The organism is Vreelandella rituensis (genome assembly GCF_003336665.1).
GTDB classification, from domain to species: domain Bacteria; phylum Pseudomonadota; class Gammaproteobacteria; order Pseudomonadales; family Halomonadaceae; genus Vreelandella; species Vreelandella rituensis.
In genome coordinates this window covers 1-57,671 of the sequence record NZ_QPIJ01000007.1, presented here as the reverse complement: position 1 = coordinate 57,671, position 57,671 = coordinate 1, and the positions used below count along the sequence as shown (strand labels likewise).

Sequence of the window (57,671 nt, the reverse complement as noted above, 5' to 3'; positions counted from 1 at the left end):
TATTGAGGCGCGGCGGCTGGAAGGTGTTGCTCGACACCCACTGGGGCGAAAGTTTCGAAGGACTGCCCGGCAATCTGCTCGACTACGCCAATCGTGACCGGCGTTGGTTACAAGGCAACCTGCAACATTTGCGCCTGCTGGGTGGTTCAGGCCTGCACCCATTGAACCGTCTGCATTTTCTGCTGGGGGCTTTCAGTTATATGGCCTCCCTCCTGTGGCTGCTGATCGTGGCGTTCTATCAAGTGGATATCATCTTTGCCACGCCCGGCTCTGCGACCGTTCGAGATGTTCCGCCTCACGCCTGGACTCTGCTGGGCATCACGCTGAGTTTATTATTGATGCCCAAACTGCTCGGTGTGTCGTTGGCATTGATACAACGTCCGCAGGCCTTTGGCGGCCGTGTGCGCCTGGCAGTGAATGCCCTTCTGGAAAGTGCTTTCGCTGTATTGATCGCTCCGCTCATGATGGTGCTACATAGTTTTTTCCTGCTGGCGATGCTGAGTGGCCGAAGCATCACCTGGCTTCCTCAGCAACGTACCGATCGCACCGTCACTTGGAGAGAAGCTTGGCGCCATACTCGCTGGATCAGCCTGGCAGGTATGCTATGGGCAGTGGCGCTTTATCTGTTGACACTCAATACGGCAGTCTGGCTGCTACCCGTCTGGCTGGGGTTGAGTCTGGCCACGCTGGTCGTGCAACTGTCCAGCCGGTCGCTCTCCTGGCCCTTGCTCGGGGTGCCTGTCGAATACGCCGAAGCCAATGTCCTGGGGCATTTTTCCGCCTGCCTGGATCGCGGCATGCCGGTAGCCGAGCGGCTTCTAGAACCGCCGCCACACCAGGCAAAAGAGATGCCGGTTCAATCGTTTCGCCGCTTTTCGAGCCGGGACAATCTGCCACTCAGGGCCACGCCAAGGAATTCGCTGGATGACTGAAAGGGTCGAGATGTCGCTTACCCAGCGGCTAAAAGGTGCCGTCGGGCTGGGACGGTCATTATTCATCTACTGGCGACCCGGTCGTCAGACAAGCTTGCAGCGGTTGTATCGACCGTTCATTGTACCGGGCGATATCGCCTTCGACGTGGGCGCCCACCTGGGTGATCGCAGCGCCGCTTTTCGCAGCCTGGGCGCCCAAGTGGTCGCCCTGGAACCACAGCCGGAACTGGCTCGCTGGCTTGCCCGCTTGCTGGGAAGCCGGTCGATCACCTTGCTGGAGATGGCGGCCGGTGCTGAGGCAGGTCATGCCGACATTGCCCTCAGTGCCACCCACCCGACTCTGGCGACACTGGCAAGCGAATGGCGTGAGCAGATCGGCCAACGCAACCCCGATTTTCGTCAGGTTCGTTGGGAGCAGCGACTCAGGGTGCCGGTGACCACCCTGGATGCGCTGATTGGTGAGCACGGCCAACCGGCCTTCATCAAGATCGACGTCGAAGGCTTTGAAGCCGAGGTGCTGAAAGGGCTCAGCCATGCCGTACCGGCGCTGTCGTTTGAAGTCGTGGCGGGTGCCCTGAGTGTGGGCAATGCCTGTATTTCGCGCCTGGAGCAGTTGGGCGATTATCGCTATAACGCCGTGAGTGGCGAGCAGCGCCGCTTTCTCTGGCCACACTGGCAACCGGCCCACAGGATGCAGCAATGGCTGGAAAGCGGCGCAGACGCCCTGGCCTCGGGTGATATCTACGCCTGTCGTTCGGATCATTCCTTGTTCAACTAGCCAGACCACAGTGCTCTCATGCTTCTATCAAACGGCCACTGGACCGCCGTCTTTTTTCTGAATGACCACGGTGGCCGCACGTGGGCGGACACTGCCCGATGCTTCATGGGTGGCATCTTGTGCCAACGAAGCGTCGTCCGCGGGCCAATTGCCCGGATGCTGAATGTTGATGAACAGCGCCGTCTTGTCAGGCGTGGTGAAGATACCGGTGACCTCGCACCCGTTCGGGCCGACGGCAAACCGCTTGATATGGTGCTGATTGTTCTGCTTCACCACAGGGTCGCCGCTACCGTTACCCGCCTTCAGCGCGCTGGGCACCACAGCAAGAAGCTGATCGTTGGTGTATTGGGTAACGCTTTCATAGCCGTTGTCGGTCTGAATCCAGAGAATCCCTTCACCGCCTTCACGCTCGTCGAACCACAAGCCATCGGGGCTGGCGAACTGGTTCTGCTCCGTCAGACCAGACAGGTTATCTGCGTCGTTGACACCTGCGCCGAAAACAAACACTTCCCAGCCGAAGGCATTGCTGTGTTTATCATCACGCCAGCGGATGATGTGCCCCGCACTATTGTCGGGGCGCGGGTTGGCCGCGTTGGTCGGCGCTGTCTTGAAGCCGATACCCGGCTGGGCAATGTCTTCACCGTCGTTGGTATAGGTGGGAGAGCTGGCTTTTTCGGTGCGCTGGCTGTTGTTGGTCAGCGTCAGGTAAACCTCACCGGAAGCCGGATCAACGGTGGCCCACTCAGGGCGATCCATCGGCGTGGCCCCCATCAGGTCAGCCGCATCGCAGGTATGCACGATAACACCCGCCAGATCATCCTCGGCCAGACCGAGAGCAGCGGCCAGTTGACGTCCGTCGCGGCTGGTGGCGGTGGGCGTCAGAGGCAACCATTCGCCACTGCCGTCGGCGTTGAAGCGCGCGGTGTAGAGGGTGCCCTTGTCCATATATTTGGCACCAATGGCCAGGCGGTCATACTGCTCGCCGGGGCGGTTGGCATCCGCCGGATCCCAGCCTGCGTCAGAGACGAATTTGTAGACATACTCGTTGCGCGCATCGTGGCCGGAATAGAAAACGACCGGTTCACCCGCTTCCAGCTTGCCCATCCAGCACCCTTCGTGGCGGAAGCGGCCAAGCGCCGTACGCTTGACCGCGCGCTGGTTCGTGTAAGGGTCGACTTCGACCTGATAGCCAAAGGTACGCGCTTCGTTGCGGTAGTCATCGGTGGCACCTTCACCGCGCGGAGTGATATCGAAACGCGCGAATTCGTCATCGTCTTCACTGACATCACCAGCGGAGGTTTCCCAACCGTAGCGGCTGCGCTCGGTCGGTATGCCGATACGTGCATCGTCGATAAAACGTTCGCCAGTGTTGACGAAAATATTCGGCCAGTTCTCTTCACAGGCAATGTAGGTGCCCCAGGGAGTGACACCGTTACCGCAATTGTTATTGGTGCCGCGTGTCTGGGCACCGTTCGGCGAGAAGCGGGTCTTGACGTAGTCGCTGCCCGCTACGGGGCCACCCAGATCCATCACCGTGGCACTGGTAAGGCGGCGGTTGTAGCTCGAGCCTGGCACATGCGTCCAGCGGCCTTCGCCATCCTTCTGAACTTCCACTAGCGTCACCCCGTGAGCATTGATTTCAGTGCGTGACTCCTCGGCCGGGCGTTTGCCTTCTTCGGCATTGGTCGGGCCACCCTGGGTTGACCAAAGAGCGTCTTGATCGATGTACTCATTATTCAACGCCAGCACAAAGCGATGCGACGCACTCTGGCTGTCGAGTGCAAAGCCGGCCATGCCGTCATGGTGCATGCCGACACTGGCGGCCTGTTGCTCGGCGGTCATCGCCTGGGCAGGATGCCACTGGCCGCCGGACTTCAGCGGGGTGCCCCAGGGCACGAGAACCTGAGCGGTGTAACCTTCCGGCACGACCACGGCGTCCTTGTGCGCGCCGCTAATCGCTTCGAAGGCGAGCGCCAGCGGCTTCCTGTCGGATACTGAGGCCAAGGCTTTAGAGGTCACCCCCATGCCCAGCATGGAGGCGGCGGCTAACCCCAGCCCTCCGCGCATCACATCGCGGCGTGATACATGCTTGGCAAGCACCTCGGTAAAGGGCTGGTTGCCGCTATGGTTAAATAGGCGATGATCTTCGATCTGCTTACTCATGGTGGCCTCGCTTGTGAACTTGTTGTGAACGCCAATTGCTGTGAACGCAAAAGCTAGTCACCGGGAACGGTAAGTTCTACAAATGACAGTTGAATGAGCCGTTGATGTTAGTTTTATGAAGGAACAGGGTATTGAATGGTTAAAAGTGAACTGCCGATGCGGTGATGGCGGCGTTTCCGAGTCGATAGATACGTACTCGAAAAATCCAGGAAAAAGGAGAAGGCATGCAAGCTCACTGGCATGATTTAAGCGGGCCGGGGCTGGCCACCTGCGCCGAACGCGACCCGGTGGCGGTGCTGGTACTCGGTGCTATCGAACAACATGGTGCTCATCTACCGCTTTCCACGGATCTGGATATCGGTCTGGGCTTGCAGGAAGCCATGCTGCAAGCCCTTGCGTCTCGCCACGCCACCACAGACGTTCTGTGTTTGCCCGCCTTGGCGGTAGGGGCCAGTGACGAACATATCAGTTTCAGTGGCACTCTGAGCCTACCCGCGCCTCTAGTCATTGCCACTCTGGAAGCCTATGGCGACAGCCTGGCGCGCGCCGGTATCAAACGACTGATGCTGCTTAATAGCCATGGCGGCAACAAGGCAGTGATGGACATCGCCGCCCTCACCTTGCGACGGCGTCATGCCATGTGGGTAGCCAAGACCACTTACACACGCCTGTCGCCACCGGTGGACCTGCTACCCACCAACGAATGGCGCCACGGCCTGCATGGCGGGGCCGTGGAAACCGCCATGATGCTGCATCTGGCGCCCGAAAAAGTCGCCATGCAGCATGCGGGAAACTTCGCTTTTAGCGGTGAGCGTGGCACATCCCAGGGCGGTCGCTTGGGCTTGGAAGGTCAGGCATCGCTTGCCTGGCTGGCGGAAGACTTGACACCGGAAGGCTTGGCCGGCAACGCCACTCTGGCCAGTGCCGAGCTTGGACGCCGCCTGGTCGCACACTACGCCGCAGCGCTTGCCGATGTGGTGGTGGAGCTTGCTTCCATTCGACTGCCGGCACGCTGATCACACCGGCAGTCGGTATCGAAGCAGTCAGCATCAAGAACAAGGGACTCAACGCGGCGACTCGCCCAGAATGGCATCCAGCAAATGCCCGGCACGTTCAGCCTTGGCGCTCAGATAACGGTGGTTATGGTCGGTCAGGCTACCGTACAGCGCCTGACGCGACACCACCTCTATGCCGCCTTGCGTCAGCGCCGAGATTTTCGTGGGATTGTTGGTCAAAAGTTGTACTCGGGAAATATCCAGGGCATTGAGCATATCCACCGCCACGCTGTACTGGCGCTCATCCTCGCCGAACCCCAGCACCTGGTCGGCATCCAGGGTATCCAGCCCGCTGTCTTGAAGCGTGTAGGCACGCAGCTTGTTGGCCAGCCCGATCCCGCGGCCTTCCTGGGCGAGATACAGCAGCACGCCGCCGCCCATGGCATCAATGTCCGCCACGGCTTTGCGTAACTGCTCGCCGCAGTCGCAGCGCAAACTGCCGAACAGATCGCCGGTCAGGCACGCCGAATGCAGCCGTAGCGGAACGGCACGTTCAATATCGAGTTCACCGATGATCACCGCCACATGCTCGCGCATGCCGTCGGGCTCGCGAAACAGCACGAAACGCGCCTCGGCGGCCTCGGCAAGTGGGATACGCGCTTCACTGACACGTTTGAGCATCCCCGGCGCTCCATGCAAGCACGCCTGAGCGGCTTCCAGCGACACCCTGAGCAAGCTGCCTTGGTGTATTTGTTCGACGATAGCGTCGTGCTGCTGGCGGTCAATTCTTGCGCACAAGGCCGCCGGTACCAGCAAGGCGCGGCGCATCAAGGTCAACGCCGCCTGTTCTGCTGCGTTCGCGGCCTCTAGGCCGTTCAGGCATGGCTTGGCGGGCGAGTGTTCAGCGAGAGGCGCCACCGACAACATCGAGAGTTCCGCTTCGCTCAGTTCATCGTGCAGCGGCAAGCGGCCCGCCTCAGCGTCTAGCGTTACTCCCAAGGCGGCCAGGCGATGGCGAGTCATCACCAGCGCCGGAGAGGCTTTTGCCAGGGCGCTCAATGTACGTACCGAATGATTGCCTTCCAGCGCCTGGACCAGCAGCAGTTCATCGCCGGACTGCAACACCACCGGTAAACCTCGACGAATATCGAAAATGGCACGTTCAACCTGGTGCATAAACACCTCCCAAGCGGTGATGATGGCGTCGATGGACGGGGCTTGTGCTCCTTGCCACTGCCCCGCATGATGCGGCCAATGGTTCTTCACCAAGACACGCCACCCACTGAAGATACACTATTTACTATGGATGAAATTTCACCGACCCAAGCCTGGAACTGGCTGCTCGCGCGGCATCGTCGCCAGCCACCGCCGTTTGCATTGACCCGCACCGTATCGGGCGAGTGGCATGGACCCGCTCCCCTTTCCCAGGAAGCGATTTCTCTGCTTGAATGCCTGGCGCCGCTGGTCGAAACCACAAAGCGGCTGGTACTCGCGCAGCTGGGGCAAAGTCTGGATGGGCGCATCGCCACGCAAAGCGGCCATTCGCACTACATCAACGGCCCACAAAGCCTGGTCCACCTGCACCGCTTGCGGGCACTGGTGGATGCCGTGGTCATCGGCGTGGGTACCGCCAGTGCCGACAATCCTCAACTCAGCGTGCGTCATGTTGAGGGCGAAAGTCCCGTTCGCGTCATTCTCGACCCCCGTGGCCGCGCTCCGCAGCAACTCGGAATATTGCAAAACGGCCCCACGGCTACGCTGCACCTGATCGGTGACAACGTCAGCCTGGACACCCACGCCGCCGGGCACGTCACCCGACAGCGTCTGGCGCTGGATTCCCAGGGCCACTTCCAGCCGCAGGCCGTGCTCGATGCCTTGGCCGCACACGGGCTGAAACGCGTCTTGATCGAAGGTGGCGGCGTTACCGTTTCGCGCTTCATCCAGGCCGGCGTGATTCACCACCTGCATTTGCTGGTCGCACCGCTGCTGATCGGCTCGGGGCGCCCGGGGCTTACCCTGCCGCCCATCGAGACGCTGCACACCGCCCTGCGCCCCCCGGTGCGTTGTTTCGCCTGCGGTGACGACACCTTGTTCGATGTGACGCTTCTGGCCTCCGGGTGAGCCCACCGGGCGGTGTGGGTGCCTGAGCATAAAACACACACCCGGCAAGCTGGCCAGCAATACCAGCACGCCATAGGCCAGCGAGATCGCCACCCCCTGGGCCGGGGGCAGCCCCACCAACGCCCAGACAGCGGCGGCGGCACCTTCCCGCAGCCCCCAGCCGGCAATCGAAAAGGGAATCAACATCGCCAGCAACAGCGGTGGCGTCAACGCCAGCAGGGTGGTGCTGGAAATGTCCGCGCCGATCGCCCGGGCGGCACACAGCATCACCAAGCCATAACTGAAGACCACCAGCAACGAAGCCCCCAGCTGTTGTGGCCATATACCCGGACGTAACAGTCCATTCTGTATATCTTGACGCAATGCTTGCCACCAGCGCGGCCCGCCATGCTGCGAGAGCCGGCTTTTACGTAACCCCCAGCGTAGCGCCACTATCAGCAAAGCACTCAGGGCGAGCAAGACCACAAGCCCCACCGACCCCAGCACCGCATGCCATACCGGAGACGCTAGCAAGGCCGCCAAGGTCAAGATAACCACCGCCATCTGCCCCGAGGTGCGCTCGATGATCACCGCTCGCCAGGCGCTGCCGCGCGCCCGGCTGTGTTGCGCATGGCGCCAGGCACGGCCGGCATCGCCCACCACACCGCCGGGTAACAATTGATTGACCAACAGGCCAAGGTAATACTCTTTTAGCGCATGGGCATAACCCAGCGGCACCTTCAGACAGCGGGCGGTCAGCCACCAGCGCCAGGCACTGAGCGCCACTTGCCCACCACTGAGCACTAACGCCAGGATTACCCAGGCCGGCGCCAGCCCGCGTATTTCCTGAAATACCTGCTGGGGAGATACCCACAGAAAAAGCCCTGCAAGCACGATCAAGCTCGCAACGGGCCGCCAGAATAATCCTGACATGCTCAATGCTCACCCTCGGGGCTGGCGAATATATCCACATGACCCACGTAGATGCCCACCTCGCCGTTGCCGAGTGCCGCCAGTCGCTGGTCACGCCAAGCCTTCAACATGTCTTTTCGATGGGGCGCCTGAGCCAGGGCGGCCTCATGCCAGCCATCCACCAAGGCCCGCGCCAACGGCAGAAAGCACCGGTCTCCGGCGGCCAGGCACCAGGGTGACGATGCCTGTTCCACGCGGTAACCGGCCTGTTGCAGGCATTCAACCAGAAGCTTGGGCGCGCGTCCTCCCAAGGCGGCTCCCAACCCCTTGTCCCGAGATTGATGCGCCTTGAACAACGCCAGTACCGCTGCGTCTCGGGTGTCGGAAATTGCGTCTCCATCAGGGGTCATAAAGTGCCAGTCGCCGTTGACACTCAAGGTAAGCAACAGGGCCTGTTGGCGCTGACGACATGCCTCTACCAAAGATTTCGCCCAATCTGCTGAAACCAGATCGCACAATGCCGAGGCAGTGACCAGATCCACGCCATCCATCAAGTCGGCATCCACCGGAGCCAAGTGGCGACGCTGGGGCATCAGCATGACGGGCCAGGAAGCGGCATCCCGAATCGATGCTTGCGGGGTGCTTGCTTGCTGCAGCAACCCAGGGTCGTGGTCCACCAGGCGCCAATGCTGGGGGCCGGGCAAGCGCGGGGCGAGAAAACGTGGATTACTCCCCGTGCCGCTACCCAAGTCCAGAATTCGCTTGGTGCCCGGGCGGCGGTCAAGCCAGTCATGCGCCAAGCCGGTGAGCCGATGGCTGCGTGATCTGCCGTCCAGCGCTTCGCGCAGGCTCAGCCAGTCGGCCTCGAAGCGACCACCCTTGGGCAGGGAATCCGTCAACGCCTGAGCGAATCCTCGCCCCGCCGCCTGCCAATCACTTAATGTTTCCCGCGCCTGAACCGCACCATAACGCAGTGTCCGACGCAGCTCAGGCGACTCGCACCAGCGGCGCAGCGCTTGGCTGAAGGCCTCTATATCGCCGGGCGGCAGACACCACCCCGCGCCCTGCGGCAGGGTATCTGCCAGGGCGCCACCCTGGGTGGTCACCACGGCGATGCCCCGGGACAGCGCCTCGGTGACCACCATGCCGTAACCTTCATACCAGGAAGGCAGCACAAACAGATCGCTGGCGGCGTAGGCGGCATTCAGCTCATCGGCGTTGCACTCACCGCGCAGACGCACCCGGTCTTGCAGGCCGTTCTGCTGGATCAGTTGCTGTACCCGCGCCACCTGAACCGGGTCGCGGTCCAGGCTACCGATACAGTCACATCGCCAATCGAGATCGCCTAACGAGGCCAGCGCAGCCATCAGGATGTCATGGCCCTTGCGTTCGGTCAGCGTGGCCACGCATAGCAACCTCGGAGTGGGGTTTTGTGGATCAAAAGCGTTTAGCGGCGCTGCCTCCACCCCCGGTTCCACCACATGCCGCGGCGCCAATTCGATGGCCGGCAGCGTTGCAGCGAGTTGTTCCAGGCGTCTGGCGGTAAAGGCACTGGTCACGATGATGCGCTTCACCCGTGAAAGCCCCTTGAGCTCCAGCGCCTTCAAGCGTTGTTGCTGCGCCTCGTCCAGGCCGCTTTCATCGCAGAGCGGGTGATGCACCAGCGCGGTGATATCCAGGCGGTGGGCATGACGCGCCACCACCTCGGGCAAGGCGCCCATGGCCAGGCCGTCAAGCACTACCTGCGCCTGGTCGGGCAAGCTGCCCAGCGCCTGGTCGAGTTCATGCTCGGCGATGACATCGGCATCGGGGAAACGGCCTTCAAGCCCCTGCACGCTTACCTGCCAGCCTTGGACACGCAGCTCCTCCACCATTCGGGCGTCATAGAGGTAGCCGCCGGTACGTTGCCCGGGGCCACCTGCCACGACTAGCGTCAGGCGCTGCACAGCTCACCCTCATAGCTCGCCCAAGCGATGTGCGATTCATGCAAGGTCACCTCGATACGCTGGATACCTCGCGCCGCCTCCCCCAGTTCACCTTGCTCGATGGCGCCCGCCAAAGCATCGAAAATCACCTTTGCCATGAATTCGGTGGTGGTGTTATGGCCCTTGAGCGACTCCATCTCATCTAGGTTGCAGTAATTGTAGGGCGCCAGCAGCTGTTTGAGCCGCTCGCTTGCCAGCCCGATATCCACCACCAAGCCATCCGTATCCAGCTCGGCACGCTGAAAGCACACGTCCACCACATAGGTGGCGCCATGCAAGCGCTGGGCGGGGCCGAAGGCTTCGCCGGTAAAGCTGTGGGCGATCATGAGGTGATCGCGAACGCAAAGACGATACATAGAGGACGGACTCCTTAGGGTTAAAGGTAGCGCACACGATGGCAAAGCTCGGTACTGCCTGGCGCCAGAATTGTCGCCATGCGACGGGGTAATTCGGAAAAATCGCTTTCGCCGCTGATCAGAGCGTCCAGACAGGGGGCCTGCAACAGGCGCAAGGCGAGTTCAAGACGGCGCCGATACCCCCAGCGGGGCTGCCGCTGGGTGGGTAGGCTTCCCACTTGGCTGGAACGCAAGGTCAATCGCCGTGAATGAAAGGCCTCTCCCAGCGAAAGCGTGACCTCACGTTCGCCGTACCAACTCATTTCGATGACGTTCGCCTCGGGCCCGGCAAGTGTCAGGGCCTGGCGCAGCCCCTCGGGGTTGCCGCTGGCATGAATTACGCAATCGCATTCGCTGGGGGCCTGTTCCGGCATGGAGAAGGCAACGCCCAGCTCACGGGCCAAGGTTTCGCGTTGAGGGTTGATATCGATCAAGCTGACCTGGGTGCCGGGAATCGCCTGGCATAGCCAGGCCACCAAGCTGCCGACCACGCCTGCGCCGACCACGGCGATGCGATCGCCGACACCGGGAGCGGCATCCCAGACGCCGTTGATCGCGGTTTCCATATTGGCGGCCAGCACCGCACGCTCTGGGGGAAGCATCGCTGGGAGCGGCACCAAGGCATCCACAGGCACCACGTAACGGTCCTGATGGGGAAACAAACAGAAAACCGCCTGACCGAGAAGCTCTTCGGGCCCTTCCTCCACTTGGCCGACGCTGGCATAGCCATACTTCACTGGCGCCGGAAATTCACCCTGCTGAAAGGGCGCACGCATTCGCTGGTATTCCGAAGGGGGTACCCGACCGTGCCATACCAAGGACTCGGTACCTCGGCTAATGCCGCTGTAAAGCGCCTTGACCAGTGCCATGGGTGGCTGCGAGGCGTGAGGCGGCCACTCCAGGCGTGATTCACGTAGCTCGCCGTTCTTCTTGGCACTTACCCAGAAGGCCTTGGCCTTAATTAGGGAATCTTCAGCAGCCACCGCGGCCATAATGCAATCCTTAACCCAAAGAGAAAAACGCGTTTTATAAAACTCGTTTCATGAAACATGCTTTAAAAGATAGTTAACAAAACACGCCTTGATTCACAATGGTTGGCCCACTCGCATTGTTTTAACCAAGTGTTCGGTCGACGTTAACACTTCTACAAGGATGGTACATAAAAATATTTATGCATCAATTTATTTGCGCTATGTTGAACGTAATCTTCCCCAGCGGGTAATGCCATGGCCTTTTTTTCCTCCGATGCAGACCCATTAGGTCCATTTTCAGGCCGCCGTATCGAGCGCACGTTGGGCGAGCTAGCCTTGGGAATAGCTGCCCTCTGGTTGCTGGCTGCATTGCCTTATCCACTTTCCCTGACACTGGCGCAAACACTCGGGGCTACGCTGCTGTACGCCATACTCGCAGGCTGGTTATTGCACTACTGGCGACAGGGGGCGCTTGGCTGGGCTAATCGAGTCACATTGTTGCGTGGCATCCTGATTTTGTTACTCACAGCCGCCCTGTTCTCGCCCGACTCCTTCGAAGCTCGACGCCTCACCTGGTTGGGCATGGCAACCCTGGCGCTGTTGCTGGATGGGCTGGACGGCTGGGTGGCACGGCGCCAGGGTTGCCAAAGCGAGCTGGGCGCACGTTTCGACATGGAACTGGATGCCTTCTTCATCTTGGTGCTCTGCCTGGGGCTGGTAATTGCCGATATCACCGGTGTCTGGGTGATGTTGATCGGCCTCATGCGTTACGCTTTTGTACTCAGCGGGCATGCCTGGCCATGGCTGAAGGCTTCGCTACCCGAAAGTTTTCGACGCAAGGCCGTCTGTGTATGGCAAATAATGACGTTATTGGTGGCCCTGCTTCCCTTCATGCCCTCCGATATTGCCCTGCTCCTGGTGAGCTCGGCATTGGCGGCTCTAATGGTCTCGTTTGCGCTCGATATACGCTGGCTATACCGGCATGCGTCTTCCAATGCTCCAAGAGCTTGGCCATGACATCGCTCAATGACGCATCCAGTGAAAAACGCCCCGCCGAAGTTCAAGGCGGAGCGCGATATGCCCAGGAAAGAGCTAGACGCCTCGATTAAAAACGCAAGCGCAGCCCCACGCTGGCGGCGTCGAAAGTGTAGTCAGAGTTATCCAGGTAACGCATGTAATCCGCCCCCAGCGAGAGGTTCGGCGTCATGTCGAATTCGCCGCCCAAGCCGTAGGAAAAGTCACTTTCACTCTCGACGTCGAAATCCACCTCGGTGACGCCTACCAGGCCGTAGACACGCAGTTCCGGAGCAATCGGCACGATCCCCTTGGCATAGGCGCCGACTAGGTAATCCAGGTCAACGCCTCTATCGGAGCCACCGGTACCCAGGTGCCCTTCCACAGCGAAAAGTTCATTGAATTGCGCACCACCGCGTAGGCGCAAGCCGATATCATCCGCAGAGGGAGCACCACCATCAGGGTCAAGCTCCCACCACATGGCATCGCCGCCCAGATAACTTTCAGGGTATGACGACCACTGGGCCTGAGCCGATGCAGCGAAAGCCCCCACGCTCAGCAAGACGGCAGAGAGAATTAGCGGTTTCATAGCTATGTACCTCCGTTAAAGAACGGTGTTTTTTACCTCTGTTTCAATGTGGTTCATCCCATGGATTCACGCAACCCGATTTTGCCTTTTGGCTTGCGGGGGAATGTTTATGCCACTCGCATTTGTCGCAGCGCAACATACTGGACTAAAGTAGGGACTTTCAGTCTAGTCACTGCGGTTAGATCCGCATGTGCCGACGCCTTTCACCCCTGTCTGGAGATGCCATAATGCCTACCCAATCCGAGCAGCCACAGTGCATTTTGCTGGTACCCACTAGCGTCGGGGCCGGTTTGACGTCGGCTTGCCTGGGGCTGATCCAGGCGCTGGATACCATCGGTCTGAAAGCCGGCTTTCTCAAGCCGTTCATGCAAGATGAACTCAACGGCTCGGGCCAGGATCGCTCCACTGCCCTGGTGGCTCGCACCTTGAACCAATCGCCTCCCCCGCCGATTTCCCAAGCTCGCCTGGAGCAGCTGCTGCGCGACGACCATCTCGACGAGTTGATGGAAAACGTGATCGAGCTTTACGATCAGGTCACACATCAGGCCTATTGCGATGGCAGTGCACTGGACCTGGTGGTGGTGGAAGGCGTCGTTCCCACCCAACACACCACTTACGCCACCCAGACCAATGCCCAACTGGCGCACGCACTGAATGCGCGGATCATTCTGGTGGGCACCGGCGACCTGAATGAACCCCAGGCACTGGCCGAACAACTCGACATGCACGCCAGAAGCTTTGGCGGCGTCAGTTCCAGCCGAACCTTGGGCTGCATTCTGATGCGAATGAAGAACCTGCCTTACGACGAAGATAGTCTGACTCCCGCCCCCGGCACGGCCAATGCCCGGCTGGAGAAGCCGGTGCTGGATGAACTGCAACGCTACTCGCCGGCCTTGGCCACCGAGCGTTTTCATTTGATTGGTGTGGTGCCTTATAGCAAGGCATTGAGCGCTCCACGCACGCTGGATGTGGCCCAGGCGCTGGAAGCACGCCTGCTTAATGAAGGCGAGGCGAACAGTCGCCGCGTACTTTCCACTAGCCTGTGCGCCCGTAGCGCCGCCAACGCCTTGCATATCTTCAAGCCCGGAAGCTTAGTGGTGACCTCCGGCGACCGTGATGACGTGATACTCGCCACGGCACTTGCCACCATGAACGGCACACAACTTGCCGGGATATTGCTGACCAACGGCTACATGCCTAACGACAACATGATCGAAATGTGCCGTCCGGCACTCAATACCGGCCTACCGGTGCTTACCGTGGATACCGACAGCCTGACCACGGCGACCAATCTCAGCCGCATGAACAACGAAATCCCCACGGATGACCTGGAACGCGCCGAGAAGATTGCCCATTTCGTCGCCGCGCATATCGACCTTGAATGGCTAAAGGAAAATTTGAGCCGAGGCTATACCCGCCGCCTCTCGCCCTCGGCCTTTCGCTACCAGCTGGTCAAGCTGGCGCAGGAAAACAAGAAACGCGTGGTGCTGCCCGAAGGTAACGAACCGCGCACCGTGGAAGCCGCGATTCTCTGTCAGCGTCGCGGCATCGCCAACTGCATTTTGCTGGGCGACCGCGAGGAGATCGAAAATGTGGCGCATAATCGTGGCCTGACGCTTCCCGACGACCTGGAAATCATCGACCCCGAAAGCACTCGGGCTCGTTATATCGAGCCCATGGTCAAGCTGCGACATGGCAAGCTCAATGAGATTACCGCAGAAGCTCAGCTTCACGACAATGTGGTGCTCGGTACCATGATGCTGCAACTCGACGAAGTCGACGGTCTGGTCTCCGGTGCGGTGCATACCACCGCCAATACCGTGCGCCCGGCATTTCAGCTGATCAAGACCGCCCCTGAATACCGCAATGTGTCATCGGTGTTTTTCATGCTGCTACCGGAACAGGTAGTGGTCTATGGCGACTGCGCGGTGATTCCAGACCCGGATGCCGACACCTTGGCGGAAATCGCCCTGCAAAGCGCGCGCTCCGCCCAGGCTTTCGGCATCGAGCCGAGAGTGGCTATGATCAGTTATTCCACCGGCTCATCGGGCAGTGGTGTGGATGTCGATAAGGTCCGCGAGGCCACCCGACTGGCCCGAGCGCGCGCCCCGGACCTGTTGATTGACGGCCCGCTGCAGTACGATGCCGCCGCCATCGAAAGCGTCGGCCGCCAGAAAGCGCCGGATTCGCCGGTGGCCGGACGTGCCACGGTCTTCATCTTTCCCGATCTCAATACCGGCAATACCACTTACAAGGCTGTGCAGCGTAGTGCCCAGGTGGTGAGTGTCGGCCCCATGCTGCAAGGCTTGAACAAGCCGGTGAACGATCTGTCACGCGGGGCTCTGGTGGACGATATCGTGTATACCATCGCCCTGACCGTCATTCAGGCTACTCAAAATAGCGAAGCGGCATGCCACAAGGAGATAGCCGCTACTGGCTGAGCTTGCCCGACAAGGGCTGGTTTGGCGGAGCAAACCCACTTATGCTCTGAGCTGTCGTTACTCGTATTCACCATACCCTCGCTCTGAATGGCGCGGGTTGTCGCACAGGAGAATTGCATGGCTGGCCTGCTACCCGATGTCGACCCGAATGGGTTGCTGGAATATTCCGTGGTTTACACCGACCGCTCCTTGAACCATATGTCTCAGCGGTTTCAAGGGGTGATGCGGGATATATCCGCCACCTTGAAAGAGGTCTACCACGCCCATGCAGCCGTCATCGTGCCCGGCAGTGGCACCTTCGGCATGGAAGCGGTGGCCCGCCAGTTCGCTACCGACCAGAAGACCCTGGTGATTCGCAACGGCTGGTTCAGCTATCGCTGGACGCAAATCCTCGACATGGGACGCATCACCCACCAGCAGGCAGTTCTCAAGGCTCGGCGCCTGGACGCTGACGACCCGCACTCTCCCTTTGCGCCGGTACCGATCGAAGAGGCCGTGGAGCAGATTCGTGCCGAAAAGCCTGCGGTGGTTTTCGCCCCCCAGGTAGAGACCTCGGCCGGTCTGCTGTTGGCGGACGATTACATTCAGCAGCTCACTCAGGCGACGCATGAGGTTGGAGGCTTGTTCGTGCTGGATGCCATCGCCGCCGGTACGCTTTGGGTCGACATGCAGGCATTGGGTATCGATGTGGTGGTCAGCGCACCGCAGAAGGGCTGGAGCGGCCCACCCTGTTGCGCCATGGTCATGCTTTCCGAGCGCGCCACGGCTCGGCTGGCTGAAACCACCAGCACCAGTTTCGCCTGCGATCTAGGCAAGTGGCACAGCATCATGCGGGCCTATGAGAGCGGTGGTCATGCTTACCACGCCACCATGCCCACCGACAGCCTGAGCCGCCTCCGCGACATCATGTTCGAAACCCGCGACTACGGTTTCGACAAGGTCAAGCTCGAACAACAGCGTTTGGGCCGCGACACCCGCGCCATGCTGGAACGTCGCGGCTTCAAGAGCGTCGCCGCGCCCGGCTTCGAAGCGCCTGGGGTGGTGGTCTGTTATAGCGAAGATTCGACCATGGTGGCCAAGCTGGCTCAGGCAGGGGTACAGGTGGCCGGCGGCGTTCCGCTGATGTGCGATGAAGGCGAGGGGTTTCAGACCTTTCGTATCGGCTTGTTCGGCCTGGAAAAGCTGCACCATACCCAACGCAGCGTGGAAACTCTGGAAACCGCCATCGTTAAAGCCACCACGGTCTGATTCCGCAAACGGCCTGCAAGACAAGAATCGTTGGGATATACCGCTGGGCATTCGCCCAGCGGCCTTGGGTGGCTTAAAAACAGTGGTTCAATAACCGCCGACCCCTCTAGGGGCCAAGCCTAGGTTATTTTCCACTTTGTTCACTCCATCGGTGTTTTCGGCGGCTACCTGTGCCGCAGTACGCTGCTCCGGGGCATCAACCAATCCCCAGAGCTCAACGTTGCCGTTTTCCACCAGAACATTGATGCCACCGATGCGCACCCCTGCATTGTCTTCTATCTCCTTCATGATGGCGTCACGGATGGCGCGATCGTCCGCCGGCGCCTGGGAAGGCTGGGTGCTGGTCAACGCCAGGCCCTGCAATAGATTGGCACGACTCACGATTCCCACCAGCTTGTCGTTACGTACCACCGGTACACGCTTGATGTGATGTTTTTCGAGCAACCGGGCCACATCTTCCAGCGGCATGCTTTCCTCGATGGTCCATGGTTTCGGGGTCATGATCTCACTCGCCTTGCGCCCATGAGACTTGACGTAGGAACCGGCGTCGTTGGCCCCGGTAAAAATTGACTTCAGCCACCAGGATTTGCGTTGATCGGTGCCGTTTTCCACCCGACGCATCAAGTCCCCTTCACTGACGATGCCCAGCACCTTGCCTCCGGCATCGACCACCGGCACTGCACTGATTCGGTTTTCCATCAACAGCCGGGCGATTTCGCGTACTTGGGTATCCGGTTCTACCGTGATCACATTCTGGGTCATGACATCGTTTGCTTGCATGGTATTACCTCGTTCCTGGCTTGCATTGGCTTTCGGTAGTATGAAGGGGTCCCTTGGCGTGTCGAGAACACTCACTTGTAATTCTAGTTTGGAATGCGACATGCCGCGATCTTCCACTCTAGCGCCTTGGGACAATGACTTACTTGATACAGCTCAGTAAGCATCACCGCCTTCTTCATGGACCTTCTCCACCACCACAATACCCGAACGGCTTACCACCACCTTCCAACGCGCCAACAACGGTGACGAACCGTTGCCGCTTTCCTTCACCACCAGATTGAACAGATGGCGACGTTCGACGCTTTCGCGTACTGCCTGTCCATCCTTGAGCCGATAGATGTAATGCTTTTCCTTGCCCATCAGGCGTGTCAGCATGCCGATATCCAGCGACAAGGTTTCACGGGTATGCTGATAACCGCTGAGAAAGCGGGTCGGCGACATCCGTGAGCTGGAGCGGTAGTGAACGATGACCTCTTCTCGTTGTGCCACCTTGCGCTTGCGCACGCGTTGAATATCCTCGTCGAGCGAGGCAAAGCGCGTGTAATCGAACCATTCCAACTGGCGCCCGACCAATACATTGTGGGTGGCATCGAAATAGTGGCGCCGCCACTTGGGACGCCCCTTGCGCAGCATGCGCCACAAGGTATTGCGTAAATCATCCTTAAAGACTTCCCGCACGGCATACAGCAACGCAATGGCCAGCACCAGCAAAGCTGTCACGTCGCCCATGTAGTTGCGCAGGTATAAAAGCCCCAGCGAGACAAAAACCATCACCACCGCCGTGGCCAAGCCCTTGACCGCTCTTTGCTCTCCCCCTCCGAGCTCCTGGGTACGCTGTTTCAGGGTGATCGGATATTCAATCAGGCGGCGCAACAGACGCATCTTGTTGGACATGCGCGTCGGATCCCGGTTGACGCGTTCGGCGTTGTAGTGATGCTGCTGGCGGTAGTCACTTTCATATCGGCACAGCTCAACGAAATGCCGACGAACCTCGGAAAATTCACCTCCTCTCGGTAAATGCGCCACCAGTGCCAGCAGTTGTTGTTCGGTAAACCAGGACAGATAGTTGTCGATATTGGCAAAGTACTTGTGCAGCGCGGCATCCTTGGGCCGGTTACGCCTCAGGCGCTTGAGAATGCCTTCACTCAGTTCGCTGACCTCGGTCAATTGATCTTCCAGTTCCGAGCCAAGTCGCTGCTGTGTCGGGTCGCTCTTTTCCAGCTCTTCATCGCGCCACGCCTTGCGCAGAATCCGCACGTTTTCCAGCATCGCCTGGGTGCTGCGCTCCATGGCCACGACGTATTGATAGGCATACAGGCTCAAGTTAAGCCGGTAATGTTCCGTACCCAGACGATTGCGGCTGGACAGCCGGCTATATACCAACGGCAGGTGATGTTCATCGCTGTAATATGTGCGCGTGACATGCACACCACTGTGGTAGAGCACGTCTTCGGAGATGACTTGCGTACTCAGTCCCAGTTCGCTGGGAACGAACAGATACACATCCAGATGGTGAGAAGTTTCCTCCTGAAGCGTACGAGACAGGCGCAACTGAAAGCCGTTCTTGCGTTCTACGCTGATCACCCGAGTAAACTCCTGCTTCACTGAATGTCTTGATGATATACCATATGAACAGGTATCGAGTTTGTCGTGCCGGTTCGGGGCGTTCATTGCCCACTAAGTTCATTTACGCCCGCTGGAGCCTGGGAATGTCCATTGCCCGCTTTTCATCTTTCGAGCTCGTCCTGTTGAAAAGCCGCAATCAGGTGGATACCGCAGTGCTGTTGCTACTCGCCTGGGTTCTGGTCAAGCGTGAGCATGTTTCCGAAGGGCAACGCCGCCGCCGTCTGGCACAGGTGTCCGCTCAATTTCGTCATGGGCATGAACTGGGGCCGGTGATGGGAATTGCCCACGCCCAGGATCTCCAGGCCATTCAACTGGCTGCGGAAATCATGCGCAAGGATTGCAGTAGCGAACGCAGCCTGAGCGTGATGCACCAGGCAATTACCCTGGCAACGGACGACGGCGAGGTATCGCAGCACAACCACTATATCCTGCGTTTTCTGGCCGACCTTCTCACCATTACTCCGGCCACCTTGCACAGCTTGTTTCATGAACTGACCGGCAAACCGCTCGCCGCTCCCCAAGACCTCAGTAGCGATGCCTATTGGCAGGTGCATGATCCTTATTACCATCAGCGCCAGGAACAAGCTGCCCAGCGAGAAAACGCTCAGGCACAGGAAGCCGAGCAGAAGCGCCAACAGCAGGAGCAAAGCCGTGAAGAGCGCGCCAGGCGCAAGCGCGACGACGCACAACATAAGCGTGACAGCCAGCAACAAAAACATGACGAGAAGCAGCGTCGCCAGCAAGAGCGCGAACAGGAACGAGAGCGACATCGCCAGTCAGAGCAACAGCGTCGTCAACAGCAGCAACGCCAAAAACAACAGCAACACCACAAACAAGAGCAGCGCCGTGAATCCGCCTATCAGCCGCCCCAAGACCGAACGTCACGCGCCTTGGAAATTCTAGGTTTGCCTCCTGGCGCTAGCCGCCATGAAGTTCGGCGAGCTTATCGGCGCATGGCGCAGCTTCATCACCCAGACCGTTTCTTTTCCGAAAGCGAACAACTAGCCGCCCAGGCCTCCGTCCGTTTTCAACGCATCAAAAAGGCCTATGATTATCTGATGCAGACCTATTGACCGAGACATTGCTTGCCATGCGCGATTTATACCAACGGCTCTCCCTGACTCCCGGCGCTGACGACAACGCCATTGGCACTGCCTTGACCCAATGTCAGAACAGCGCGCTGAGACAGGACGCCCAGACGGTACTCACGGTACCCGACCGGCGGGAAAAATATGACGACCTGCACGCAACATTAAGCGACATCGGACGCCTGCGGGCACGCCTGGGGCTGACTCATGGCGCTCACTGGCAGGGCGACGTGGCCAATGATTTCTCATTGCCGCCGGACCACGCCATATCCCGCCACGACGAGCTGGTTGACCGCGTTAGCCACGCGATATTGCTGTACAACCGCTGGCGCCGCTTTCGTGGTCCCTGGTTATTGGTCGCCCTGCTCGCCACCGCTGGAAGCATAGGCCTGGCTGCCGGGTTCGCCCTGTGCATGAGCCTGGGAACGCCGTAACGCCGCTTGCTTGTATTTCTCGCCTTTGGCGTATTCTTCCTCCGTCGGGCGAGGTGCCTCCTGGGGCGCAGCGGGGTGAGCCCGCCGAGAATCATGCTCGGTTTCGGGCTCCAATGAGTTACCGGTCTTGTCTTCCAACTCACCGGTCTTGCCTTCCATGCTGATGCTCATGCGCGGCATCGCCATATCCAGTCCCTGCTCTTCCATACGCTGCTTGAGCAACAGGTTGAAGGCGCGTGCCACGTCCCATTGCATTTCCGGCGCGGTACGAAAGCGCATCCGCAAGATAGCCCCACCTTCATCAAAACGATCGATCCCCTGGGGTTCCAGCGGTGACCAGATATGGTGGCGCATCATGGGGTCCTTGCGCAGTTCCATCGCTGTTTCCTGCATCAGATGCATGGCATCGTCGATCCGCATGGCGTGCGGCACACGAATCCGCATCAAGGCGATGCCGAACTGACGCGACATATTGTGGATCGATTCGATCCGACTGAAGGTAATGATATGCACCACCCCGTCCAGGTCGCGAAGCCGCACGGTACGCAGCGTCAGGCCTTCCACCGTTCCCATGTGGCCGTTGATCTGCACGAAATCATCCACCGCCAGCGAGTCTTCGATCAGAATGAAGATACCGGTGATCAAATCCTGCACCAGGGTCTGGGCACCAAAACCCAGCGCCAGACCGATGACACCGGCACCGGCCAACAGCGGCGTCACATTCACCCCCAGGTTCGCCAGCACCACAATGGACGTAATGATCAAAATGGTGACAAAGATCACATTGCGAATCATCGGCGTGATCGTTTGGGCTCGTGCCTGGTTGACACGCCGCCCCCGCGAGCGCGCCGATGAGGTCAAGGCCCGCTGAATCGCGGTATCGGCAAAAATCCAGATCAACCAGGCCAGCAGTAGCGTAAGCCCCAGGCTGGCGAGCGCCTGGCCGATACGCGCACTGGCCATGCCTTGCTGCCCCCAGCCCCACAAGGACCCCCCCCATACCTGGACGGAAAGTTCGGCAAAGATACCCCAGGCGCAGATATGCGCCAGCACATAACCGAAGCGCTCCAGTCGTTTACGATACTGGCTACGCCGATGATGATGGCGTCGTTTGCCCATACGCTCGGCATGGCGGCGTAGAAGCCCTGTGACCACCAGCGTCAGCACCAGCAAACCAGCCGATATGATCGAGCGTGCCAGCGCCGTACCTACCCCTCCCACGGTAATGAAAATTGCCAGCAATGAACCGCCGACCACCAGCAATGCCGGCACATGCCAGAGCGCACCCAGCACCCGTACCAATTCAACCGCAGTGCTCGCATCACGCCGCTGAGGGTAAGAACGGTTACAGATCAAATGGCGAATCGGGCGTTTGAACTTGAGGATAAAGCGCGCACTGATCAGTGCCGCCAGCATGTTCGCCAAGACCGATACCAGGCTTGAAAGCTCTTCTCCCAGCATGTCGACAAGGCGACTGGAATTGACCGCATCGCCCAGCGCAATCAAGGCACCGATGACGAATAACCAACGCAACGCACGTCGCTGTAGAAGCTGCACGGCGGTAAACCGGTGCCCACGACTGAACACCGCAATGACGGTTTCAAACACCACCGACAACACCCGCCCGAACAGGCACACATAAGCCAATACCAGCACCAGCACACGCCCTGCGCTATAAGCCAACAACTGGGATACGCCCAGCACCAAAACGAAGGCTAGCGCCCACGGCAGCATGCGCCGCAGAAAATGCACCGCCAGCAGCCAGGCCGGCGGGTCACGCGGCAGGTCCAGCGGCCAATGCCGACGCTTGGCCACCAAGCGCCCAAGAGCAATCAGTACCACTAGCGAGCCAACCCAGACCAGCCCCAGAATCGCCCCGTTGACGCCGACACGAATGGCTTCGCTGACATCGGCGCTTTCCATTAGGTTACGCAGGTCGTCCGCCCCTTGGGAGAGCTGGCGCGACCATTCGTTAAGAGGTGAAGTGCCAGCCTCTGCTTGTTCACCCAGGTCAGTCAAGGTGTCCGCCAGCGCCCCCAGAAGCCCTTGGCGCGCGCCGGTTTCCTCGCCGGCTTCATGTGCCACCTGCAAGTCACGCAATGACTCAAGCAGCTCATTGCGACGCTCACTATCTTCCAATGTGGTGATGATGTTATCCAGCGAGCGTTGAAATGATTCGCTATCCGCTTGCGGGCTTTCCTCGCTTCCACTCATCCCCGGCAGGCTCAATGTCTGCGCCTGCACCGGCGCCATCATCAGTGCCGTAACGGCGATAAACAGCCCTAGCATTATCTTGGCTACTGCTGCCTTCAGCCCCGTCTTGATTAACCCCGTGCTCAATACCATCATCTTGAATAACATCGTCTTTCTTGGCTGCTGCATTACCTTGTGCTGTCGCACCTGCTTCTCCTGGCTGGCAAAGGTGGCGGCCTGTGGCTAAGACCAACCGGGGGTATGATAGGCTTAAGGCAATATTCGTTCACCTCACAGGATGAAGAGATGACGTTGCAAGCACCACCCGAACGGGACAATTTTGAAGGCCAGCCACGACATATCGGGGTGGAAATTGAATTTGCCGGTTTGCCGCCCCGGGACACCGCATTAATTATACGTGACCTGTTTGGTGGCGAGCTCAACGTCATCAGCCCTCACCGCCTTAACGTGGAAGGTACGCGCTGGGGCAAGTTCGGTATCGAACTCGACACCCAGTACGCGCACCCGGACGCGGCGGTGCTTGAAGAAAGCCCCCATCAGGATAGCGAGTGGGAACGTCAGCGTCACCAGATGCGAATCGAGTTTCACCAAAAGACCCGCGAGCTGATCGGCGACATGGTCTCGGGTCTGGTGCCCACGGAAATCGTCTGCCCACCGGTTCCCTGGAACGAACTGGAGGAGCTCGACAGCTTATTCGACGCCTTGCGTGAACACGGCGCCAAGGGCACGGATGCCAGCCTACTCTATGGATTCGGCCTGCATTTGAACCCGGAGGTGGCCAGCCTGGAGGTGGAGGATATCCTGGCCCAGCTACGCGCCTATTTACTGATGGCGGTCTGGTTACGTGAAGAAATCAAAGTCGATATCACCCGAGAAGTGCTCCCTCACGCCAACCCCTTTCCCAAGGAATACGCGCTGAAAGTATTGAATAGCAATTATGCACCGGATCTCGACACCCTGATCGAGGATTACATCGCCTATAATCCCACCCGCAATCGCGAACTGGACATGTTCCCCTTGTTTGCCTATCTACGCCCGGAGCACCCTCACGAATTGATGCATAATAAATTGGTTAAACCGCGCCCCACCTTTCATTACCGCCTGCCCAATGCCCAGCTTTCGCAACCCGGCTGGGGTGCGGTCGTGGAATGGAATCGCTGGGTCGAAGTCGAGAAACTTGCTGCACAGCGCGACGTGCTCATGGCGCGTTGCCATGAATACGTGGCCGATCATGCCCGCTCACCGGTGATACGCTGGCTGGAAAAAGTCCGTCACTGGCTTAAAGAGGGGTAATACGCCTATGTCACGCCCCTTGATCGGCATCACCACCTCGGATGCCAAGAGTCGCCTTGCCTGGTGGTTTGACTGGTTCGCCGTCTGGCGTCATGGCGGTCGCCCACTGCGCTTATCACCTTCACGTGCCCGGCCGGATACTCTGGATGGGCTGATCATCGGGGGTGGCGACGATATCGAGGCACACCTCTACGGCGGCGAAGTGCAATTGGACGTGCGGGTCGATCCCCAGCGCGACAAGCTCGAGCTGCAACTGCTCGAAACCTTCATTCCCAAGGGCACACCGGTGCTCGGAATCTGCCGCGGTGCCCAGCTGATAAACGTCCACCTGGGCGGCACCCTGGACCCGGATATCTACACCACCCATGAAGGACTCAAGCAACGGCGTACCGTGCTGCCGCGCAAGACGGTGGACATCGTCGGCGACAGTCAGCTTTATCGCATTCTGCGAGTCAGCTGGTGCCGCATCAACAGCCTTCATCATCAGGCGGTGCAGAAGACTGGTCCCGGCATCAGGATCGTCGCCCGAGACCGCAACGGCCTGGTCCAGGGAATAGAGTCAACCAAGCATGACTTTCTGATCGGCGTGCAGTGGCACCCCGAATGGCTGATTTTCAACCGCCCCCAGCAACGCCTGATTCGCGCCCTGGTCAAGGCCGCCCAGCAGGTGCAGCACGACTAGCACGTCACTAGCTGTGATGTGAAGCGATGCGCCGCGATGCCAGACGATCGGCAAGCCGCGTAGGCTCGGGCAGCTTGGTGCGCCCCAGGCACTGGACTACCCAGTCAAGCGCAGTGGGAAGGCTGATGCGATGGCCCGGCGAGACAAAGATCGGTTTAACGCCCCGGCGCGAGCGCAGTACCACGCCGATGGTTTCCTGCCGCTCTCCCCGGCCGTCGAGAAGCGGCACCCAATCGCCGCGCTCGGGCCCCGGCTCGCCGTGGTGACCGCAAAGCCGCGACTTGGCTACACCGATGCTGGGCAGGTCGAGCCACAGGCCCAGATGGCTGGCCACACCCAGACGCCGCGGATGGGCGATGCCCTGGCCATCGACCATGACAAGCTCCGGCCGGATACTGAGTTTTCCGAAGGCGGCAAGGGCCGCGGGCAGCTCGCGAAAGGAAAGCAGCCCCGGAATGTAGGGCATGCGGGTCGGCTCGCGGTGCACCACCTCTTCCACCACACCAAGAAATGGCCACTCGAGCACCACCACGGCTGCCCGGGTGACCTCGCCACCTGCCTCGAAGCCGATATCCACTCCGGCAAGATGGCGCACCGGCTCCAGGCGATCTTCCAGCTCCAGGTACGAGGCCAGGCGCCGCTGCAGAGCGATAGCCGCCTTCGGGTCCAGGTTCCAGTCATGCAACGGTTGCGAAATCATCGCAGTTCTCCTTGGTAGTCTCCTCTCAGGCTAGACCAGGAGCCTTTAACGTGACCAGGAAACCAGGCCGAACAACTGCCCTTGAGCAGAAAAAAAGCTGGTTTCACTATAAAGACAGGCTCATCTGGTATACTTATTGCTTGAATAGATCATGAAGGCCTACCCGGCCCGAGTGATATTGGCGTTCTATCCGGGCGCCGCGCACAAGGAGATACAGGATGTCTACCGATCCCGTCACCCTGATGGTGGCGCGCCGCGTGGCCCGCGGGCGCTATCGCGACTTCATCGAATGGCTCGAAGAAGGCCGGGCGCTTGCCGCCGACTTTCCCGGTTACCTGGGTTCCGGGGTGCTGGCGCCGCCGCCCGGCGACGACGAATACCAGATCATCTTCCGCTTTCGTGACGCCGAGATGCTTGCCGCCTGGGAGCACTCCGCCTCTCGCCGTGCCTGGCTTTCCAGAGGACAGGGTCTGTTCGATACACCCCAGGAACACCGCGCCACCGGCCTCGAACACTGGTTCCAAGATGCCGGCACCGGCAGCACACCGCCTCGCTGGAAGCAGGCTATCGCCATCTGGCTGGCCTTCTTCCCCGTCTCGCTGGCCTTTCAGTTCCTGTTCGGTAATGCGCTGACCGGCCTGCCGCTGGTCGCACGGGTGCTGGTCGGCACCCTCTGCTTGACGCCGGTGATGGTGTTTTTGTTCATTCCGCTTTCGACCCGCCTGCTCGGACCCTGGCTGCACGGCGAGCTTTCTCCATTTGCACTTCTGACCCGCTGCCTGCACCAGAAACGCGCATGAAGGCCCAGAGTCCGCAGAAAGCTAGTTTGCCCGCGTGATCTCCTGCATGATGACACTCTTGGTTGCTCTGCTATTCAGGGCATTCTCATGGCAGGCTATTTTTCCGTTTCACGAATAGTCAGTCGACATCCTTCCTGCCCGCTGGAGTCGCTTACATGGCACACCTTTTGATCGTCAAGGCCGGCGATGCCTTTCCCGAAGTCATCGATGCTCACGGCGACTTCGAGGCATTATTCCAATGTCAACTGGAAACCGCCCTGCCACCCGGCTTGACCCTTCAGGTGTTCGATGCCCCCCGCGAAAGCACGCTTCCCGAGCTTTCTTCGCTCGCCGGGCTCGTGATTACCGGCTCGCATAGTATGGTCAGTGCGGAAGAGCCTTGGAGCGAAGCGCTGAAGCCTTGGCTTGTCGAGGCACTTGAACGCGACATCCCCATGCTCGGGGTATGTTACGGCCATCAACTGATGGCATCGGCATTCGGCGGGATCAGCGACTATCATCCGGCCGGACGCGAATCAGGCACTCGTCAGGTGATGCTCAGTGAAGAGGCACAAGACGACGCCCTGCTAGGTGAATTACCCCAGCTGTTTTACGCACACCTGACCCACGCTCAATCCGTGTTGACGCCGCCTAAAAATGCTCGAATACTCGCTGGAAACAAGCATGACCCCCACCAAGCGCTGCGTTACGGCCCGCACCAGTGGAGCGTACAGTTTCACCCTGAGTTCACCGTATCGGTGATGCATGCTTACCTGGAACGCCAACGTAGCGCCTTGCGTGACCAAGGGGAAGATCCGCAAGTGCTGATGGATGCGGTAAGAGCCACGCCGGAAGCCACCGCCTTACTTGCTCGGTTCGTTGCGCTGTTGAGAGTAACGCCCGTTTCCTGAGCATGGGCGCCGACACCCATTCATGCCAAGAACTCCCCTAACGCAAAAGCCCCCGCAACCGAAATTTTCGGTGCGGGGGCTTTTTAATTGCCGGGCTTACGCCCGGCATGGATCAGGCGCGTTCGCGGCGACGAATCGGCGCATCACCTTCTTGGCGACGACGCGGTGCACGCTCGGGAGCACCGTTATCTTCGCTGATTTCCAGCTGACGACCGGCCACACGGGCACGTGCCATCTTGACCAGAATGCTGGGTGGCAAGCCATTGGGCAGTTCGACCACGGAGAAGGCATTACGAATATCGATACGACCGATACGCGCACCTTCAATACCGCCTTCGTTGGCCAACGCACCTACCAACTGGCCGGGTTTCACGCCGTCCTGATGGCCGACGGACACGCGATAGCGGGTCATGCCTTCGCTAGGCCCGGCATTGCGGTCACGACGCGGCTTGGCATCACGCGTGGCGCCACGCTCCTTCTCTTTCTCTTTGCGTGGTGCCTGCAGACGACCGATCGGTGCTTCGTCCGCACGCGCCATGGCCGAGAAAGAGCAAGCCAGCTCGGTCGGGTCATGACCTTCTTCCACCAGACGTTCGATCAACGCACGCTGCTCATCGGCACCTTTAGTCAAGGAGGCGATAACCCGCTGATGGAAAATCTCGTCACGGTGAGCGCGGATAGCCGCTTCATCCGGGACAGCCATTTCGCTCAGTTTCTGGCCGGTGGCTTGTTCGATCCAGCCCACTTTGCGGCCTTCGCGGAAACCGACGAAAGTAATCGCCACCCCGGTGCGACCGGCGCGGCCGGTACGGCCGATACGGTGCGTATAGGCTTCGCTATCCTGGGGCAGGTCATAGTTGATGATGTGGGTAAGACGCGATACATCCAGACCACGCGCAGCCACGTCGGTGGCGATCAGAATATCGACCTTGCCACGCTTCAGGCGAGTAATGGTACGCTCACGCAGGCTTTGATCCAGGTCACCCGAAAGACTGGCCACGCTCAGACCGCGAGCGGACAGCTGCTCCATCAGGGTGGTACAGGCAGCACGGGTCCGCACGAAGACGATGGCACCGTCGACGGGCTCGACTTCGAGGATACGGGCCAACGCTTCTAGCTTGGCGCCGCCATCGACGCGCACCAGACGCTGTTCGATACTTGCGGCGGTACCCACGGCGGAGGCAATCGATACCTTGACCGGGTCGACCAGATAACGGTTGACGATGCGCTCGATTTCAGCCGGCAGAGTCGCCGAGAAGAACACCCGCTGGGCATCCTTGGGGGTATCGGCAACCACACGTTTGACGTCGTCGATAAAGCCCATGCGCAGCATTTCGTCGGCTTCATCCAGCACCAGAGCGGAGAGACCGTCGAGCTTGAGGCTACCGCGATCCAGGTGATCGATCACTCGACCCGGCGTGCCGACCACGACTTGTGCGCCACGCTTGAGCGCACCCAGCTGTTCGCGATATTCCTGGCCGCCACATAGTGTCGCCACTTCCAGGCCTTTCATGTTCTGGCCGTACTTGCTGAACGACACGGCAACTTGCTGGGCCAGCTCGCGAGTAGGTGCCAGTACGAGCACCTGGGGCTGACGACGTTGAATGTCGAGACGCGACAACAACGGCAATGCAAAAGCAGCGGTTTTGCCGGTACCGGTCTGGGCCTGGCCCAGCATATCGCGGCCTTCAAGCAGCGCAGGGATGGTTTGCGCCTGAATCGGCGACGGAGTTTCATAGCCCTGTGCTTCAACAGCGGACAGGACGGCAGGCAACAAGGACAGTTCGCCGAAAGTTGGCGAGGTAACGGAAGTCGTGGTCATTAATTAATCACACCTTGGTAGACCGGTTTTTTTTACCGGCAAAGAACATCTAAAGCGTCCCTGACTCTGTCAACGATTGGATTCCAATCGGCATAATACGAATGCCCTCTTGAGGGCGGCATCAAATTGAGTCGGGGACACCGGTCGCGCCTAGCATTTGTTCTGGGTAGCCAACCGGCTATTTCACCAGAGCACTGTGGCGACCTTACTGCGCCGATTTCACCCGGGTGGTGAAATGCTGGAGGCGCGCCATCTTCACAGCAATGAACATCAGCAAACGGCTTGATGTTCGCGCAAGCTTGCCATGCAGGCAAAGGCTTGTATCGTCGTGATGGAGGGGTCAACACATGCGAGGAATGCGCATCCTACCATTATCATTGGCGACTGGCCAATTTTTTCCTTGTTTCTCCTGAAGAAGAATGAAAATTATCACGCTTGCGTCTGTTGAAAATTCAACTAGCCTGAAAAAGTCTATCGAAAACAGTAAAAACAGTCGCAAGACGTTTAATTCGTAAGACGTCTCATCAGCCCAAGGAGGCATGCAATGAACTGGGATCAAGTAGAAGGAAAATGGACGGAACTCAAAGGTAAGGCCCGTTCCAGTTGGGGTGAGTTGACGGATGATGACCTGGACCAGATCAATGGCAAACGTGAACAGCTGGTAGGCAAGCTTCAACAGAAATACGGCTTGGCACGTGAGGAAGCCGACAAGCAGGCCGACAAATGGGCGCAAGACCTTGACAAGGAAAGATGAAATGCGCAAGACAACACTCACTTTGGCAGTTGCGGCAATTGCCAGCGGTTATGCATTGGGAACGCACGCATCCGATGACGACCAACCACAAGGCTCTCAGAACCCCCAAGGCTTGTATTCGGCGGAAGACATTCTGGATGCGGATGTCTTTTTTGCTAATAACATGGATGAAGAAATCGGTGAAGTAGACGACATTCTGTTCGATGACGACATGAGCATCAGTGCATTAGTGGTGGAAAGCGACGCCATTCTCGGGCTCGGTGGGCGTGAAATCGTCATCGAGCCGGAGTATTTCAAACTGGAAACGAGTACCGAGGGAGATGGCGATACCGAGCACCGGATACTTATCGATGCGACTCCCGAAGAAATGGAGAGCTTCCCGACCTATGATCGCGACTGGTGGGAACAGGCCAAACAGAACACCAGAGAGGCCTGGCAGTCAACTCGCCAGGATGTGGAAAGTGCCTGGCAGCGCACTCGCGACGCCATAGGAAGCAACTGAACAAGCCAACCCATGGCGGCGAACCAAGGTTCGCTGCTTTATTTATTTCATCTGCCTTATTCCATCTATTTTTTTCAGACCACCTTTTCAATCGACCTTCTTCTTGCGCACGCCTCGCCCGACTAATCGTTCGCGGTCATGGGGTCGTTCCAGAGCCAGTATCGGACCGGCCGGTACGATCCGGGTGGGATTGATAGTGTCATGGCTGTAATAATAATGGCGCTTGATGTGATCCATATCCACGGTTTCCGCCACACCCGGCCACTGGTATAGCTCGCGAAGGTAATTCGACAGGTTCGGAAAATCTTCGATACGTTTCAGATTACATTTGAAATGGCCGTGATATACCGCATCGAAACGGACGAGCGTGGTGAAGAGCCGAATGTCCGCTTCGGTAAACCACTCTCCGGCCAGGTAACGCTGTCGGCTCAGACGGGCTTCCATTCTCTCCAGCGCTTCAAACAACGCCTTGACATGCTTTTCGTAAACTTCTTGCTCGGTGGCAAAGCCGGATTTATAGACCCCATTGTTGATATGGTCGTAGACATCGGCATTCACTTCGTCGATCGTCTCACGCAGATCGGGCGGGTAAAAATCCAGGTTATTGCCAGTGAGATCGTCGAAGGCCTCATTGAAGATACGCAGCAGGTCGGCGGATTCATTATTGACGATGGCATTGCGCTTTTCGTCCCATAATACCGGCACGGTCACTCGGCCGGTATAATGAGGGTCTGCCATGGTATACAGCTGGTGATGATATTCCACGTGATTGATGGGATCACCGCTAGCCCCCTCCCGGGTGTTGTAAGTCCAGCCATGTTCCAACATCAGAGGACTGACATGGGACGTGCCTATCAGCGGCTCGAGCCCCTTGAGGCGGCGCATGATCAAGGTGCGATGCGCCCAGGGACAGGCCAATGAAACATAGAGGTGATAGCGGCCCGCCTCGGCCGGGAGCACCTCGCGCTCGCCTTCTCCCTTTTCTTCACTACGCGCTTCGGCGCTGACCCAATCTCGCAGTTGCGCCGATTCGCGCACGAACTCGCCACCGTGCTTTTTGGTGTCGTACCACTGATCGTGCCACACCCCATTAACCAAGCGTCCCATTGTGCTTCTCCTGAAAAGGGTTTGTTTGCGTCTCTTTTCAGCATACGCTCAAGGGTGCCCGGCTCAAGTGGAGGTTTTGCGCCCATTCATTCGATCACGTCGAATCATGCTGGCACTCGCTCACCGCCCGCCTCAGTGCTTCGGCCATGGCATGTGCCGCCGGACCCGCTCTGTCGCGATCGCGAAAGATCAACTGCATAGGCACTTCCCGTATCCCGCCGGCGGCCAGGGGCAGGGGTTTTAACAGGCCGGAAGCCAAGGCCTCTCCAATACGTGTTTCCGGCATCCAGGCAAATCCCAGGCCACGCTTGAGCATGTCCATGGAGGTATCCAGGTGGCTCACCGTCCAGCGCTGTTCGGCTTTCAGCCAACCGGCACTGGCGGACTCGCGCAACGCGGAATCACGCACCACCAGCTGGCGATGCTGAGTCAAGTCACGTAGGTCCAGCGCTCGACCCAAGCGGTGCAGGGGATGGTCTGGATGAGCCACGGCCACAAAACGAACCGCGACCATGGGTATACCGAGAAATCCCTGCGCCTCGATGCCCGTCACCACTAGATCGGCCCGGCCGTCATAGAGCATTTCAATGCCGCCATTAAGCACGCTTTCATGCAACTGGACGCGAACCTGCGGATAAGTCGCTGAAAAGCTCTCCAACGCCTTGGCTTGCGCGGCGGCGGGAAATATCTGATCAATGGCCACGACCACTTCCGCTTCGAGCCCCGCCGCCAACCGCGTTGCCACATCTTCGAGCGAGGCGGCACTTTCGATCAATTGGCGTGCGCGGCGCAAAAGCAACTCACCGGCTTCCGTCAAGCGCACCTGGCGGCCGATGGGCTCCAGTACCTGCACACCCAACTGCTCTTCAAGCTTATGAACCGCATGGTTCAACGTGGAGGGACTTTTATGCACGGCTTCGGCGGCACGTGCAAAGCCTCCATAGTCAACCACCGCAGCCAACATCTGCCACTGTGCAAGTGTTACCCGGGACATTTCGATTTCCTCGATGCAAAACAGCGAAAGAATCCGCTTAATATTCGAAAAAATCTCACTAGAATGCCATTAAATCACAGCTGAACGCCGTAACCGACCGCGAATTGTTTCAGCGACACTTATCGGAGACCTAGATGGCATCGTCCACCCTGCGCGTTATAGATCATCTTGTTCAGGCACGCCCCAGCCAGGATGGTGACGGCGTCAAGATCAAGCGCATTTCCGCCTTCGGCGGTGCGCTCGACCCTTTTCTAATGCTCGATGAATTAGGCTCGGACGAACTCAACGACTATATCGGTGGCTTTCCCGCCCATCCTCACCGGGGTATTCAGACGCTCACCTATGTGATTCATGGTGGTCTGACTCACGAGGATCATCTAGGCCACACCAGTACCATCCTTGCCGGAGATGCTCAATGGATGCATACCGGCCGGGGCATGATCCATTCGGAAATGCCCTTGACCGACCATCAAGGGCTCAGAGCTTTTCAGCTTTGGCTCAATCTTCCTGCCAAGGACAAGTTGAGTCCTGCCACTTATCGTGATGTGCGCAGTGAGGAAATGCCGCGCCTGGCGGTAGACAACGGCACCTTGATCGCACTTGGCGGAACATGGCAAACCACTCAAGGCGCATTGATCCAGGGCCCTCTGGATGCGCTGGCCGGGAATGGGAGTATCGCTCATCTTGCATTGTCACCTCAGGGCAATGTGACGCTCGCCACGCCCACCGCCACCCTGCTGGTTTATGTGTTCGAAGGAAAACTTGAATGTGGCGACAAGCGTGTACGAGCCGGAGAGCTGGCAAGGTTTGCGCCTGGCAATGAGCTATTCCTGACGACTTCCGGGGGTGCTCAAGCATTACTGCTGAGCGGCGAACCACATCATGAACCTATCGCTCACTACGGTCCTTTTGTAATGAACGAACAACATGAACTCAAGCAGGCATTGCAGGATTACCGTAATGGTTCCTTCGGGGCTTCTTTATAGAGGCATTTTTCTTCCCTGTAACTTCAAGCACTACAAATTAAACTAATTACCACAAAAATTAACAATAAATAGCAAACACTGTTCTAGGTAGGAAGGGTGCTATTATTGCTTCCTTTATTACCTGAAAGAGCAGGCTTTTGTATGGGCATACAGTCTATGCACTCCTGCTTGCATGGGGTAAGGTCTATCAGCTTTTTTATAGTTTGGTTACCTCTTTCACTGATTCGGCGGTCTTATTACCCATGTTGCGAATCCTTCATTCGCTGCCCCGCACGCATAAACTGTTACTTTTACCTGTGGCGACCATGGTCACAGTGCTGGGCGCACAAAAGTTATTGACGACATTTAACGATTTCTCCACTCCCACAACCTCTCTGGAAAGTGTGCTGGTACCGCTTCCCGCCGGTTCCCGCCCGGGCGTGCCTTCTCTTCGCCACGCACAGACACCGGTAGCCGATGTCATTGGGCGCGCCTCACGCGCACTGGATGCCACACGAGAACATATTCCCTTGAATGATCTCACCGCCACCGAGATCGTTGACCTTGACGTCATTGTTGCCGCAGAAGCGAGTATTGCCGCTCAGCCTACCGAAGACACCTTCGTCCCACTTGACGATGGCGCGCTGCACATGGCGATGGTGGTAGGCACCCTGGCCAGCAACACGTTCGACAGCCCACCGACTCAATCCACGCTTGCCGACACTTCCGTAGCGAGCGACTCGGAAATAGGCGATGCCACTTCCTACGATGACTACGCCATCGAACTCGGCACTTTCGATGACATTTCCTTTCTCAACTTGGAGCTTGCCGCGGAAGAAACCTTCGTACCGGAATGGGCCACTCATATCGTGGCTTCTGGAGAAACCTTCGCCATTCTGGCGCAAAATCAGCTAGGGCTGGGATATAGCCAGGTCCTTGAATTATTGGCCAATCTTCCCGACCAGCGGCTGTTGACTCATTGGCAAGCCGGGCAGAGTTTCGACTACAAGCTCAATGCACAAGGCGAGCTGCTCTCACTGCGTATGATGAAGAATACCCGTGAAGGGGTGCTAGTCGAACGAGAGGGAAGCCAGTTTGCCGTCACCGGCATACAGCGTCATGGTGAACCGGTTCAGCGCCTATACGCCGGCAGCGTCAGCGGTAGTTTTGCCCGCTCGGCCCAAGCCACCGGCCTGAATAGCGGCGCCGTCACCGAGTTGACCCGCTTGCTCGAACAAAAACTTGATTTTCGCCGCGACAGCCGTCGCGGCGATCGCTTTCAGGTATTGCTCGAGTCCGACATGATCGAAGGTGAAACCCTCGATTCTCGTGTCCTGGCGGTTCAATATGAAGGCGCACGCATGGATTTAACCTTGGTGCGTAACCTGACGGACAACAACTTCTATACTCCTGACGGCAGTAGCCTCGATCCTGCTTTTTCTCGCTATCCCTTTGAAGGCAGTTATCGCCTGAGCTCGAATTTCAACCCACGGCGCAAGCATCCAGTGACAGGACGCATCAGTCCTCATAACGGCACCGACTTTGCCATGCCGATCGGTACCGCCGTCACCTCACCAGCGACCGGTCGCGTAGAGCGCGTCGGCAACCACCATGCAGCCGGGCGTTATATCGTCATTCGTCATGACAATGGTTACCGTACCCGCTACCTACATCTGTCGCGACCCCTGGTCGGCCGTGGCGACCGAGTCGAGATGGGAGAGCGTATCGCCCTGTCAGGCAATACCGGACGCAGCACCGGCCCTCATTTGCATTATGAAGTCATCGTCAACAACTCGCCGGTCAACGCCATGAACGTCGAGTTACCGGAAAACCGTAGCCTGAATGGCGAGAGCCTGGAAGCCTTCAAGCGCCAGACCCAGCCGATCATGGTCGCGTTGCAAAGCGGTGAAACGGGCACCATCAGCGTGGCACAGGCGGGTAACGACGAGGAAGACGAAGGCTAACCTTCACTTCTCGGTGAAAGTAAAACACCGATGACATTGAAAAAGCGCCGCTACCTGCCGGATGAACAAGGTAGCCGCGCTTTTTCATGGCTTGAAATTGATCGGTCGATTCTCTCGACCCGTTATTCTCTTGACTAGTTGTTTTCTCGGCTACTAGAGAGAACGCTGCAACTCGGCAAGCACTTTTTGATCACGCTGATAGATATCCGGGCGAAATTCCACATTTCCCTGTGCATCCGGCCAGGCAGTCAAATAATCCAGCGCGACAGGGATATGTTGCGGCAATCGCACCGTACGGTCGCTGCCACTGCCGTTCAGCAAGCGGCTCAACCGTTGCTTGCTTCCACTGTCTTCCAGTAGCAGCTGGGCAAATTCCTCAGCATTTTCAACACGTATGCAACCGGAACTCAGGGCACGCTGTTCACGCCTGAATAGACCTTGCGCCGGCGTATCGTGCAGGTAAATCATATGGTCGTTGGGAAAGCGGATCACCACGTCACCCAAGGGATTTCCCGGCCCGGCTACCTGGCGCAGCATTATATTGCCCGGTGCCGACCAATCAATCGAGTCGGATGAAAGAGGTTCACCGTTCGCATTCAGCACCCGAATATTCTTCCGGGCAAGATACTCCTGATCACGCCGCACTTCGGGCAGGACGTCTTCACGTAAAATCGTCGGCGGCAGCGTCCAGGACGGATTGAGGGTCAGATGAGTAATCGCCGAGTGGATGATTGGTGTATCCCGCCCAGCCCTGCCCACCACCACCTTTGACGTCCACAGCCCGCCATCCGGGCGGAAATAATGCAACCGGTAACCGGCGACATCCACCCAGACCCTGGGTGTGTCCCGGGGAATCGACGTCAACCAGCGTGCGCGCTCCAGATTGACTCGCAACTGGTCGATACGCGAAGAGAGGGAGGTGTTGAGCGCCGCCAGGGTTTGACGGCCGATGACCCCATCCGCCTCAAGCAAGTGGCGTCGCTGAAAGCGTTTGACCGCAGCCTCGAGCGTCTCGTCAAAATAAAGCGGCTGAGGTGACCTCACGGCAATTTCCGGGTAAGCGTTGCTATCCGCGCGCATCACCTCAGGCTCACCCACCTGTACCAGACGCCTGCGCAGCAGAGCCACATCCTCATGGGTCATGCCAGGGCGCAGGGCTTCATCACGGCTCGGCAGATAGCCCAAGGAGGCCTGTTCAGGCTGGTTGGCCAATCCCCGGTAATAGCGAAGCGCATCACGTAAAGATCGATATTCACTAGTGGCGGGGCGCGCCAGGGCAAACACAGCGTCAAGGTTCCGGGCATCGACACCCTGCACCACCTTGGCCAGGTTGTAGCGCCTTGAGCCCAGCTCGGCTTCCCAGTTTTCCACTGTTTCGCGTGGATCAATCTTGCCTCGCTCCAGATGATTCAGGGCAAGCAGCAACTGTCGTGTGGCCCGAAGCTCGAATGCCGCTTGTGTATTGGCATCCGCTTGTTGAGCCTGCCGGTAAGCTGCCAATAACTGTGACGCCTGATAATTTTCGGGCTCAAGACCATCTTCTTCGAGATGCTGCAATGCCTTGACCAAGGCCTCGACCGCCGCCTCTTCCTGCCAGACCGGCTGATTTTCATGCAACCGATAAAACGCATCAATCGGTAGATTACTTTCCGGTAATCCAGCCAGATGCTGCACCAACACCCGTGGTATTGGTTGAGGCTCCGCAACATCATCCTGAGTCGCTGCAAGCAGGCTATGCGACAGGACCAGACATAAAGCTAGCCCCCCTACCCATCGCCTCTTCGACTTGATACCTTTCATCGTCCACTCCTTGCGTTACGACTGCTACAATTCTATCAGCCTTGTTTACCATTCTTGCGGAATCTTTCAGTATGGCGGCACATTCAAACGCTACAGCATTGTTGTTTACATTACCGTTTTCTCTATTACCCCTTACCACCCATGCCGATACATTCATGTCCCGGATGAACGGTAGCTCACCGCCGATTTCAGGACCGCTCGAGCATCGTCTGGCTCAACTCGCTCCCCATGCCAATCCGCATGTATTACAACTTGCCGCCAAGGCCTTGTCCTGTGCGGCCCCCGGTGCCCAGCGCCTGGCAGTGATCGACTTCTCGTTACCCTCAACCGAAGAGCGCCTTTGGGTTTTCGACCTGCAACAGCAGACCCTGCTGTTCGAAGAACTGGTATCGCATGGCAGCGGCTCGGGAGACGCCAATGCCGAAATCTTTTCCAACACCCCGGAAAGCTACCAGTCGAGCATCGGTTTGTTTCGCACTATGAACAGCTACTACGGACGTAACGGTTATTCTTTACGCCTGGAAGGACTGGAACCCAATATCAATGACCTCGCTTACGAGCGCGCCATCGTGATCCATGGCGCCGACTACGTCAGTGATGATTTTATCCAGCAAACCGGCAGACTGGGACGCAGTCAGGGTTGCCCCGCCGTGCGTGAAGAAATCACTTACCCCTTGATCGACAGTCTCAAGGACGAGCAATACGTCTTTGCCTATTACCCTGATCAGGAGTGGCTGGAAACCTCAGCGTTTCTCGCCTGCTCCTCCCCTGCCGGTCACCTAGCCCAACGCTGATACTGCCGATTCGACTTTCGCATATCTCAACGCAATCGCCCGGCTTGAAAGCCGGGCGATTGCGTAACAACAAGGAATAAAACGCTCGTCTAAAACTCTTCCCACTCTTCCTGGGCGGGCTCATGACGTGGCTTACGTGGCGCAGGCGCTGGCGAAGACTGAACCGAAGAGGCCAATGACGGACGCGATGAGGCGCCACTACCTGCCTGTGGCAGCGCTGCCGGCTGCTGTCCTATATTCCCCAACACGAAGGCATCCAGAAGATGAGCCAGGTGCTCAGCGCCCATACGCAGCTTCTGGGCCGCAGCGGAACTCTGCTGGACCATGGAGGAGTTTTGCTGGGTCATCGAGTCCATCTCGGCGACGGCGGTATTGATCTCACTAATGCCGGCACCTTGTTCGCGTGCCCCGGCACTGATCTCGGCGATCACATCGGTCACACGTGTCACGCTTTCAACTATTTCCTGCATGGTGGCACCCGCATCGCGGACCAGCTCGGTACCGGAATGAGTATGCTTGGTAGAGCCATCAATCAAGACACGAATTTCCTTGGCGGCACCGCTTGAGCGACTGGCCAGATTGCGCACCTCTTCAGCCACCACCGCAAAACCACGGCCATGCTCACCCGCCCGGGCGGCTTCCACCGACGCATTCAAGGCCAGAATATTGGTCTGAAAGGCAATCGAGTCGATCATGGTGATGATTTCACCGATCTTCTTGGCGGAATCATTGATTTCGCCCATGGTGCTTTCGACACGCTGCATGGCATCGCTGCCCTTGCGCGCAACATCTACGGCCCCATTGGACAACTGATTGGCCTGCTCGGCGGACTGCGTGGTGTGATGCACCGTCGAGGTGATCTCTTCCATCGAAGAGGACGTCTGCTGCAAGTTGGCAGCCGATTCTTCTGTCCGCGTGGCCAGTTCATTGGTGCCTTCATCGATATCGTGGGAAGCTCGCAACACCGTTTGCGTGGTGCGGTGCACATCCTGCAAGGTAAGCTGCATACGTTCGATGAACGCATTGAACTGACGCGCCAGGTTACCCACTTCATCGTTGGTTTCCACCGCCAGGCGCTGAGTCAAATCGGCCTCGCCGGTCGCCACATCGTGCATGGCCGTAGCGGCACGACGCACCGGGCGCAGCGCACGACGCACCAGGAAGGTGGCGATCACTCCGACGCCCACCAATAGCAGCAAGGTGACACCAAGCTTGGCAATCAGGTCGTTACGAAAATCATTCCAGGCCTGGGCTTCTATCGTTGCCAAGCCTGCATCGATATCATTCATGTAGATACCGGTGCCCAGCATCCAGTCCCATTCCGGAATCGCGATCGCCTGGGAGTGTTTGGCCTCGATTTCGCCGTTAGCGGGATTGATCCACTGGTATTCATAAAAACTTTCGTCGCCGGTGCGCGCTCGTTCGATCAGATCATCCACAAACGCATTACCTTCACTATCGGTAACGCCGGACATGCTGGTGCCGACCCGGTCAGGTGCCGCGGCCAATGCCCGAGCGGTACCGTCGAACTCGAAGGCGAATACGTAGTTCTGGTTACCGAAACGAAAGTTCTGCAGTATTTCTTGAGCCCTTACCTGGGCTTCCCGGCGGCTCAATTCCGGATGGTCTATCAGGTGAGATACCGCATTGCGCGCTGACTCCACCAGATAGCGCACGCTATTTTCCCGCTCGTCGATCAACACTTGGCGCTGTTCATCCAGGGTGTCATCAATCCGTGACATTGAGGCCTGCACTTCCAGCAAGGACAGAACGATGGCCAGAACCACCATCGGTACCAATACCAGGAAGACGATTTTGGCCTGAAGGCTCAGACTAAAACGGGACGAGGGAGTATCTGTCATATGTTCCATCCACTATTCAAGTATTTACGCAGATGACCAGGAAAATGGCGTGCTTAAGCAACTCTGCGCTTGTATTTTTATGAGGCGACACTCCACCAAGGCTGGACAGCCAGGTAGCAAGGCCAAGCGATGCGCACTTCGCATTTAACCGGTACGCTAAATTAAGCAAGATTGCATATCTATAAAGCTGTTACAACTTGCCAACAGCACTCTTTAGTAGCAAAGAGTCATTCTTTCGACTAGCAAAGCCAACTCACAACAAAATATTACCATCAAGCGTTCATAAGGGTTATCAAATCCTGAATTCAAGCAGCCGGGTTGCACCATGGCCAAGGATTTACCATGCTGAGAACTTACCTTATTTCAATAATGGCCCTTATCTTGAACATGGCCCTTACTTGACCATGGAGAGTTATTATGCATAAAGGTGTTGTGTTGATTACCGGTGCCTCCAGCGGCATAGGCGCCGCCACAGCCAGAGCGGCTTCCCGGGAAGGCTACAAACTGGTACTGGCCGCTCGCTCTGAGGAAAAACTTGAAGTGCTGGCACAGGAACTGGGAACGGAAAATGTCATGGCCTGCAGCGTCGATGTCACCGACATGGAACAGCTTCAAAGCATGGTCGAGCAGGTAATGGAACGCTTCGGACGCCTCGATGCGGTCTTTGCCAACGCGGGACGCGGCGGCTCACCCGGTGGCTTCAGCGAGGCCGACCATCACAGCTGGCGGGAAATGATCCTGACCAATATTTACGGGGTCGGCCTGACCCTACAGGCCTGCTTGCCGGCGCTGCGGCATAGCAAGGGCCATGTATTGCTGACCGGCTCCGCCGCCGGGCGAGCCACCATTCCCGGTTCGATGTACAGCGCCACCAAATGGGCGGTTACCGGGATCGGCTATAACCTGCGCGAGGAACTGCGCGGCACGGGAATACGCGTCACCTTGATCGAACCGGGAATGGTGGATACCCCCTTCTTCGACGAACCTCCCGCCCATGCATTGGAAGATCGCGATATCGCCAATGCGGTCATTTATGCTCTCGGGCAGCCGCGCCATGTCGATGTCAACGAAATCCTGATACGCCCTACCCCACCGGAAGAGTGAACGCTGTTCAACGCCGAGAATCCCTGACTGCGCCAAGGGTTGGTTTATTTTTTCCGAGATCGTTTGCAATTCCGGGTAGCGACCCTCATAACAGCTATTAGCAAGCAGGCTAAGCATTGAGTCTGACATTCGATGCGATCTTTCGGATGCCCGCGCATCATGCGCTTAGCCGCTGCACCACACGTTTTCACTTTCAGGTGCTGTATGAGCCAACTTTCCACCACACCGCTTTCCGTTCTGGATCTCGCGCCAATTCGTCAAGGGAGCAGCGCTGCCGACACCTTCCGCGACACCGTTTCGCTTGCGCAATTGACCGAACGCCTGGGTTTCACCCGTTACTGGCTGGCCGAGCATCATAATATCGACGGTATCGCCAGCGCCGCGACCTCGGTACTGATCGGCCATGTGGCCGGGCAGACCAGGCGTATTCGCGTAGGCAGCGGCGGCATCATGTTACCCAACCATCCGCCGTTGGTGGTGGCTGAACAGTTCGGCACCCTGGAAACCCTATACCCGGGACGAATCGACCTGGGACTGGGCCGCGCCCCGGGCTCCGATGGCGCCACCATGGCCGCCATGCGACGCTCGACGCATTCCGGCGTGGATGACTTTCCCCAACAGCTCGCCGAATTGCAGCGTTACCTGGGCGAGCCAAAGCCCGGTCAGCGAGTCAAAGCCGTGCCTGGCCAAGGTACCCATGTGCCCATCTGGCTGTTGGGTTCCAGCGGCTACAGCGCCCAGCTGGCGGCTCGGCAAGGCTTACCGTTCGCCTTTGCCGCCCAGTTCGCCCCCGGCTATCTGTTCGAGGCGCTGCGGCTGTACCGCGACAATTTCCAGCCCTCCGAGCACCTGGAAAAACCCCACGCCATGGTGGGACTGCCGGTGATTGCCGCCGACAGCGATGAACAGGCGGACTTCCTGGCCACCACCGCCCAGCAGAAATTCCTCAACCTGATTCGTGGCAAACGTACCCAATCTCTGCCGCCCACCGAAGCGCTCGACTGGAACCCGCATGAGCGCGCTCAGGTTCAGCAGTTTCTGGGGGCCGCGATCATCGGCGGGCCACAGACGGTGCGCGATGGGCTCGAGGATTTCATCGCCCGTACCGGGGCGGATGAGCTGATGATCAACAGCGATTTCTATCGTCACCAGGACCGTTTGCATAGCTACGAGATCGTCGCCGAGGCGGCACGGTGAGCGCCGAACTCACCCTGAAAGGCTCTCTTTCGGGCTTCAAACGCATGGCACCGCTTTCGCTGTTCGTGATCGCGTTCGGCCTGGCGTTCGGCGTCGCCGCCATCCAGCGCGGGCTTTCCGGCCTGGAAACGTTGTTGATGAGCGGGCTGGTATTCGCCGGAGTGGCACAGTTCGCCGCTCTGGAGCTATGGGGCCCGGAAATTCCCTTGATCGCCTTGATTGCCACCACTTTCGCCATCAATGCCCGCCATTTGTTGATGGGTGCGGCTATCTACCCATGGCTGCGTTACCTTCCTCCCGCACAGCGCTATACCAGCCTAAGCGTCATGAGCGATGCCAACTGGGCCATGGCGGCGACAGATTATCAGCGTGGCGAAACCAACGTCGGCATTCTGGTGGGCGGTGGCATTGCCCTGTGGTTGGCCTGGATGTTGGGGACGGCATTGGGGGTGATATTCGGCAGTGGAATCAGTGAACCGGAGCGCTTTGGACTGGATGTAATCATGGGCTGTTTCATGCTGGCCATGCTGGTCGGCGGCAAGACCCAACTTTCGATGTTGTTTCCCTGGAGTGTCGCTGCCGTGACGGCACTGCTGGCGCTATATTTCTTGCCTGCCAATTCGCATGTGATCGTCGGCGCTCTGGCTGGTGGCATTGCCGGGCTTTTCCTCCCTGACACTCCCAAGCCCAAGGAAACCTCCAAGCCCAAGGAAATCGCATGAGTCTTGCCCTGACACCCGCAGGCGCCTTGATCGCCATCCTCATCATGGCCGGGGTAACCTACCTTGCCCGTATCGGCGGTGTGATGGTGATGGCACGCGTCCCCATCGGCCCCAAAGTGGAGCGTTTCATCAACGCCATGGCGGGCTCGGTGTTGGTCGCGGTTATTGTGCCCATGGCGGCACAAGGCGACTGGGCCGCACGAATGGCGCTGGTGGCCACCCTCGGGGTGATGCTGGCCACTCGCAAACCCCTGGCCGCGATTACCGCCGGCATCGCCACCGCTGCGCTATGGCGCCTGTTCTAGAATGGCACTTGTTCGAGAGCCGCCTGACCAAATCCCGATTCGCTGACACAGCATCCATTGGCGAAGGAGTGGGTAAGGCGTCACACTGAGGCAGCGCATTCCTCGATGCGCTATCCGCAATTTAACAAGGAAGCCCCGATGACGATTTCCGTAGGCGATAAAATTCCCGACATCACCATCAAGACCAACGGCCCCGGAGGGCCCCAGGACATCTCCACCGGCGAGCTGTTTGCCAATAAACGCGTGGTGCTGTTCGCGGTGCCCGGCGCTTTCACGCCTGGTTGTTCCAACACCCACATGCCCGGCTTCGTGGTCAACGCCGACAAGATCCTCGAGAAAGGTGTGGATACCATCGCTTGCATGGCGGTTAACGATGCTTTCGTGCTCGACGCCTGGCAGAAGAACCAGAACGCCCAGGCCTTCACCATGCTGGCCGACGGCAATGCCGACTTCACCAAGGCACTGGGGCTAGAGCTCGATGCCTCCGGCGCGGGCATGGGCACGCGGTGCAAGCGCTTTGCATTGATTGCTGACGATGGGGTAGTGAATTACATTGGCGTGGACAGCAAGGGCGTAAAAGATAGCAGTGCCGAGACTGTGCTCGAGCTTCTCAGCCGTACATAGGCGGGACGTTTTACGCCCCACCAAGGAGGGCAACGCTTAAAAAAACAAGGACGCACTACTGCGTAATGCCAGTNCTGGCATTTTTCTTGGTGGGGTATTTCTGTGGTCGGCGCCTGACCGATCGAGGATAAGACCGCTCGCGTCGCTCAGGCAGGACGAAGGCAGGTGCCATGTCCAGCATCGATTGAAGCACGCCGGGCACGCGTCCCGGCGAGACCCAAGGTAGGATCGTCAACTCCTTGATGAGCCAGTGGGCAGCCTGATGGAAGCTGAGCTGGTTGGGATGCACGGCGTCCAGGCTATAGGCCATGCGAGCCATCTGGAAACGGATCAGGTTGTAGGCCAGCAAGGTGCCCCAGAGCTCCTGAAAGACCATCTCCGGCGTGCGGCTGCGCAACGTTAGGCGGTTTCCTAACAACGATTGCTTGATTTCCCGGTAGCCCAGTTCGATTTCCCAGCGATGGCTATAAAGGTCGACAATATCTGCCGCCGGAAAGCGCAGCGGATCGGACATCGAGGTCAGGACCTGGGTCTCCTTGCCATTCACCTTGCGGCGTAACAGACGCGCCGTCATTGTCGGCGGCAAGTCCGGCCACTTCTTGCGCGCCTGAGGTGACGTGGTCAAGGTCACCAGGCGGTCTTGCCTGCCCAGCGAGCGTTGTTCCTGATAATGCGTTCCCTTCTTCAGGGGAATGAGCCAATGACGTTGCTCGCCTGCGCTCTGCCAGGCATGCAGCAGACCCAGGGAGTAGAACCCACGGTCAAACAGTGTCAGGGAGTGGTCCGGGGTGCTGCTGATGAGCTCAGTAGTCAACTCCATTCGCTGCTCGCGACGCTATTGAAGGCCGAGCCCGTCAGTAGATGGCTGGTCAGCTCCATCTGGCACACCATGCGAATCTGTGGATAGCTCGCCTCCCCCTGAGCATTGCGTGTGCGCGCGAATGCCGCCTGGTTCTCGGGAGAGTCAGGCGTACGCCAGACCACGCCGTCGACACCCAGTAACGTCCGGCCGCACCAGTGGGGGCGAGGGGTCTGCTGATGCCACAAGGCCTGGGTCTGCTCGAAGACGCGCTTGACGGGTTCCACCCCAAGCCTTTGACGTGCTTGCACCACGGCACTGGGCGCGACGAAGGGGCGCTTGCCGGGTAGCATGATGTCGAGGTGATTGACGATCTGACCCATCGGGATATGCCGAAACAAGGCCATCCCGACCACGGCCCAGACGACCATGTCCAACGGCAGGCGGCGCTTGCGCAGCGTGGCCACACCGGCTTCTTCAAGACAGGTGTCGATCAGTTCGGGAGAGAGTACCTCGGAGAGGCTGGAGAAATCGTCGGGTACCGCCTTGGCGATGGCATCAATGGCGTCGCTGAAATGCATGAGACCTTTCCGTATCAGTTGCCTGACACGGAAAGGTCTCATGATCAGCTTGTTGAGAATAGTCTTGACTGACTGGCATTACGCACTACTGCGTCCTTGTTTTGTGTTCTTGCTCCCAGGCTATGTTCTTCCGATTATTTTGTGCAATAAAACCAATACTTCCGTGCATCTTATCCCTTACGAGAAACTTCCTGAAATCATCCGCGGCTAGCGGGGGGCTGAAAAGAAATCCCTGCCCACCCTCGCATTGCTGGCTGAGCAATAATTTATAATGTTCTCTGGTTTCAATGCCTTTGGCCGTGACTCGAAGATCAAGCGTTTTCGCCAACTGAATAATCGCTTTCACGATAGTGATAGCATCAGCGTCATGCGGCATGTCATGCACAAAGGATTGATCAATATTGACGGTATCGATTGGAAAGCGCTGCAAATAACTGATCGATGAAGGGCCGACCCCAAAGTTGTCAATGGTTAACGTCAGGCCCAGCTGGTGCAATGATTCGAGCATCGTCAGAGAGGCCTTTGCATCATGCATCAAGCTGCTTTCGGTAAATTCCAACTCGAGAAAATGGGCTTCCAGGCCGGTATCGTCAAGGATCTCGATAATGCTTTCCAGAAACTTCTTGTTGCATAGTTCCACCGTGGAGATATTCACCGCAACCGGCACGATATCAATTCCTTCGTTACGCCATGCCTGTAGTTGCCGACAGGTTTCATGCAGCACCCATTGGCCGATGGGGACAATCAGACCGCATGACTGGGCAACGGGCACGAATTCTGAGGGATGCACCAGGCCCAAAGAGGGCTCGTGCCAGCGAACCAGCGCTTCAGCACCGCACACCTCACCCGTCACCATATCGAACTTAGGTTGAAAATTGAGAAAAATTTCGTTTTCCTTGAGGGCTTGATGCAGGTGGCTTTCGATAAACAAACGCTTGACGGTAATTGCATTCATGCCGGGCCGAAAGAAATGATAGGTATTGCGACCATCTTTCTTCGAGTGGTACATCGCAAGATCGGCATGGTGCATCAACTCACTCGTATCGATGCCGTCATTCGGGTAGAGGCTGATACCCACACTGGCGCTGACATGCACCTCATGGCTGTGGATGTAATAAGGCTCGACAATGGTGGAGAGTATTTTTTCAGCTACTTTCGCTGCATCTGCGGGTTTGTCAATTTCAGCCAATAGAATCACGAATTCATCACCGCCCTGGCGACAGACGGTATCCGTATCCCGCACGCACTTGCTTAGGCGCTCCGCTACCGCTTGCAACAGTAGATCGCCCAAGGCGTGGCCCAGCGTATCGTTGATAGGTTTGAAGTCATCAAGGTCCAGGTAAATCAAGCCCACCTGATGATGATGACGATGCGCCAGGCCAATCGCTCGATTGAGTCGCTCCACGAGCAATACCCGATTGGGCAGTCCCGTCAGCACATCATGCTGTGCCAGGTAGGTCATCTTTTCCGACATGCTCTGAGACTGGCAGGCATCGTGAAAGATGATCACCGCACCGGTGACATCTCCATCTTCGTCATGCAGAGGCATAGCTGAATCCTCGATGTGGAATTCGCTACCATCACAGCGAATCAACACGCAATTCATTGCCAGCCCCACGGCTCGGTTTTCTTCGATAGCGCGCTGCGCCGAATTGGCAGCGGTTTCATACGTCTTGGCATCAAGGATCTGAAATATCTCGGCAAGCGGCTTTCCAATGGCATCCTCACTTGCCCAGCCGGTCAGCGTTTCCGCCATGCGGTTCAGGTAGGTCACAGTACCGTATAAATCGATGACCAATACGGCGTCGCTCACCGCATTGAGCGCTACTCGCGTCCACTCTTTCTCGGCATACAGTTTCTCGACATACAGTTTTTCTGAAGACGATGCCGTCTGCGTTTCGGCAAACGCCGCCCTGAGGCCTTCGCCCTGTCCCTGTCCCTGTCCCTGTTCATTTTCGCTCGGCGGAAATTGGCTTGCCGGCGGGGGGGTTGAATGTTGCTCCCCTTCTTTCCCTGAAGCCCAATGATCCGCACCAAGCCCCTGCTTATAATCAGACATGATCAATTTCCCCAAGAAATTCCCCCTCGATCGATTACCAAGAAGAATAGTAGCGAGGCTTGGGGTATTCAATTAAATTAGCTTTATAGCCTTATTAATTTGGATAAGAAGAATGTGCCTTAAACTCAGATAATCTGCTGAAGTCTTCGCCACCCATCGTCGGTAAAAAAAGCGCGACCGGAGCCGCACTTTATAATTACGCTACATTAATTCAACTAATTACTCAGGAGCTGCCACCTCTCGCTTCGCTCAAGCGCTGGTCACCCTCCACTTCCTCGAAGTCTTCTTCACGATATTCTTCAGCGGCGGAGCGAAGTTGCTCTTCGCTACGCTCCTGCTGCGATACCAGCTGGCCCCCCTGCACTTCCAACGCTTCCAGGGGAATAGCCAGTTCTTCAGCACCAAATCCCAGGAAACCGCCGGTGCTGACGATGCCGTAAAGCTGGCCATCCTGGGTATGGCGGGCAATACGATCGATCTCGCCCATTTCCTCATCCTGGTTGGTGACTACCATCATGCCTTCAAGCTCGCTGGCCTGCATGGACATGAGTGAGCTTTCCTGCTCGGTAGTCGTCTGGGTCTGTTGCTGCTGATCTTGCTGCTGCTCTTCTTCATGCTGCATTTCAACGTCGACTTCTCCGCCACTCTCTACTTGCACCTCCGCTTCGCCCTGCTCCTCTACGGTAACGTTAGGTTCCGCCTCTTGAATTTCAACATCCGGTTCCGCCTGCTCCACATGTACTTCCGGCTCGGGCTGAGTGATGGTTACGTCCGGACTATGTTGCTCGATAGTCACCGTGGGCGGCTCTTGCTCCACCTCAATATCCGCTGCTTGTTCATCCACTGTTACCGTAGTGCCTTCATCTTGGCCGGCCTGCTGCTGACTGGACTGCTGCTGACCACCCTGCTCCTGATTCACTGCGCTCAGGTATTCCTGCAGCGTCAAACGGTCATCATCATTCGTGTCAGCTTGATCGAACCTTTCCTGATCCATATCGAGGCCGTCTTCAGCTTCCTGCTGGCTCAAATAACCATCTCCGTTAGCGTCCGCTTCGATGAATCTCTGCTCTTCGTTATTGTCCTGTGCCAGAGCGCCACTGGCCATACCAGCACTTAGCGCCCCAACTGCGATAGCAATCATCGTCCTTCTCATAACATGCCTCCTTGATTGGGTTGCAAGCTTCAATCTAGACCACCAACTCGCTAGCCAAGGACAAAGTTACAAAAAATCAACAAAAAACAGAAGGTAAGTAATTGCTATCTCAATAAATACATAACTTATGTTATTTAAAGGCCGTTATTGCTTCCTGAGGACGTATTGCTGACGGTTTTTTCCACCATGCTCACCACACTGCCGACCACGATCAGACAAGGAGAAGGCAGTGGCTCGGCGGCGAGCTTTTCGGGCATATCCGCCAGTGTACCGGTAAGCGCGCGCTGTTCCGGCAAGCTGGCGTTGGCCACCAGCATGATTGGCCAGTCATCGGGCAACCCGGCGCTACGCAGCCCAGCGCAAATCGCTCCCGCCTTGGAAAGCCCCATATAGAACACCAGCGTTTCATTACGACTGGCTAATGCCGCCCAATCCGGCGTGCCATCTTCACGACATAACTGAGCAGTGATAAACCGCAGCTGCTGGGCATGGCCACGGTCGGTAAGCGGAATCCCCATGCAGGCGGCGGCAGCCGAAGCGGCGGTAATGCCGGGAACGATTTCTGCCGGTACCTGAGCGTCGCCCAGCAAAGCAAGCTCTTCACCCATACGACCGAAGATGCCGGGATCACCGCCTTTCAGGCGTACCACCGACTTGCCTTGCCCCGCCAATTTGACCAGCAACGCACCGATTTCGGCCTGGGGCATACTGTGATGACCGCGCGTCTTGCCCACGTAATGGCGCTCGGTTCCCATCGGAATCAGCGCCAGCACATCATCCCCCACCAAACGGTCGTAGACCACCGCATCAGCCTGCATCAGCAACCGCGCCGCCTTGAGCGTCAAAAGTTCCACATCACCGCTGCCTGACCCTACCAAGTACACACACCCTTGACGACAGGCGCCGCGCAACGAAAGGTTGGGGGTAGCACGGTGTTCCTTGTTGGACGTTAGGCAGGACAGGTAACGCCACGCTCCCTGGCTCAAGCGGGACTGGTTGAAACGGGCGAAGGCTTCAAGCCACTTCTGTTTAAGACTTTGGGTCAGAGTGCGCATGGGGGCCCTCTCCTCTTCGATCAGGGATTTTATTTCAGGAACGCAGTTACCGTATTGTGTACCGCAAGCATGCCTTGCGCCCAGCGCATCATAGCCTTCACGACCCAGTCCGGCCAGGGTCGGGCTGGAACAGGATAGCTGAGCTGGGCAGTATAAAAAGCGCAGCCCTTGAGCTGCGCCTTTCGACAGTGATTGGTCGCTTCGGTTGGAAAGCTGGGCAACCCAGTATCGAGCAGCAGAGCCTGCATGCCGACGCCAAGACTTTCTATGCCGGCAGTCTGGCGGTATCCATGCGGCGTGACATGGATTCGCCCGAGGGTCAGCAAGGTGCTGGAACCTTCAACAGTTTGCTGGGCCGCCACATACGCAAGGTACTGACGCTATCGGGCGATTGATTTCACCCACATCGGAGAATTCGCTAACCGCTCGGTGAATGCCTTTCTCATCCCACTGGTCCAGACGCAACTATTCTTCCCGTTCTCCCTGGATATCAGCTGCACGGTTTTCTTCTCCGACCAGGTACTTTTCGACAAAACGTTGTCGCTGCTTTTCATCGAGGAAAGGGCCGAAATAGGCAGGGTCAAGACCTGCCTCTCCGGCTTCAAAGCCAGCGGTTCCAGCCTTCGTTTGTGCATCCACGGAAACCGTGGAATAGAGATTATCTCGAATGATCATACCGGCGTGCTGGGCCGGGGTAAGGATGACACCCCGTTCGAGGTGATCATCGATAGTGCCTTCCATCTGGGTACCCAGCATCACTTCGTCTTTATACTTCTTGCCCTTCGCTTCATCTTCGAGTTGTTGACGCACTTCGCGCTCACGCTGTTCGGCAGTATCGTTGATATTGCGCTCATCGTTCATGCTCAGTTCCTTTTTCACTAACGGAAAATGAATCGACATCGCCGCCAGCCCAGGTAGCGTCGACTGCAACAAGATAGGCACCTTGTGCCAAGGTGCCTAAAAAATAAGCTCAATGCTTGATGGGGATTTCCTGGCGCTTCGGTGCCGCTTCGGCATCGCGGGGAATGGTCACGGTGAGAACGCCGTTATTGAAAGAGGCCTGGATTTCCTCCTTGCGGGCATCCGCTGGAAGGTTCAGCATTCGGCGAAAACTACCGTAGGAACGCTCGATGCGCTGATACCGTCCTTCCTCGGATTTTTCCTCCTGACGCTTTTCACCTTCGATGATCAACTGGTCATCTTCAAGGTTCAGCTTGATATCCTTTTCTTCGACACCCGGCACTTCAACGCTGATCACGTATTCCTTGTCACGTTCCGCGATATCCACACTGGGACGCAACAGGCTGGGCACTTCCCCTGAAGCACTCGATGGCATGCCGAACTGGCCCATCACCCTATCCATCCAGCGATCGAGCTCCTGATGAATACCCATTAATGGCGAAACCTCACCACCGCTGGATTTCACCGGAGTGGAACCCGACCGAGTATCACTGGCTTCGTGCCTAAGCCAGTTCCAAGGAGAAGGCTTGTGCGTATTCATCCTTAAACACCTCCTTTTTCTGTCAATATCCATGTAGTCGAGGCAACTGCATCTAGCAGTGTTGAAAAGACACATAAGGCTATCAAGGAGGAAAGTTGAAATCGTACGCAAAAGCATGAATTTCTCTGACTATTTAATATAAATAAGACTGACTGGACATCAATAAGCATTAAATCCAGAGACTTGGTTTATGCAACTTATTTGCTTGCCAACTTACTTCATAGTTTTTCATTCTGCTTGGAGGACCCGGCAGGCGAGAGGCCTTCGAGTGTCGGCCCCGTTATGCGTTTTTCACTGCGTTGCACCACGCTGAAGGAGCCATCCGTCTCCAGAACCACAGCTTCCACCACTTCCAGCATGGGCAAACCGGCCGAGCGCACCGCCGCGCGCACTTCGTCTTCGGTCACCCGGGCACTTTTCAATGCCTCGGGCAGCAGCTTTCCCTGATACAGCACCAGGGCGGGCTCTCCCGTCACCAACTGCCTCACCCAACGCGCTCGCACGCTCGACCAGGTGACCACGAACTGCATCCCGACCAGAAGTCCGAGCGCAGCGATACCTTGAGCCAGCGACACGTCCTTGCTGAGCAATATGGTGGCAAGCGTCGAACCCAGCGCCACGGTCACTATCAAGTCAAACGCATTCATCTTGGAAAGCGTGCGCTTTCCGGATATGCGCAGCACGGTAACCAAAGCTACATACGCCAACACCCCGATTATCCCCGTGCGAACTATCGCTCCCCACCCATCGAAGAATATCGTTTCCATTGCTGCCTCGTCGGTTTGATAATCAATGACGCCTTTGGCGATCGAACAACACGATAAAGATCAGCCCGAACAGCATGCCGGCCAAATGAGCGAAATTGGCCACCCCCTGTTGCGTGCCGAACACGCCAGCCATCAGTTCCAGTATCCCCAAGAACACCACGAAGTATTTTGCTTTCATGGGAATCGGCGGGATAAGCAGCACCACGATCTGGTTGGGAAACTTCATGCCGAAGGCCAGCAAGATGGCAAACACCCCGCCTGAAGCTCCCACGGAAGGTGCCGGGGGTATCGCGCCAACGGAAGACAGCAGCACCTGTACCACCCCGGCCCCGACAATGCAGAAGCCGTAAAAGACAGCGAATTTCAACGAACCCCAGACTCGCTCTATCGGCCCACCGAACATCCACAAAACGAACATATTGATAAACAGGTGGAACAGACCGCCGTGCAGAAAAGCATAGGTAACCAGCTGCCATAGGCGAAACTCACCCCCCGCGAACTCTGGCGGTAATTGAGTACTTACTTCCGCCCCAAAGGGCCATAACGCCAGATACTGCATCCCCAGATAAGGCGCGTTCAATAGCGCCAGAAAACTGAGGGCATTGAGTATCAACAATGTCATCACTACCGGAATGGAGCCCCGTGAAGCTAGGCTTTTTTCCTCCTGTTCCATGTGTTGCATATGAGCTCCCTTGAAAAGCATTTTCTCCAATCTGATAACCACTTGCGCCGCCAATATCTCTCTTGTTCGACGAAAAAATGGCTCTTTGCTGCATTAACGACATAACAGAAGTATAGAAACATGAGTATAGGAAACATAAGCATAGGAAACATATTCGTAAACGAAACGCTGGCCGGAGGCGATGGCTCCCCGAGCGTGAAAGTCGTCAGCTGAATCAAGCAGGTAAGGTGCCTGCGTTTAAACGCCGTGTGGCAAAGTCAGAAAAAGCGTCTCATGCTTGAATAGCGTCACAAATATGTCTTGAACTCCATATCGAAACTATCTCGAAACCATCTCACTCAAAACCATCACAAAACCAAAGGAGGCCAGCGGGTAGGTGTCAGGGAAGCGACACTGGCTGAAGTAGTTGAGAGCCTGTCACATGACCGTAAGGTTTCAGTGCCAGTGTCGATGTTGCCGTCAACCAAGGAGAACTTTGACCGATGGTACGATTCGATAAGAAAGCCACGCGGCTTTACGTGCTGGATACCAACGTATTGATTCACGACCCCACCGCGCTCTATCACTTTGATGAGCATGACGTGGTCATTCCCATGACGGTTCTAGAAGAACTCGACAAGCACAAGAACGGCATTCGCGAGATTGCCCGCACGGCACGCCAGATCATCCGCACCCTCTCGGACCTGACCAACCAAGTCGATTTCCAGGAGATTCAACAAGGCATTATCATTCCCAAGCTCAGCGGGGAAGCCGGCCGCCTGCGTTTCCTTTGTTATCAGGATCTCAAACCACTGGATAATATGGAGGACAGCCCAGACAACCGTATTCTCGCCGAGACCTGCCGGCTGCGTGAGGAAAGGCCCGATGCCTCGGTGGTGCTGGTCACCAAGGACATCAACCTGCGAGTCAAGGCGGCCGCACTCGAGGTACCGGTAGAGGATTATCTCAACGATCGGGTATTTTCCGATTCCGACACCATGATCGAGGGAGCCAAGGTCTACGTACCCGCCGGCCAGGATGCCAAGGGGCTATGGGAATCGCTTAATGTCGAGGTGAAGGTCGAGCGTCTCGAAAATCATACGTTCTATCAGCTCAGCGGAATAATGCCGCATGACTGGCATGTCGGCATGCTGGTATCCGACAGTGAAAACGGCGCTGAATTCGAGGCCATCGTACGGGAGTTGGGGCCCTCCAGCGCACGCCTGGAGCTGCTGACCAATTACCGTCACCACACCGGCGTATGGGGTGTTCATGCCCATGACAGCCGCCAGAACTTCACTCTCAACCTCTTGATGGACCCGGAGATCGACCTGGTCACCATCGCCGGCAATGCAGGAACCGGAAAGACGTTCATGACCCTGGCGGCGGCCTTTCAGCAGACACTGGATTTCAAGCAATTCGAGCGTATCGTCTTTACGCGCGTACCCGTGCCGATGGGCGAGGATATCGGCTTTCTGCCCGGCACCGAGGAAGAGAAGATGTCGCCGTGGATGGGAGCCTTTCACGACAACATGGACAACCTGCTGCGCAACGAGGACGGAGAAAGCAGCTGGGACAATGACGCCACCCGGACGTTGATCGGCTCTCGCGTCCAGATTCGCTCGCCGGGCTTCATGCGTGGGCGCACCCTGAACGATACCTTCCTGATTATCGATGAGGCGCAGAATTTCACTCCCAAACAACTTAAATCGCTGGTGACCCGCGCCGGTCGCAACACCAAGATCGTCTGTCTGGGCAATGTGGGACAGATTGATACCCCCTACCTCACCGCCAACACCTGCGGCATGGCTGCCGTGGTCGAGCGTTTTCGCGACTGGCCCCACGCCGGTCATATCACCTTGACCAGCGTGGAACGCTCGCGCCTGGCACTGGCCGCCGAGGAATTGTTGTAAGAAGCACCTACACCGCCGGGGCATTACGCTCCGGCCTTCGCAACTTAATGGCTACCCTGCTCAGGTATCCGCCTCATGGCCACGCATTAGCGTCTGCTCGGTCTCGTCACTTCGCTGGCGCGCCAGATTGAGCTGGTAGGCTTGATGCTGTTCCTCCAGGTAAATTTCGAGCGTGGCAAGCGGCATGGGACGAGCGAAATAATAACCCTGTAGCCAGTTGCAGCCGTGCTTGCGCAAGTAGGCATATTGCCCCTGGGTTTCGATACCTTCCGCCACCACCCCCAACTGAAGATGGTAGGCCATGGAAAGAATACCTTGAATAATCGCCGCGTCGCGCTGGTCACTGATCACGTCGTTGACGAAAGAACGGTCGATTTTGATCTTGTCGATGGGCAACCGTTTGAGATAGCTGAGGCTGGAAAAACCGGTACCGAAATCATCGATGGCGATGCGGATGCCTTCCCTGCGCAATTTATGCAGGGCATCGATGGCGTGTTCGGCGTTTTCCATCAGGATACCTTCGGTCAACTCCAGCTCCAGCAGGTTGGCCGGTAACCCCGTGCGCTCCAGCGACTCACGCACACTGCGGATGAAATTACCTCGTTGGAATTGCATCGGCGAAATATTTACCGCCATCGTGAAGGCGCCTATCTGCATCGAATTCAAACGCACATTATCGCGACAGGCAGTGGCCAATACCCAGTCGCTAATCGCAATGATTTGCCCGGTATCCTCCGCCAAACCGATGAATTCTACCGGGGAAATATATCCTCGCTGAGGATGTTTCCAACGTATTAGCGCTTCAAAGCCGATAACCTGACCGCTGAACGCATGGACTTGAGGTTGGTAGAACAACTCGAATTGCTGTTTTTCAATAGCAGTTTGCAATTCATTGCGCAACACCACCCGCTGGCTTTCCTGAGTATTAAGATCACAGGTAAACCATTGATAAGTATTGCGCCCTTGACGCTTGGCCTGGCACATCGCCAGGTCGGCTTGTTGAATCATCTCCAAGGGGTTTTCGAGCAGACCGTCCGCTATCGTCAGGCCGATGCTGGCGGTAAGGCGAATATCACTCTCGTCGATGCGATAAGGCAGGGCAATGCTTACCAGCAGTTGTTCCACCACTGAAATGACATCTTCCTCGTAAGCCAGTTCGGGTAACAAGATGACGAACTCATCTCCGCCGAAACGTGCCACGGTCTCGCCGGGACGCAAGGCATCCGTAATCCGCTGGGTCACCTCATTGAGTACCTGGTCACCCAATTGATGGCCCAGGTTGTCGTTGATGGGTTTGAAACCATCCAGATCGAGGAACAACACCGCCAACTTGTGTTCATAACGACCCGCAATACGACTGGCCTGCTTCAGGCGGTCCTCAAACAAAGAGCGGTTGGGCAAGCCGGTCAGGGCATCATGGCTCGCATTGAACGCCAATTGCGCCTCGTATTCCCGCTGTGCCGAAATATCATGCTGAATACTGACGAAGTGGGTCACTGCCCCTTCTTCATTGAGCACCGGTGAAATGAACAGTTCATTCCAGAAGGATGTGCCGTCCTTGCGATAATTCAGCAATACCACCTGGACTTCATACTGGTCGTGCAATGCCTCTCTCACTGCATGAACAGCGCTCGCTTCGGTGTCGGGGCCTTGCAGGAATCGACAATTTCGCCCCAACACTTCTTCGCTGGGGTAACCGGTGATGCGCTCAAACGCCTTATTGACGTAAATCACTGGATAATCCGTCTGTTTGGCATCGGCCACCATCACGCCGTTGATGCTGGCATTCACCCCCCGCTCAAGAATGCGTAACACCTTCAATGTTTCCTGCAAATCATCATGTTTGACGGACAGGCGCTGCCCACTGCGTACCGATAAATGATGGAGCTGCTGGCTACCCATCAGCAGGAAAGTGAATACCAGCACAGTCAGCCACAGAAGAGTCGGCAACATGCCCAATCGTTTGAGTTCCCGTGTATCCAGGTAACTACTCATCTGCCAGCTCCCGACGTGGGGCAGAACCGCTTTCTGGGCTACCAGCGGATACCATTGCTGCGGATCCGCTAACGGCCGAGAGCTGAAAAGGAGTTGATCTTCGGCATGGACTTGCATACTTGTGTCATCCGTCACCTGAAAGGCGCTGCGATTCAACAAGGCAGAAACGTCGAGCTCGGCTCTCAGCCAGGCCGTATGATTGTCTTCCACTACAAGAGGAAAAGTGAGCCATACAACCGGGCGCCCCTCGGCCTGAGTAATAGAACTCACCTGAATGGTTGAAGACGGCATCAACTGGTGTTGCCAATCCAGCATTGCACGATTCAATACCGGCATTGCGCCCTGGGTGCTTGTCTGCGCCGATTGCATCGCATGACGCAGCAAGCGCCGGTTCTCATCGAATAGCCATAGCGAAGCGAGCTCGGGGTAATCACGTAGGTAGCTTTCAGTTTCACGTTGCCACAGGCGATCGTTAGGCAAATAAGGCGGCACCTGCCAGCGCTCGGCCTGACGCTGTAGCAAGGCAAGACGTTCCTGTAGCGTCTGAGCAATGTTTGACTCGAATTGGTGCAGCAATGTCTTGCCATGCTGATCCAGAGTCGTCAGGTTTTGTTGTGCCAGCAGAAACCAGCCGCTACAGGCAAGCACTACGCCCATGACGCCCACCGACAGGGTAAAGCGCCCCATCCTCTTGAACATGGCATGGCCACCTTGGGGATTGACCCATAACACCATGCCTGCCAGGACGGCAAAGACGCCCGCCATGACAGTCGCTTGCTGATAGCTGTAAATGGACAAGCCGGACAGGGAGACCGGCATCCATCGCCAGGCATCCAGAACGTGATACAGCACATGCAGACCGCCGGCGATCATCAGCACATAGCCAATACCCTTGGCGAGGCGCATGCCACGTGCCTCGGTGGTAGTCGCCAGCATGCCGACGGCCACCAGGATTATCAGCAGCGCCAGACCACTGGGTAAGCGTTGATACCCAGTGAACCAAGAACTCCCCAGGTAATTCTCGCCCGCCAGAAAGCTCTCGCCTGCCAGAAAACCCTCGTTTGCCAGAAAGTTATGCCCCAGATGATAACCGGCAAAGGCCAATAACAGTGCCATGATGCCACGACACAGCGTCAGCTGACCTTCCAGGCGCAGCATTAGGCCGATGGCAAAAATCGCCAACGCCGCGGCATTATCCGGGCGCATCAGAACGCTAGCGGTATTTGCCGGCTCAGCCTGCTGCCAGAAATGCAAGCCACCCAACAGCGCCATCGCAAGCGCCGTCAACGCCACCAGCCATTGGAAAGAATTACGTAACAGCAAGGAGGATCTCATGGCGTGTCTCGCTGTGCGGTAACGCCCTGATACGTCTCGTGACGCAATAGACACTGCAGAGCGCTCAAGACCTTGGGTTCGTCGTCCACCAGCAGGAGATGCGCGTTTACCCGGGCCAGATCCTCGAGCAAGGCCTGGACCTGTGTTCGGTTTTATCGCACATAAGCTAGTTATAAAACTTTTTTCCTAGGGCCTGTTGACCTTTCACATGGGTAGCCATAAAAAACCGCAGGCCAAGGCCACCATGCTTTCGTAGTTTCGTTTGAGTTTGTCATACCGCATCGCTATCGCGCGATACGGCTTCAA

At 57.5% G+C, this 57,671-nt stretch carries 49 protein-coding genes and 3 pseudogenes (1 of these 52 running past the window's edge); 25 read left to right on the top strand and 27 right to left on the bottom strand.

All coding sequences use genetic code 11. The features are described from left to right. Together mdoH and DU506_RS05190 are read left to right on the top strand one after the other, a co-directional pair. Positions 1 to 932, top strand: partial view of a glucans biosynthesis glucosyltransferase MdoH gene (gene mdoH, locus DU506_RS05195; protein ID WP_114485874.1) — the 3' portion only. 952 nt of this gene lie to the left of the window's left edge; the window shows 932 of its 1,884 coding nt (coding positions 953-1,884); its start codon lies beyond the left edge, outside the window; the stop codon is at positions 930 to 932. Continuing rightward, entirely contained in the window at positions 925 to 1,710 is a 786-nt protein-coding gene (locus tag DU506_RS05190) for an FkbM family methyltransferase (protein ID WP_114485873.1), read from the top strand. The genes mdoH and DU506_RS05190 overlap by 8 nt, the downstream gene beginning before the upstream one ends. 27 nt (positions 1,711 to 1,737) lie before the next feature. On the opposite strand, the gene DU506_RS05185 is transcribed toward DU506_RS05190, so the two are convergent. Beyond that, positions 1,738 to 3,873 (bottom strand): PhoX family protein, encoded by a 2,136-nt coding sequence (locus DU506_RS05185; protein ID WP_114485872.1) that lies wholly within the window; start codon positions 3,871 to 3,873, stop codon positions 1,738 to 1,740. A 224-nt stretch (positions 3,874 to 4,097) separates the two neighbouring features. Between DU506_RS05185 and DU506_RS05180 the strand changes: the two genes are divergently transcribed. Further along, the gene (locus DU506_RS05180) at positions 4,098 to 4,889 is read left to right on the top strand and encodes a creatininase family protein (RefSeq protein ID WP_114485871.1); all 792 of its coding nucleotides are present in this window, start codon (positions 4,098 to 4,100) and stop codon (positions 4,887 to 4,889) included. A gap of 48 nt (positions 4,890 to 4,937) precedes the next feature. Here DU506_RS05180 and DU506_RS05175 read toward each other — a convergent pair whose 3' ends face one another. Beyond that, on the bottom strand, positions 4,938 to 6,044 hold the full coding sequence (locus DU506_RS05175) for a GTP cyclohydrolase II (RefSeq protein WP_114485913.1): 1,107 nt from the start codon (positions 6,042 to 6,044) through the stop codon (positions 4,938 to 4,940). 66 nt (positions 6,045 to 6,110) lie between these two features. Here DU506_RS05175 and DU506_RS21590 point away from each other — a divergent pair, with 66 nt between their 5' ends. After that, positions 6,111 to 6,989: a RibD family protein gene (locus DU506_RS21590; protein WP_328587954.1), complete on the top strand. Its 879-nt coding sequence runs from the start codon at positions 6,111 to 6,113 to the stop codon at positions 6,987 to 6,989. 60 nt (positions 6,990 to 7,049) lie between these two features. Here DU506_RS21590 and DU506_RS22085 read toward each other — a convergent pair. From DU506_RS22085 to DU506_RS05155, 4 genes and pseudogenes are all read right to left on the bottom strand, one after another. Next, positions 7,050 to 7,901 (bottom strand): annotated as a pseudogene (locus tag DU506_RS22085) (lysylphosphatidylglycerol synthase transmembrane domain-containing protein); the annotation flags it as partial. A 2-nt stretch (positions 7,902 to 7,903) separates the two neighbouring features. Further along, positions 7,904 to 9,826, bottom strand: a complete 1,923-nt coding sequence (locus DU506_RS05165) for a glycosyltransferase (protein WP_235825449.1) — start codon at positions 9,824 to 9,826, stop codon at positions 7,904 to 7,906. Then, positions 9,814 to 10,221 carry a 6-pyruvoyl trahydropterin synthase family protein gene (locus DU506_RS05160; protein WP_114485869.1) on the bottom strand — a complete coding sequence of 136 codons (408 nt, stop codon included), beginning with the start codon at positions 10,219 to 10,221 and terminating at the stop codon, positions 9,814 to 9,816. Before DU506_RS05160 ends, DU506_RS05165 begins: the two co-directional genes overlap by 13 nt. Before the next feature lie 20 nt (positions 10,222 to 10,241). Further along, the gene (locus tag DU506_RS05155) at positions 10,242 to 11,252 is read right to left on the bottom strand and encodes a zinc-dependent alcohol dehydrogenase (RefSeq protein ID WP_114485868.1); all 1,011 of its coding nucleotides are present in this window, start codon (positions 11,250 to 11,252) and stop codon (positions 10,242 to 10,244) included. A gap of 234 nt (positions 11,253 to 11,486) precedes the next feature. Between DU506_RS05155 and DU506_RS05150 the strand changes: the two genes are divergently transcribed. Then, on the top strand, positions 11,487 to 12,248 hold the full coding sequence (locus DU506_RS05150) for a CDP-alcohol phosphatidyltransferase family protein (protein ID WP_114485867.1): 762 nt from the start codon (positions 11,487 to 11,489) through the stop codon (positions 12,246 to 12,248). Between the two features lie 88 nt (positions 12,249 to 12,336). On the opposite strand, the gene DU506_RS05145 is transcribed toward DU506_RS05150, so the two are convergent. After that, complete coding sequence (locus DU506_RS05145) at positions 12,337 to 12,834, bottom strand: porin family protein (protein ID WP_114485866.1); 498 nt, start codon at positions 12,832 to 12,834, stop codon at positions 12,337 to 12,339. A gap of 227 nt (positions 12,835 to 13,061) precedes the next feature. Between DU506_RS05145 and pta the strand changes: the two genes are divergently transcribed. Beyond that, entirely contained in the window at positions 13,062 to 15,275 is a 2,214-nt protein-coding gene (gene pta, locus DU506_RS05140; protein ID WP_114485865.1) for a phosphate acetyltransferase, read from the top strand. Positions 15,276 to 15,392: 117 nt separating this feature from the next. Continuing rightward, a complete protein-coding gene (locus tag DU506_RS05135) occupies positions 15,393 to 16,523 on the top strand; it encodes an aminotransferase class V-fold PLP-dependent enzyme (protein ID WP_114485864.1) in 1,131 nt (376 codons plus the stop codon). An 87-nt stretch (positions 16,524 to 16,610) separates the two neighbouring features. On the opposite strand, the gene DU506_RS05130 is transcribed toward DU506_RS05135, so the two are convergent. Continuing rightward, on the bottom strand, positions 16,611 to 17,303 hold the full coding sequence (locus DU506_RS05130) for a CBS domain-containing protein (RefSeq protein WP_114485863.1): 693 nt from the start codon (positions 17,301 to 17,303) through the stop codon (positions 16,611 to 16,613). A 153-nt stretch (positions 17,304 to 17,456) separates the two neighbouring features. Continuing rightward, complete coding sequence (locus tag DU506_RS05125; protein ID WP_114485862.1) at positions 17,457 to 18,887, bottom strand: hypothetical protein; 1,431 nt, start codon at positions 18,885 to 18,887, stop codon at positions 17,457 to 17,459. Positions 18,888 to 19,012: 125 nt separating this feature from the next. Between DU506_RS05125 and DU506_RS05120 the strand changes: the two genes are divergently transcribed. Next, positions 19,013 to 20,002, top strand: coding sequence for a J domain-containing protein (locus tag DU506_RS05120; protein ID WP_114485861.1), 990 nt, complete (start codon positions 19,013 to 19,015; stop codon positions 20,000 to 20,002). Continuing rightward, positions 19,999 to 20,451, top strand: a complete 453-nt coding sequence (locus DU506_RS05115) for a hypothetical protein (protein WP_235825448.1) — start codon at positions 19,999 to 20,001, stop codon at positions 20,449 to 20,451. The genes DU506_RS05120 and DU506_RS05115 overlap by 4 nt, the downstream gene beginning before the upstream one ends. On the opposite strand, the gene DU506_RS05110 is transcribed toward DU506_RS05115, so the two are convergent. Further along, entirely contained in the window at positions 20,368 to 22,740 is a 2,373-nt protein-coding gene (locus DU506_RS05110; RefSeq protein WP_114485910.1) for a mechanosensitive ion channel domain-containing protein, read from the bottom strand. The genes DU506_RS05115 and DU506_RS05110 overlap by 84 nt on opposite strands. A 210-nt stretch (positions 22,741 to 22,950) precedes the next feature. Here DU506_RS05110 and DU506_RS05105 point away from each other — a divergent pair, with 210 nt between their 5' ends. Together DU506_RS05105 and DU506_RS05100 are read left to right on the top strand one after the other, a co-directional pair. Then, positions 22,951 to 23,958: an amidoligase family protein gene (locus DU506_RS05105; RefSeq protein ID WP_114485860.1), complete on the top strand. Its 1,008-nt coding sequence runs from the start codon at positions 22,951 to 22,953 to the stop codon at positions 23,956 to 23,958. A 7-nt stretch (positions 23,959 to 23,965) separates the two neighbouring features. After that, positions 23,966 to 24,640 (top strand): gamma-glutamyl-gamma-aminobutyrate hydrolase family protein, encoded by a 675-nt coding sequence (locus DU506_RS05100; protein WP_114485859.1) that lies wholly within the window; start codon positions 23,966 to 23,968, stop codon positions 24,638 to 24,640. Positions 24,641 to 24,647: 7 nt separating this feature from the next. Here the strand turns inward: DU506_RS05100 and nfi are convergent, their stop codons facing one another. Beyond that, positions 24,648 to 25,337 carry a deoxyribonuclease V gene (nfi, locus tag DU506_RS05095; protein WP_114485909.1) on the bottom strand — a complete coding sequence of 230 codons (690 nt, stop codon included), beginning with the start codon at positions 25,335 to 25,337 and terminating at the stop codon, positions 24,648 to 24,650. A gap of 221 nt (positions 25,338 to 25,558) precedes the next feature. On the opposite strand from nfi, the gene DU506_RS05090 reads away from it, so the two are divergent. Together DU506_RS05090 and DU506_RS05085 are read left to right on the top strand one after the other, a co-directional pair. Beyond that, positions 25,559 to 26,140 carry an antibiotic biosynthesis monooxygenase gene (locus DU506_RS05090; RefSeq protein ID WP_114485858.1) on the top strand — a complete coding sequence of 194 codons (582 nt, stop codon included), beginning with the start codon at positions 25,559 to 25,561 and terminating at the stop codon, positions 26,138 to 26,140. Between the two features lie 155 nt (positions 26,141 to 26,295). After that, positions 26,296 to 27,030: a glutamine amidotransferase gene (locus DU506_RS05085; protein WP_114485857.1), complete on the top strand. Its 735-nt coding sequence runs from the start codon at positions 26,296 to 26,298 to the stop codon at positions 27,028 to 27,030. Between the two features lie 112 nt (positions 27,031 to 27,142). On the opposite strand, the gene DU506_RS05080 is transcribed toward DU506_RS05085, so the two are convergent. Continuing rightward, a complete protein-coding gene (locus tag DU506_RS05080) occupies positions 27,143 to 28,852 on the bottom strand; it encodes a DEAD/DEAH box helicase (protein WP_114485856.1) in 1,710 nt (569 codons plus the stop codon). Positions 28,853 to 29,396: 544 nt separating this feature from the next. Between DU506_RS05080 and DU506_RS05075 the strand changes: the two genes are divergently transcribed. Together DU506_RS05075 and DU506_RS05070 are read left to right on the top strand one after the other, a co-directional pair. Then, positions 29,397 to 29,606, top strand: a complete 210-nt coding sequence (locus tag DU506_RS05075; RefSeq protein ID WP_114485855.1) for a CsbD family protein — start codon at positions 29,397 to 29,399, stop codon at positions 29,604 to 29,606. 1 nt (position 29,607) lies between these two features. Beyond that, positions 29,608 to 30,108 carry a PRC-barrel domain-containing protein gene (locus DU506_RS05070; protein WP_114485854.1) on the top strand — a complete coding sequence of 167 codons (501 nt, stop codon included), beginning with the start codon at positions 29,608 to 29,610 and terminating at the stop codon, positions 30,106 to 30,108. Between the two features lie 87 nt (positions 30,109 to 30,195). Here the strand turns inward: DU506_RS05070 and DU506_RS05065 are convergent, their stop codons facing one another. Continuing rightward, the gene (locus DU506_RS05065) at positions 30,196 to 31,215 is read right to left on the bottom strand and encodes a glutathione S-transferase family protein (RefSeq protein ID WP_114485853.1); all 1,020 of its coding nucleotides are present in this window, start codon (positions 31,213 to 31,215) and stop codon (positions 30,196 to 30,198) included. Between the two features lie 94 nt (positions 31,216 to 31,309). Then, a complete protein-coding gene (locus tag DU506_RS05060) occupies positions 31,310 to 32,209 on the bottom strand; it encodes a LysR family transcriptional regulator (RefSeq protein ID WP_114485852.1) in 900 nt (299 codons plus the stop codon). Positions 32,210 to 32,343: 134 nt separating this feature from the next. Between DU506_RS05060 and DU506_RS05055 the strand changes: the two genes are divergently transcribed. Then, entirely contained in the window at positions 32,344 to 33,195 is an 852-nt protein-coding gene (locus DU506_RS05055; RefSeq protein ID WP_114485851.1) for a pirin family protein, read from the top strand. Between the two features lie 242 nt (positions 33,196 to 33,437). Next, the gene (locus tag DU506_RS05050) at positions 33,438 to 35,138 is read left to right on the top strand and encodes a peptidoglycan DD-metalloendopeptidase family protein (RefSeq protein WP_114485908.1); all 1,701 of its coding nucleotides are present in this window, start codon (positions 33,438 to 33,440) and stop codon (positions 35,136 to 35,138) included. A 153-nt stretch (positions 35,139 to 35,291) separates the two neighbouring features. On the opposite strand, the gene DU506_RS05045 is transcribed toward DU506_RS05050, so the two are convergent. After that, complete coding sequence (locus DU506_RS05045; protein ID WP_114485850.1) at positions 35,292 to 36,938, bottom strand: L,D-transpeptidase family protein; 1,647 nt, start codon at positions 36,936 to 36,938, stop codon at positions 35,292 to 35,294. Positions 36,939 to 37,009: 71 nt separating this feature from the next. On the opposite strand from DU506_RS05045, the gene DU506_RS05040 reads away from it, so the two are divergent. Then, positions 37,010 to 37,732: a murein L,D-transpeptidase catalytic domain family protein gene (locus DU506_RS05040; protein ID WP_114485849.1), complete on the top strand. Its 723-nt coding sequence runs from the start codon at positions 37,010 to 37,012 to the stop codon at positions 37,730 to 37,732. An 89-nt stretch (positions 37,733 to 37,821) separates the two neighbouring features. Here DU506_RS05040 and DU506_RS05035 read toward each other — a convergent pair whose 3' ends face one another. After that, complete coding sequence (locus DU506_RS05035; protein WP_235825447.1) at positions 37,822 to 39,594, bottom strand: methyl-accepting chemotaxis protein; 1,773 nt, start codon at positions 39,592 to 39,594, stop codon at positions 37,822 to 37,824. A 417-nt stretch (positions 39,595 to 40,011) separates the two neighbouring features. Here DU506_RS05035 and DU506_RS05030 point away from each other — a divergent pair, with 417 nt between their 5' ends. The 5 genes from DU506_RS05030 to DU506_RS05010 all read left to right on the top strand — a co-directional run bounded on the left by DU506_RS05030 (position 40,012) and on the right by DU506_RS05010 (position 43,546). Next, positions 40,012 to 40,698, top strand: a complete 687-nt coding sequence (locus tag DU506_RS05030; protein WP_114485847.1) for an SDR family oxidoreductase — start codon at positions 40,012 to 40,014, stop codon at positions 40,696 to 40,698. 204 nt (positions 40,699 to 40,902) lie between these two features. Continuing rightward, the gene (locus DU506_RS05025) at positions 40,903 to 41,895 is read left to right on the top strand and encodes an LLM class flavin-dependent oxidoreductase (protein ID WP_114485846.1); all 993 of its coding nucleotides are present in this window, start codon (positions 40,903 to 40,905) and stop codon (positions 41,893 to 41,895) included. Continuing rightward, positions 41,892 to 42,617, top strand: coding sequence for an AzlC family ABC transporter permease (locus DU506_RS05020; RefSeq protein WP_235825446.1), 726 nt, complete (start codon positions 41,892 to 41,894; stop codon positions 42,615 to 42,617). Before DU506_RS05025 ends, DU506_RS05020 begins: the two co-directional genes overlap by 4 nt. After that, positions 42,614 to 42,922, top strand: a complete 309-nt coding sequence (locus tag DU506_RS05015; RefSeq protein ID WP_114485845.1) for an AzlD family protein — start codon at positions 42,614 to 42,616, stop codon at positions 42,920 to 42,922. Before DU506_RS05020 ends, DU506_RS05015 begins: the two co-directional genes overlap by 4 nt. 138 nt (positions 42,923 to 43,060) lie before the next feature. Further along, positions 43,061 to 43,546, top strand: coding sequence for a peroxiredoxin (locus DU506_RS05010; RefSeq protein WP_114485844.1), 486 nt, complete (start codon positions 43,061 to 43,063; stop codon positions 43,544 to 43,546). A 55-nt stretch (positions 43,547 to 43,601) separates the two neighbouring features. Here DU506_RS05010 and DU506_RS05005 read toward each other — a convergent pair. From DU506_RS05005 to cobA, 4 genes and pseudogenes are all read right to left on the bottom strand, one after another. Continuing rightward, positions 43,602 to 44,926: pseudogene (locus DU506_RS05005) on the bottom strand (IS4 family transposase). Between the two features lie 85 nt (positions 44,927 to 45,011). Beyond that, the gene (locus tag DU506_RS05000) at positions 45,012 to 46,985 is read right to left on the bottom strand and encodes a putative bifunctional diguanylate cyclase/phosphodiesterase (protein WP_114485843.1); all 1,974 of its coding nucleotides are present in this window, start codon (positions 46,983 to 46,985) and stop codon (positions 45,012 to 45,014) included. Positions 46,986 to 47,208: 223 nt separating this feature from the next. After that, positions 47,209 to 48,138, bottom strand: coding sequence for a PRC-barrel domain-containing protein (locus DU506_RS04995; protein ID WP_114485842.1), 930 nt, complete (start codon positions 48,136 to 48,138; stop codon positions 47,209 to 47,211). Positions 48,139 to 48,272: 134 nt separating this feature from the next. Next, positions 48,273 to 49,193, bottom strand: a complete 921-nt coding sequence (gene cobA / locus DU506_RS04990) for a uroporphyrinogen-III C-methyltransferase (RefSeq protein WP_114485841.1) — start codon at positions 49,191 to 49,193, stop codon at positions 48,273 to 48,275. 56 nt (positions 49,194 to 49,249) lie between these two features. On the opposite strand from cobA, the gene DU506_RS22080 reads away from it, so the two are divergent. Continuing rightward, positions 49,250 to 49,588 (top strand): hypothetical protein, encoded by a 339-nt coding sequence (locus tag DU506_RS22080; protein ID WP_235825445.1) that lies wholly within the window; start codon positions 49,250 to 49,252, stop codon positions 49,586 to 49,588. Positions 49,589 to 49,658: 70 nt separating this feature from the next. Here DU506_RS22080 and DU506_RS04980 read toward each other — a convergent pair whose 3' ends face one another. The 4 genes from DU506_RS04980 to DU506_RS04965 form a co-directional block, all read right to left on the bottom strand. Continuing rightward, complete coding sequence (locus DU506_RS04980; RefSeq protein WP_147273735.1) at positions 49,659 to 50,126, bottom strand: hypothetical protein; 468 nt, start codon at positions 50,124 to 50,126, stop codon at positions 49,659 to 49,661. Between the two features lie 37 nt (positions 50,127 to 50,163). Further along, complete coding sequence (locus DU506_RS04975; RefSeq protein ID WP_114485839.1) at positions 50,164 to 50,694, bottom strand: Hsp20/alpha crystallin family protein; 531 nt, start codon at positions 50,692 to 50,694, stop codon at positions 50,164 to 50,166. Between the two features lie 218 nt (positions 50,695 to 50,912). Next, positions 50,913 to 51,461 carry a DUF421 domain-containing protein gene (locus DU506_RS04970; protein WP_114485838.1) on the bottom strand — a complete coding sequence of 183 codons (549 nt, stop codon included), beginning with the start codon at positions 51,459 to 51,461 and terminating at the stop codon, positions 50,913 to 50,915. Positions 51,462 to 51,483: 22 nt separating this feature from the next. Then, a complete protein-coding gene (locus DU506_RS04965) occupies positions 51,484 to 52,143 on the bottom strand; it encodes a rhomboid family intramembrane serine protease (RefSeq protein WP_220254299.1) in 660 nt (219 codons plus the stop codon). Positions 52,144 to 52,625: 482 nt separating this feature from the next. On the opposite strand from DU506_RS04965, the gene DU506_RS04960 reads away from it, so the two are divergent. Further along, positions 52,626 to 54,035 (top strand): PhoH family protein, encoded by a 1,410-nt coding sequence (locus DU506_RS04960; RefSeq protein ID WP_114485837.1) that lies wholly within the window; start codon positions 52,626 to 52,628, stop codon positions 54,033 to 54,035. A gap of 60 nt (positions 54,036 to 54,095) precedes the next feature. Here DU506_RS04960 and DU506_RS04955 read toward each other — a convergent pair whose 3' ends face one another. The 3 genes and pseudogenes from DU506_RS04955 to DU506_RS04950 all read right to left on the bottom strand — a co-directional run. Next, positions 54,096 to 57,365, bottom strand: a complete 3,270-nt coding sequence (locus DU506_RS04955; RefSeq protein ID WP_235825444.1) for a bifunctional diguanylate cyclase/phosphodiesterase — start codon at positions 57,363 to 57,365, stop codon at positions 54,096 to 54,098. Further along, complete coding sequence (locus tag DU506_RS22435; RefSeq protein ID WP_268877303.1) at positions 57,362 to 57,496, bottom strand: response regulator; 135 nt, start codon at positions 57,494 to 57,496, stop codon at positions 57,362 to 57,364. Before DU506_RS22435 ends, DU506_RS04955 begins: the two co-directional genes overlap by 4 nt. Positions 57,497 to 57,569: 73 nt before the next feature. Beyond that, positions 57,570 to 57,671 (bottom strand): annotated as a pseudogene (locus tag DU506_RS04950) (IS5/IS1182 family transposase); the annotation flags it as partial.

Bases quoted from the DNA above. Each gene is read 5' to 3' on its own strand.
- DU506_RS05190 (WP_114485873.1), top strand. From the start codon at position 925: ATGACTGAAAGGGTCGAGATGTCGCTTACCCAGCGGCTAAAAGGTGCC.
- DU506_RS05185 (WP_114485872.1), bottom strand. From the start codon at position 3,873: ATGAGTAAGCAGATCGAAGATCATCGCCTATTTAACCATAGCGGCAAC.
- DU506_RS05180 (WP_114485871.1), top strand. From the start codon at position 4,098: ATGCAAGCTCACTGGCATGATTTAAGCGGGCCGGGGCTGGCCACCTGC.
- DU506_RS05175 (WP_114485913.1), bottom strand. From the start codon at position 6,044: ATGCACCAGGTTGAACGTGCCATTTTCGATATTCGTCGAGGTTTACCG.
- DU506_RS21590 (WP_328587954.1), top strand. From the start codon at position 6,111: ATGATGCGGCCAATGGTTCTTCACCAAGACACGCCACCCACTGAAGAT.
- DU506_RS05160 (WP_114485869.1), bottom strand. From the start codon at position 10,221: ATGTATCGTCTTTGCGTTCGCGATCACCTCATGATCGCCCACAGCTTT.
- DU506_RS05155 (WP_114485868.1), bottom strand. From the start codon at position 11,252: ATGGCCGCGGTGGCTGCTGAAGATTCCCTAATTAAGGCCAAGGCCTTC.
- DU506_RS05150 (WP_114485867.1), top strand. From the start codon at position 11,487: ATGGCCTTTTTTTCCTCCGATGCAGACCCATTAGGTCCATTTTCAGGC.
- DU506_RS05145 (WP_114485866.1), bottom strand. From the start codon at position 12,834: ATGAAACCGCTAATTCTCTCTGCCGTCTTGCTGAGCGTGGGGGCTTTC.
- pta (WP_114485865.1), top strand. From the start codon at position 13,062: ATGCCTACCCAATCCGAGCAGCCACAGTGCATTTTGCTGGTACCCACT.
- DU506_RS05135 (WP_114485864.1), top strand. From the start codon at position 15,393: ATGGCTGGCCTGCTACCCGATGTCGACCCGAATGGGTTGCTGGAATAT.
- DU506_RS05130 (WP_114485863.1), bottom strand. From the start codon at position 17,303: ATGCAAGCAAACGATGTCATGACCCAGAATGTGATCACGGTAGAACCG.
- DU506_RS05120 (WP_114485861.1), top strand. From the start codon at position 19,013: ATGTCCATTGCCCGCTTTTCATCTTTCGAGCTCGTCCTGTTGAAAAGC.
- DU506_RS05110 (WP_114485910.1), bottom strand. From the start codon at position 22,740: ATGCTAGGGCTGTTTATCGCCGTTACGGCACTGATGATGGCGCCGGTG.
- DU506_RS05105 (WP_114485860.1), top strand. From the start codon at position 22,951: ATGACGTTGCAAGCACCACCCGAACGGGACAATTTTGAAGGCCAGCCA.
- DU506_RS05100 (WP_114485859.1), top strand. From the start codon at position 23,966: ATGTCACGCCCCTTGATCGGCATCACCACCTCGGATGCCAAGAGTCGC.
- DU506_RS05090 (WP_114485858.1), top strand. From the start codon at position 25,559: ATGTCTACCGATCCCGTCACCCTGATGGTGGCGCGCCGCGTGGCCCGC.
- DU506_RS05085 (WP_114485857.1), top strand. From the start codon at position 26,296: ATGGCACACCTTTTGATCGTCAAGGCCGGCGATGCCTTTCCCGAAGTC.
- DU506_RS05080 (WP_114485856.1), bottom strand. From the start codon at position 28,852: ATGACCACGACTTCCGTTACCTCGCCAACTTTCGGCGAACTGTCCTTG.
- DU506_RS05075 (WP_114485855.1), top strand. From the start codon at position 29,397: ATGAACTGGGATCAAGTAGAAGGAAAATGGACGGAACTCAAAGGTAAG.
- DU506_RS05070 (WP_114485854.1), top strand. From the start codon at position 29,608: ATGCGCAAGACAACACTCACTTTGGCAGTTGCGGCAATTGCCAGCGGT.
- DU506_RS05065 (WP_114485853.1), bottom strand. From the start codon at position 31,215: ATGGGACGCTTGGTTAATGGGGTGTGGCACGATCAGTGGTACGACACC.
- DU506_RS05060 (WP_114485852.1), bottom strand. From the start codon at position 32,209: ATGTCCCGGGTAACACTTGCACAGTGGCAGATGTTGGCTGCGGTGGTT.
- DU506_RS05055 (WP_114485851.1), top strand. From the start codon at position 32,344: ATGGCATCGTCCACCCTGCGCGTTATAGATCATCTTGTTCAGGCACGC.
- DU506_RS05050 (WP_114485908.1), top strand. From the start codon at position 33,438: ATGTTGCGAATCCTTCATTCGCTGCCCCGCACGCATAAACTGTTACTT.
- DU506_RS05045 (WP_114485850.1), bottom strand. From the start codon at position 36,938: ATGAAAGGTATCAAGTCGAAGAGGCGATGGGTAGGGGGGCTAGCTTTA.
- DU506_RS05040 (WP_114485849.1), top strand. From the start codon at position 37,010: ATGGCGGCACATTCAAACGCTACAGCATTGTTGTTTACATTACCGTTT.
- DU506_RS05035 (WP_235825447.1), bottom strand. From the start codon at position 39,594: ATGACAGATACTCCCTCGTCCCGTTTTAGTCTGAGCCTTCAGGCCAAA.
- DU506_RS05030 (WP_114485847.1), top strand. From the start codon at position 40,012: ATGCATAAAGGTGTTGTGTTGATTACCGGTGCCTCCAGCGGCATAGGC.
- DU506_RS05025 (WP_114485846.1), top strand. From the start codon at position 40,903: ATGAGCCAACTTTCCACCACACCGCTTTCCGTTCTGGATCTCGCGCCA.
- DU506_RS05015 (WP_114485845.1), top strand. From the start codon at position 42,614: ATGAGTCTTGCCCTGACACCCGCAGGCGCCTTGATCGCCATCCTCATC.
- DU506_RS05010 (WP_114485844.1), top strand. From the start codon at position 43,061: ATGACGATTTCCGTAGGCGATAAAATTCCCGACATCACCATCAAGACC.
- DU506_RS05000 (WP_114485843.1), bottom strand. From the start codon at position 46,985: ATGTCTGATTATAAGCAGGGGCTTGGTGCGGATCATTGGGCTTCAGGG.
- DU506_RS04995 (WP_114485842.1), bottom strand. From the start codon at position 48,138: ATGAGAAGGACGATGATTGCTATCGCAGTTGGGGCGCTAAGTGCTGGT.
- cobA (WP_114485841.1), bottom strand. From the start codon at position 49,193: ATGCGCACTCTGACCCAAAGTCTTAAACAGAAGTGGCTTGAAGCCTTC.
- DU506_RS04975 (WP_114485839.1), bottom strand. From the start codon at position 50,694: ATGAATACGCACAAGCCTTCTCCTTGGAACTGGCTTAGGCACGAAGCC.
- DU506_RS04970 (WP_114485838.1), bottom strand. From the start codon at position 51,461: ATGGAAACGATATTCTTCGATGGGTGGGGAGCGATAGTTCGCACGGGG.
- DU506_RS04965 (WP_220254299.1), bottom strand. From the start codon at position 52,143: ATGCAACACATGGAACAGGAGGAAAAAAGCCTAGCTTCACGGGGCTCC.
- DU506_RS04960 (WP_114485837.1), top strand. From the start codon at position 52,626: ATGGTACGATTCGATAAGAAAGCCACGCGGCTTTACGTGCTGGATACC.
- DU506_RS04955 (WP_235825444.1), bottom strand. From the start codon at position 57,365: ATGAGATCCTCCTTGCTGTTACGTAATTCTTTCCAATGGCTGGTGGCG.